The 51,858-nt window shown below is 58.5% G+C and carries 47 protein-coding genes and 1 pseudogene; 26 read left to right on the forward strand and 22 right to left on the reverse strand.

What is annotated here, in order from left to right:
- Window positions 1-615: 615 nt before the first annotated feature.
- Window positions 616-1,569, reverse strand: coding sequence for a LysR family transcriptional regulator (locus ACQZ5K_RS25430; protein ID WP_448741844.1), 954 nt, complete (start codon window positions 1,567-1,569; stop codon window positions 616-618).
- Window positions 1,570-1,654: 85 nt separating this feature from the next.
- Between ACQZ5K_RS25430 and ACQZ5K_RS25435 the strand changes: the two genes are divergently transcribed.
- The 5 genes from ACQZ5K_RS25435 to ACQZ5K_RS25455 all read left to right on the forward strand — a co-directional run bounded on the left by ACQZ5K_RS25435 (window position 1,655) and on the right by ACQZ5K_RS25455 (window position 4,971).
- Window positions 1,655-2,149, forward strand: a complete 495-nt coding sequence (locus ACQZ5K_RS25435) for a DMT family transporter (protein ID WP_448741845.1) — start codon at window positions 1,655-1,657, stop codon at window positions 2,147-2,149.
- 17 nt (window positions 2,150-2,166) lie between these two features.
- Window positions 2,167-2,607, forward strand: coding sequence for a VOC family protein (locus ACQZ5K_RS25440; protein WP_448741846.1), 441 nt, complete (start codon window positions 2,167-2,169; stop codon window positions 2,605-2,607).
- 349 nt (window positions 2,608-2,956) lie between these two features.
- Window positions 2,957-3,607 (forward strand): LysE family translocator, encoded by a 651-nt coding sequence (locus ACQZ5K_RS25445; RefSeq protein ID WP_448741847.1) that lies wholly within the window; start codon window positions 2,957-2,959, stop codon window positions 3,605-3,607.
- A gap of 516 nt (window positions 3,608-4,123) precedes the next feature.
- The gene (locus ACQZ5K_RS25450; RefSeq protein WP_448741848.1) at window positions 4,124-4,600 is read left to right on the forward strand and encodes an Hsp20 family protein; all 477 of its coding nucleotides are present in this window, start codon (window positions 4,124-4,126) and stop codon (window positions 4,598-4,600) included.
- Window positions 4,601-4,671: 71 nt separating this feature from the next.
- On the forward strand, window positions 4,672-4,971 hold the full coding sequence (locus ACQZ5K_RS25455) for a DUF982 domain-containing protein (protein WP_137006232.1): 300 nt from the start codon (window positions 4,672-4,674) through the stop codon (window positions 4,969-4,971).
- A 67-nt stretch (window positions 4,972-5,038) separates the two neighbouring features.
- On the opposite strand, the gene ACQZ5K_RS25460 is transcribed toward ACQZ5K_RS25455, so the two are convergent.
- From ACQZ5K_RS25460 to ACQZ5K_RS25495, 8 genes are all read right to left on the reverse strand, one after another.
- Window positions 5,039-5,878 (reverse strand): MurR/RpiR family transcriptional regulator, encoded by an 840-nt coding sequence (locus ACQZ5K_RS25460; RefSeq protein ID WP_448741849.1) that lies wholly within the window; start codon window positions 5,876-5,878, stop codon window positions 5,039-5,041.
- Between the two features lie 101 nt (window positions 5,879-5,979).
- Complete coding sequence (locus tag ACQZ5K_RS25465) at window positions 5,980-6,657, reverse strand: aspartate/glutamate racemase family protein (RefSeq protein ID WP_448741882.1); 678 nt, start codon at window positions 6,655-6,657, stop codon at window positions 5,980-5,982.
- Window positions 6,658-6,729: 72 nt separating this feature from the next.
- The gene (locus tag ACQZ5K_RS25470; RefSeq protein ID WP_448741850.1) at window positions 6,730-7,701 is read right to left on the reverse strand and encodes an ABC transporter ATP-binding protein; all 972 of its coding nucleotides are present in this window, start codon (window positions 7,699-7,701) and stop codon (window positions 6,730-6,732) included.
- Entirely contained in the window at window positions 7,698-8,759 is a 1,062-nt protein-coding gene (locus ACQZ5K_RS25475; protein WP_448741851.1) for an ABC transporter ATP-binding protein, read from the reverse strand. Before ACQZ5K_RS25475 ends, ACQZ5K_RS25470 begins: the two co-directional genes overlap by 4 nt.
- Window positions 8,756-9,646: an ABC transporter permease gene (locus ACQZ5K_RS25480; RefSeq protein WP_448741852.1), complete on the reverse strand. Its 891-nt coding sequence runs from the start codon at window positions 9,644-9,646 to the stop codon at window positions 8,756-8,758. Before ACQZ5K_RS25480 ends, ACQZ5K_RS25475 begins: the two co-directional genes overlap by 4 nt.
- A 2-nt stretch (window positions 9,647-9,648) precedes the next feature.
- Window positions 9,649-10,602: an ABC transporter permease gene (locus ACQZ5K_RS25485; RefSeq protein ID WP_448741853.1), complete on the reverse strand. Its 954-nt coding sequence runs from the start codon at window positions 10,600-10,602 to the stop codon at window positions 9,649-9,651.
- 77 nt (window positions 10,603-10,679) lie between these two features.
- A complete protein-coding gene (locus ACQZ5K_RS25490) occupies window positions 10,680-12,242 on the reverse strand; it encodes an ABC transporter substrate-binding protein (protein ID WP_448741883.1) in 1,563 nt (520 codons plus the stop codon).
- Window positions 12,243-12,601: 359 nt separating this feature from the next.
- Window positions 12,602-12,805: a phage integrase central domain-containing protein gene (locus ACQZ5K_RS25495; protein WP_448741884.1), complete on the reverse strand. Its 204-nt coding sequence runs from the start codon at window positions 12,803-12,805 to the stop codon at window positions 12,602-12,604.
- A gap of 229 nt (window positions 12,806-13,034) precedes the next feature.
- Here ACQZ5K_RS25495 and ACQZ5K_RS25500 point away from each other — a divergent pair, with 229 nt between their 5' ends.
- From ACQZ5K_RS25500 to ACQZ5K_RS25560, 13 genes are all read left to right on the forward strand, one after another.
- Entirely contained in the window at window positions 13,035-13,823 is a 789-nt protein-coding gene (locus ACQZ5K_RS25500) for a GntR family transcriptional regulator (RefSeq protein ID WP_448741854.1), read from the forward strand.
- A 30-nt stretch (window positions 13,824-13,853) separates the two neighbouring features.
- Window positions 13,854-14,969 (forward strand): ABC transporter ATP-binding protein, encoded by a 1,116-nt coding sequence (locus tag ACQZ5K_RS25505; protein ID WP_448741855.1) that lies wholly within the window; start codon window positions 13,854-13,856, stop codon window positions 14,967-14,969.
- The gene (locus ACQZ5K_RS25510; protein ID WP_448741856.1) at window positions 14,966-15,895 is read left to right on the forward strand and encodes an ABC transporter permease; all 930 of its coding nucleotides are present in this window, start codon (window positions 14,966-14,968) and stop codon (window positions 15,893-15,895) included. The genes ACQZ5K_RS25505 and ACQZ5K_RS25510 overlap by 4 nt, the downstream gene beginning before the upstream one ends.
- Before the next feature lie 11 nt (window positions 15,896-15,906).
- Window positions 15,907-16,788, forward strand: coding sequence for a carbohydrate ABC transporter permease (locus ACQZ5K_RS25515; RefSeq protein WP_448741857.1), 882 nt, complete (start codon window positions 15,907-15,909; stop codon window positions 16,786-16,788).
- Between the two features lie 60 nt (window positions 16,789-16,848).
- On the forward strand, window positions 16,849-18,378 hold the full coding sequence (locus ACQZ5K_RS25520; protein WP_448741885.1) for an extracellular solute-binding protein: 1,530 nt from the start codon (window positions 16,849-16,851) through the stop codon (window positions 18,376-18,378).
- 71 nt (window positions 18,379-18,449) lie between these two features.
- Entirely contained in the window at window positions 18,450-20,780 is a 2,331-nt protein-coding gene (locus ACQZ5K_RS25525; RefSeq protein ID WP_448741858.1) for an alginate lyase, read from the forward strand.
- Between the two features lie 17 nt (window positions 20,781-20,797).
- Window positions 20,798-21,547: an SDR family NAD(P)-dependent oxidoreductase gene (locus ACQZ5K_RS25530; protein WP_448741859.1), complete on the forward strand. Its 750-nt coding sequence runs from the start codon at window positions 20,798-20,800 to the stop codon at window positions 21,545-21,547.
- 15 nt (window positions 21,548-21,562) lie between these two features.
- Window positions 21,563-22,732: an SGNH/GDSL hydrolase family protein gene (locus tag ACQZ5K_RS25535; RefSeq protein WP_448741860.1), complete on the forward strand. Its 1,170-nt coding sequence runs from the start codon at window positions 21,563-21,565 to the stop codon at window positions 22,730-22,732.
- Window positions 22,729-23,763: a hydroxyacid dehydrogenase gene (locus ACQZ5K_RS25540; RefSeq protein WP_448741861.1), complete on the forward strand. Its 1,035-nt coding sequence runs from the start codon at window positions 22,729-22,731 to the stop codon at window positions 23,761-23,763. The genes ACQZ5K_RS25535 and ACQZ5K_RS25540 overlap by 4 nt, the downstream gene beginning before the upstream one ends.
- Window positions 23,760-24,557: a sugar phosphate isomerase/epimerase family protein gene (locus tag ACQZ5K_RS25545; RefSeq protein WP_448741862.1), complete on the forward strand. Its 798-nt coding sequence runs from the start codon at window positions 23,760-23,762 to the stop codon at window positions 24,555-24,557. The genes ACQZ5K_RS25540 and ACQZ5K_RS25545 overlap by 4 nt, the downstream gene beginning before the upstream one ends.
- Window positions 24,557-25,804: a glucarate dehydratase family protein gene (locus ACQZ5K_RS25550; protein ID WP_448741863.1), complete on the forward strand. Its 1,248-nt coding sequence runs from the start codon at window positions 24,557-24,559 to the stop codon at window positions 25,802-25,804. Before ACQZ5K_RS25545 ends, ACQZ5K_RS25550 begins: the two co-directional genes overlap by 1 nt.
- 173 nt (window positions 25,805-25,977) lie before the next feature.
- Window positions 25,978-26,673 carry a glutathione S-transferase gene (locus tag ACQZ5K_RS25555; protein WP_448741864.1) on the forward strand — a complete coding sequence of 232 codons (696 nt, stop codon included), beginning with the start codon at window positions 25,978-25,980 and terminating at the stop codon, window positions 26,671-26,673.
- 728 nt (window positions 26,674-27,401) lie between these two features.
- Entirely contained in the window at window positions 27,402-28,256 is an 855-nt protein-coding gene (locus ACQZ5K_RS25560) for a DUF932 domain-containing protein (RefSeq protein WP_448741865.1), read from the forward strand.
- A gap of 752 nt (window positions 28,257-29,008) precedes the next feature.
- Here ACQZ5K_RS25560 and ACQZ5K_RS25565 read toward each other — a convergent pair.
- Window positions 29,009-29,173 (reverse strand): annotated as a pseudogene (locus ACQZ5K_RS25565) (GFA family protein); the annotation flags it as partial.
- Between the two features lie 734 nt (window positions 29,174-29,907).
- Here ACQZ5K_RS25565 and ACQZ5K_RS25570 point away from each other — a divergent pair.
- Window positions 29,908-30,216 (forward strand): DUF736 domain-containing protein, encoded by a 309-nt coding sequence (locus ACQZ5K_RS25570; protein ID WP_448741866.1) that lies wholly within the window; start codon window positions 29,908-29,910, stop codon window positions 30,214-30,216.
- Between the two features lie 83 nt (window positions 30,217-30,299).
- Here ACQZ5K_RS25570 and ACQZ5K_RS25575 read toward each other — a convergent pair whose 3' ends face one another.
- The 4 genes from ACQZ5K_RS25575 to traC all read right to left on the reverse strand — a co-directional run bounded on the left by ACQZ5K_RS25575 (window position 30,300) and on the right by traC (window position 33,352).
- A complete protein-coding gene (locus tag ACQZ5K_RS25575; RefSeq protein WP_448741867.1) occupies window positions 30,300-30,593 on the reverse strand; it encodes a WGR domain-containing protein in 294 nt (97 codons plus the stop codon).
- Window positions 30,594-30,890: 297 nt separating this feature from the next.
- Entirely contained in the window at window positions 30,891-32,858 is a 1,968-nt protein-coding gene (gene traG / locus ACQZ5K_RS25580; protein WP_448741886.1) for a Ti-type conjugative transfer system protein TraG, read from the reverse strand.
- A complete protein-coding gene (traD, locus tag ACQZ5K_RS25585) occupies window positions 32,845-33,060 on the reverse strand; it encodes a type IV conjugative transfer system coupling protein TraD (RefSeq protein ID WP_448741868.1) in 216 nt (71 codons plus the stop codon). Before traD ends, traG begins: the two co-directional genes overlap by 14 nt.
- Before the next feature lie 4 nt (window positions 33,061-33,064).
- Window positions 33,065-33,352, reverse strand: a complete 288-nt coding sequence (gene traC / locus ACQZ5K_RS25590) for a conjugal transfer protein TraC (RefSeq protein WP_448741887.1) — start codon at window positions 33,350-33,352, stop codon at window positions 33,065-33,067.
- A gap of 252 nt (window positions 33,353-33,604) precedes the next feature.
- Between traC and traA the strand changes: the two genes are divergently transcribed.
- From traA to ACQZ5K_RS25610, 4 genes are read left to right on the forward strand one after another with little or no spacing between them, the layout of a single operon-like run.
- A complete protein-coding gene (gene traA / locus ACQZ5K_RS25595; protein ID WP_448741869.1) occupies window positions 33,605-36,931 on the forward strand; it encodes a Ti-type conjugative transfer relaxase TraA in 3,327 nt (1,108 codons plus the stop codon).
- A 56-nt stretch (window positions 36,932-36,987) separates the two neighbouring features.
- Complete coding sequence (traF, locus tag ACQZ5K_RS25600; protein WP_448741888.1) at window positions 36,988-37,497, forward strand: conjugative transfer signal peptidase TraF; 510 nt, start codon at window positions 36,988-36,990, stop codon at window positions 37,495-37,497.
- Complete coding sequence (locus ACQZ5K_RS25605) at window positions 37,484-38,647, forward strand: conjugal transfer protein TraB (protein ID WP_448741870.1); 1,164 nt, start codon at window positions 37,484-37,486, stop codon at window positions 38,645-38,647. Before traF ends, ACQZ5K_RS25605 begins: the two co-directional genes overlap by 14 nt.
- Window positions 38,648-38,663: 16 nt before the next feature.
- A complete protein-coding gene (locus ACQZ5K_RS25610; protein ID WP_448741871.1) occupies window positions 38,664-39,266 on the forward strand; it encodes a TraH family protein in 603 nt (200 codons plus the stop codon).
- 162 nt (window positions 39,267-39,428) lie between these two features.
- On the opposite strand, the gene ACQZ5K_RS25615 is transcribed toward ACQZ5K_RS25610, so the two are convergent.
- Window positions 39,429-40,379 (reverse strand): AraC family transcriptional regulator, encoded by a 951-nt coding sequence (locus tag ACQZ5K_RS25615; RefSeq protein ID WP_448741872.1) that lies wholly within the window; start codon window positions 40,377-40,379, stop codon window positions 39,429-39,431.
- 96 nt (window positions 40,380-40,475) lie between these two features.
- On the opposite strand from ACQZ5K_RS25615, the gene ACQZ5K_RS25620 reads away from it, so the two are divergent.
- Complete coding sequence (locus tag ACQZ5K_RS25620; RefSeq protein ID WP_448741873.1) at window positions 40,476-41,228, forward strand: SDR family oxidoreductase; 753 nt, start codon at window positions 40,476-40,478, stop codon at window positions 41,226-41,228.
- Window positions 41,229-41,392: 164 nt separating this feature from the next.
- Here ACQZ5K_RS25620 and ctlX read toward each other — a convergent pair whose 3' ends face one another.
- The 7 genes from ctlX to ACQZ5K_RS25655 all read right to left on the reverse strand — a co-directional run bounded on the left by ctlX (window position 41,393) and on the right by ACQZ5K_RS25655 (window position 50,329).
- Window positions 41,393-42,361 carry a citrulline utilization hydrolase CtlX gene (ctlX, locus tag ACQZ5K_RS25625; protein WP_448741874.1) on the reverse strand — a complete coding sequence of 323 codons (969 nt, stop codon included), beginning with the start codon at window positions 42,359-42,361 and terminating at the stop codon, window positions 41,393-41,395.
- Between the two features lie 4 nt (window positions 42,362-42,365).
- Complete coding sequence (gene pepT / locus ACQZ5K_RS25630; protein ID WP_448741875.1) at window positions 42,366-43,661, reverse strand: peptidase T; 1,296 nt, start codon at window positions 43,659-43,661, stop codon at window positions 42,366-42,368.
- A 113-nt stretch (window positions 43,662-43,774) separates the two neighbouring features.
- Entirely contained in the window at window positions 43,775-45,007 is a 1,233-nt protein-coding gene (locus ACQZ5K_RS25635; RefSeq protein WP_448741876.1) for a CapA family protein, read from the reverse strand.
- Between the two features lie 114 nt (window positions 45,008-45,121).
- Window positions 45,122-46,837 (reverse strand): dipeptide ABC transporter ATP-binding protein, encoded by a 1,716-nt coding sequence (locus ACQZ5K_RS25640; protein ID WP_448741877.1) that lies wholly within the window; start codon window positions 46,835-46,837, stop codon window positions 45,122-45,124.
- Window positions 46,834-47,733, reverse strand: coding sequence for an ABC transporter permease (locus ACQZ5K_RS25645; RefSeq protein WP_448741878.1), 900 nt, complete (start codon window positions 47,731-47,733; stop codon window positions 46,834-46,836). The genes ACQZ5K_RS25640 and ACQZ5K_RS25645 overlap by 4 nt, the downstream gene beginning before the upstream one ends.
- A gap of 12 nt (window positions 47,734-47,745) precedes the next feature.
- Window positions 47,746-48,723 carry an ABC transporter permease gene (locus ACQZ5K_RS25650; RefSeq protein WP_448741879.1) on the reverse strand — a complete coding sequence of 326 codons (978 nt, stop codon included), beginning with the start codon at window positions 48,721-48,723 and terminating at the stop codon, window positions 47,746-47,748.
- A 4-nt stretch (window positions 48,724-48,727) separates the two neighbouring features.
- A complete protein-coding gene (locus ACQZ5K_RS25655) occupies window positions 48,728-50,329 on the reverse strand; it encodes an ABC transporter substrate-binding protein (RefSeq protein ID WP_448741889.1) in 1,602 nt (533 codons plus the stop codon).
- A gap of 492 nt (window positions 50,330-50,821) precedes the next feature.
- On the opposite strand from ACQZ5K_RS25655, the gene ACQZ5K_RS25660 reads away from it, so the two are divergent.
- Entirely contained in the window at window positions 50,822-51,019 is a 198-nt protein-coding gene (locus ACQZ5K_RS25660; RefSeq protein ID WP_448741880.1) for a helix-turn-helix transcriptional regulator, read from the forward strand.
- 286 nt (window positions 51,020-51,305) lie between these two features.
- A complete protein-coding gene (locus ACQZ5K_RS25665) occupies window positions 51,306-51,794 on the forward strand; it encodes a peroxiredoxin (protein ID WP_448741881.1) in 489 nt (162 codons plus the stop codon).
- Window positions 51,795-51,858 lie beyond the last annotated feature (64 nt).

Below are 51,858 nucleotides of genomic sequence, written 5' to 3' on the forward strand. Positions count from 1 at the left end.
AGCTCCCGCTGAAAACACGCGGAGCAAGGTTCAAAACATGGGTCAATTCTCGATGACAATATCCGGCAATGCCGGGTCACTTCTCAGTGCAAATCAACAATGAGTAAACCAGATGCGTGGAATCGACATACTGCTGATACTAGAGCCGCCGATTCGGATTTTCCTCATCGAAGATCAGTTTCCGCTCAGTTGACATCAAATGGTTGAGGGCTACGCGATCGGCCCGTTCGCGACGCCCTTTGCCTGGAGCGTTATCGAGCGGGATGATGATACGGCTTCGTCACGATGGTCTCGCCGGGTTTCAGCTCCGGCGCCAGAATGCCAACCGACATGACGTTCCAGCTACTCGATGACATCTTCGTTGGAATCATTCGCCGCCTGCAGGATGAGGATTGTGTCGAGACCACAATGGCAACGCCGGGAGGTGCGGTGAAACCACAGGTCGGGTTTTGCGAGGAATCCGGCCGTCTTCGAGGGACTCCCCTGACGCCCGTCCCTCGAACTCCCGCCCCACCCTTCACTCAGAACTTATATGCGCCGACGTCCTTTCGGAGTCGGAACAACAGTAGTTCAATCGCACGTCAAGGTCGGACGTACATCTTGGATCGCCGGAAATCAGGCACTCGGTCGACTTCTTTGATTATTGCCCGGCGAAACCGGACGCGCAATCACACTGATTGCGGCCCGGATCCATCGGAGTGCGGGATCGGCTTGTCGCCTCTTGTGCGAGATCAGCGTGAACGGGACCGTAGGGAACTCGATTGGCGAAGGCAGTATGACCAATCTCTTGTGGCGCCGAAGCGTCTCCAGGCTTTTCGCGGCGACTGTGAGAATGAGGTCGGTCCCGATAATTGTATTTGGCGCGACGCTCCAGTGCGGGAGCACCAGCGCCACCCGGCGACTGAATCCTGCCGTGTGAATGGTCTTGTCAATCTCTGTCGATGCCTCACCATGAACGGCGACCAGCGCATGGGGGCGAGCGAGATAGGCATCCAGGTCAATCCGCTCGACCAATGGCGGAAGAGTAGCGCGATCTACAAGGCAGACATACTGATCCGAAAACAATAACTCCGAGTGAATCTGGGCAGGCAGGTGCGGAAACACGCCCAGGCCCAGATCGATATCTCCATCGACCACCCCGGCGACCATTCCTTCCCGGCTCAGCTGAGTGATTGACAGATCTATGCCCGGCGCCGATCGCCCTATCAGCGACATCAGTTCGGGCAGGATGATGCTGGCGCCGTAATCCGACATTGCCAACCTGAAAACGTGCCGGCCTCGCGCCGGATCGAACCCGCCGGGCCCGAGCACCGCGCGTATCTGGGCAAGCGCTTCCTTCACCGGCTGTGAGAGTTCGAGCGCGCGGATAGTCGGTGAAAGACCGCCGCTGTGGCGCGTAAAGAGAGGATCTTCAAGAAGCACGCGCAATCTCGCCAGCGCGTGGCTGACGGCCGGCTGACTCATGTTCAGTCGCAGCGCCGCGCGTGATACGTGGCGCTCGGATAGCAACGCATCGAGTACTACCAGAAGGTTGAGGTCCACACCGCGAAGATTATTCATGCTGTGCATGATACTCGCCCCAATCTGAAGTTTACATAGTCCATCTGCATAATTAGGAGAAGAGCCTGTTCAAGTCGCGAAAGGACATCCTCTCATGCAGCCTTTGGCTTTCCTCGTTGCTGCGCTGATCTCTGGCGCTCTTGTCCCCTTCCAGGCCGGCGCGAATGCGGCGCTCGGCCGCGCTCTTGGCCATCCCCTCTGGGCGACAGTGGTATCGCTTGCGACAAGCGCCATCCTCGTCGTACCGGTGATGATTGCGTTGCGCGTTTCCGCGCCGGCGATCGCAAATCTCTCGGTTCAGCCGAAGTGGATCTGGATCGGAGGCATTGCCGGAGTGATCTACATCACGGTGGCGCTCCTTCTTGTCCCGAAGCTCGGGGCTGCGGGCTTCATGACGGCAGTCATCGCGGGCCAGATCCTCGCTTCGATCACGATCGACTATTTCGGTATCGTCGGTTTCACGGCAAGGCCGATTACCGGATATCGTCTCGCAGGAGCGCTGCTGGTTGTCGCCGGCGTCCTTGTCATGCAGGGCCCAGTTCTTTGGCGAACGGTGCACCAGGTGTCGCAACTTCCCACTCAATCCTGATCAGCAGGAGGAATATCATGGACAATCACGACAGAACCTTCCCGAGCGTATATTCGCTGGGCGGTGACGTTGTACCAGTGCAGGTGCGCATTGCCAGGCCGACCGACAAGCTTGAGGACGTAGTTGCGTTTTATCACGGTGGCCTGGGCCTGCCGGAGCTCGCCCGATTCGAAGCTCACGCCGGCTACGATGGCATCATGCTCGGCCTACCCGGCAAGTCTGTGCATCTTGAATTTACCCGACACGCAGAGGGCAGTTCGTGTCCCGCTCCAAGCTTCGATAATCTGCTGGTGCTATACATAACCGAGCCTGATGCATATGATCGCCTCAACGAGCGGATGCAAGGAATGGGTTATACGCCCCTGGAACCGGAAAATCCATACTGGCTCGAGCGCAGCTTCACCTATCAGGATCCCGACGGCTGGCGCGTGGTGATATGCCGCGAGACCGGCATTTGACGCCGGCGGTACACCGGTACGTCGTTGTGGATCCTCTCGCTGATGTTGCAGCGAGACTTTGCCAGTAACGTGTCGAACCCATCAGTTCCATAAAAAGGGATGGTGCGTTCCTCCGGATAAGGAAGCGGGACGTTCCATCCGCGAAGGCCCGGGCGCCATAGCGCCAGGTCCCGCCAACGCGCCGGAAGATCCGGACAATTCTCTGGACGGGGTTGGCGTGACACAGCTACAGTGAAAAATCCAGGCGGCTCGATCGCGGAAATTCCCGGCGACGACACAGCAAGCTGATCTCGCATCGGACACGGTCCAATGCAATCGCTATTGTGGTAAAGAGAGGAGTAGGATAACCATGGACTTGATAATTCCCAGCGCCGCCAGTCTCAGCCTGTTCGTCAGCGCCACGCTGGTGTTGCTTCTCGTGCCGGGACCGGCTGTTCTTTACATCTTCGCGCGCTCCGTCGAGCAAGGTCGTTCCGCCGGTCTCGTTTCGATTCTCGGCATACATTCGGCCACGCTGGTTCATGTCGTCGCAGCCGCTGTGGGGCTGTCGGCGCTCCTGGCGTCGTCTGCTCTCGCCTTCAGCGTGGTAAAGTATGCAGGCGCGGCCTATCTGATCTGGCTTGGTCTCAAGAAGCTCTTCGGCCCATCGGATCTTCCGAACATGGAAGGAGGGGTGCCAGCGCGTAGCCGCATGCGCATCTTCCGTGAGGGTTTCATCGTCAACCTCCTCAACCCGAAGACCGCGCTGTTCTTTCTGGCATTCCTGCCGCAGTTCGTTGAGGTCGACCGTGGCCATGTGGCAATGCAGGTCGCATTCCTCGGGATTCTCTACACAGCGATCGGTGTGCTCACGGATGGCGCCTATGCACTTGCTGCCGGCACGGCGGGCAACTGGCTGAAGCGCAGTCCTGTCTACCTGAAAGCTGAACGCTGGGTCAGCGGTTTCGTGTATATCGGTCTTGGCATGACGGCTGCTTTTTCGGGCAACCACAAAAAATAGGGCACCATACGGTCGGGAAAGCTCCGTGGTAATGACAAAGGCCGAGCGAGAACGTTCTTCCCGTTGCGCCGTAGCGATTGCAGAGGCTCTGAGGTCGCGAGCACGGCCGTCCTCAGGCCGCTCTACTGGTCTTTCAGTATCACGATGATCTGTTCGTCCGGGAACCGTGAATGATCCGTTCCGTCCGTCTCACTGATACGACGGGTCTATCCACACCTCAAAGAAGTTAAGTGTCTCAGGATACCGTGCGATGGCGCTTCGATTCTACGCCACTCTCTCTATCGGGAACGGAAACCTCATAGCCCGCCGGCCGTTAGTCGTCACGGGTCGTCTCCACTTTTATCACACCGAGATGTGCGCTCATTCGCCCGGCTCGGATTTTTTTATTTTCCCTCTTGAACAACCGGATCTGAAAACCAAATCGTTACGCGCCGGTTGCCGAAAGCTGGACCGGCCGAATGGAGGCGCTGTCTTACGGTGCTTCCATGCCCATGTTGCTTCAAGGAGAATATGGCTATGACGACGTCTTTTGACTATGCACCGTTATTCCGGTCGACGATCGGTTTTGACAGGGTGTTCAATCTGCTTGAAAATGCACAGCACGCGCGCCAGCTCAACGACTGGCCACCCTACGACATTCTGAAGACTGGGGAAGAAACCTACAGCATCGCACTTGCGGTAGCCGGTTTTTCACCCGATGAGCTCGAAATTACCTTTCAGTCAAATCTTTTGAAGATCAGCGGGAGGAGGCAGGAAAACGCCGGGAACGGCTATCTGCACCGCGGCATCGCAGGGCGTCCGTTCGAGCATCGCTTTGAGCTTGCCGACCATGTCAGGGTCACCAGCGCCGATCTCCGAAACGGTCTCCTGACAATCAGTCTTGTCAGGGAGATACCGGAAGCGCTCAAGCCGCGAAAAATCGAGATCCGAGCGGACTCACGCGCGCTTGCATCGCCTGCATCAGTACAGATCGACGCGCAGGAGGCAGCTTAAACGGACCTTGTCCAGAAGGGAGCCGCTCAGGCGGCTCTCCATAATGTGTCAGGATTGGGAAGGAGAGCAAAATGAAACCAGGAATGTTTCATGAACCGGTCACCGTTCTTGTGGGGCTGGGTTTTCCGGTCGAGATACGCGGGGTGACGGAGGCGTACCGGCATCTGTGCGAGTGGCCGCAGGCCCTCAGAGACAGAGCGCACGCTGTCGCTGTCAACGCGTGCCGGGCAGCGTTGTCGGATGAAATTGAAGCCGAGACCGCGCGGGGCCTTTTTGTCGCCTTTGCCGAGAAACATGACCTGCTTGCCCCTGACTGCAATTCTCTTGTTGCATTCAGGAGGCCTCGCGACAAAAATCCAAACGTGCGGTAGGTGGCGACGCCACCAGACAAGTCGGTGATGGACAGCTATACTTGTTCCATCTGTGCCAAGAGGCAAGTCACAGTTCGTCCAGTGTTTCGTTAAGGGCCTCTATATTGCGCAGGCGGGTGCGACCGGTCGCCCCCGCCTTTTCAAGGCAACGGGTGATGAGAAGATGGCAGAGAGCCATCACCGCCGTATGATTGAAGAGCGGCCCTGGCGCGAGCGTCTGGCACTGAAAGTGCCATGTCGCCTTCGTCTCAAAGGGAGCGCCCTCGTCGGTCACGTAAAGAAGCTGTGCCTTTGAGCGTCTCACCTGATCGACGATCCCATCGGATTGGCTGGTTCTTCGACGCAGTCCGAAGAAAATCACGACGTCATTTTCACCAATGCTGACCAGATGCTCGCCCATGGTCTGCCCGGCACCCGGGATAACGATAATGCTTTCGATGACCTGAGTAAGCTGCCATTGGAGATAGGCTGCAAAGGGGTAGCTGCTGCGGAAGCCTATCACCCAGACCTTGCGTGCAAGAAGTAGTGCTGTGACGGCACTGTCGATCTGGTTTTCCGAAATTCCGAAAAATGTGGCTTCGATATTGAGGAGAGCCTGTGCGACATGCGCCTTGATCGATTGTCTGGCTCCGGCATCGGCAGCCCGCGCCAGAAAGAGTCTCGAACCCGTCTGCTTCTCCGCCCTGGCGTGTCGTCTGGCTTCCTCGTAGTTTTCGTAGCCAAGCCGCCGGATGAAACGTGTCACGGTTGCCTTGGAAACATGCGCCAGTGCTGCAAGCTCCTGGGCAGAATAACTGGCAAGTTCGCCGGGAAAATCGCAGACGAATTCTCCAATGCGCTTTTCTGCAGGGTGAAGATCCGGCAGCGATTGCCTGACGCGGAACAGGAATGATCTTTCCTTGGGCATGCAATGCTCCGGCGAAATCTCAACGACATAACCTTCAGGCGCCTTCGTGCGGCTTGCAACAGAAAAAGCAACAGTTTGCGAGGTTGGCAAGCCGTTAAGCGTTACCGTTGCGAGGTCTTTGTTTCCCCCTCAAGCTCCATCGTGCGGATGAGCAACTCCACCGCTGACCGGATTGGTGCAATGATTGGCACGGACAGGATACGCTGCAGGTTGTCAGCCGCTTGCCCCAGTGGGCCGCCACCTATGATAACGACATCAGCGCCGTCTTGCTCGAAACATTCCCGAACAGCGATTTCCAGCGCAGTCTGCAACGCCACCGGATCTGAAGCCAGATGCCGAGGATCACCCCTCGTTAACCGTGTACCGGTGAAAAGCGATGCCACACCGAGCGTTTGCGCCTTTGCCGCAAAACAGCCTACCAAATCGGGGGTCACGGTGGCGATCCCGAAACGACGATCACCTGCAGCGGCTTCCATCATGCTGGCCTGACAGATGCCGACGGAGGGCACGCCGGATGCAACAGCGAGGCGCTCCAGTCCCGGATCGCCGAAGGCGCAGACAATCAGGCCGTTGTTCCGGCGAGCCAGTTCGCACCCTGTCTCCACGACGCTATCGGCGGCGGCGGCCAGTTCGATGTCGTTGAGGATCATGGGCACGCCATGTGCCGCGGTGCGCCCTTCGATTACAGTGCCCTCCGGAACGTAGCTGCGGGCGATATTTATCATCATCGCCGTGGTCGCTTGCGAGGTATTCGGGTTGATCAATCCTATGCGTTTCATCGGTCCTGCATCACCACAAAGGTTTGTTTGCCCCATCCGGTTGTTATGGCTGGCGCCGATACTCAAGGGTGTTCAACCGGGAAAAAGGCAGGCAACACCCGCACCGCCGGAGAGCGGAACGAGTGGTGGAATCTGCGTTTGGCAAAGATCGGTGGCCTGCCCACATCGCGGCGCGAAAGCGCAACCCGGTGGCATTGCCGCCAGATCGGGTGGGGCGCCTGGAATGGTGACCAGTCGGTCGCGTCCTTCGGCCAGTTCGACGCGCGCGCCAAGCAAGCCTTTCGTATAGGGATGACGCGGGTTATGGATGATATCGCCAACCAGCCCCTCCTCGACGATACGCCCAGCATACATGACTGCAATACGGTCAGCCACCTCGGCCGCCACGCCGATGTCATGGGTGACAAAGATGACTGACAGACCATATTCCCGCTGCAGCTCGCGAATGAGCAGCAGGATCTGAATCTGGACTGTGGCATCCAGTGCTGTCGTCGGTTCGTCGGCCAATAAAACTTTGGGATTGCACGCAAGCGCCATCGCGATCATGGCGCGCTGAAGCATACCGCCCGACATTTCGTGAGGATAATTGGAAAGGCGTCGCTCTGGCGAGGGAATACGGACTTTCCGGAACAAGGCAAGCGCCCGTTCGGCAGCTAAACCGCGTGACACCTTTTCATGCCGCATGATGGTTTCCTCGATTTGCCGACCAACGATATAGACGGGATCAAGCGCCAGACGCGGCTCCTGAAAAACCATGGAGACGACAGCCCCGCGCAGATCGGAAAGCGCACGGTTGGAAAGCGACATGATATCATGCCCGTCAACCGTCATGCCGCCTTCGATCAAGGTTCCCTTGGGGTGAAGCCGCAACAATGAGCGCATCGTCACGCTTTTGCCCGAACCGGATTCACCGAGCAGGGCGACCACTTCTCCAGGCTTCACGGAAAGGCTGACACCGTTGACGGCCTTTACCGCCTTTCCGCCACGCTGAAACGTTACCGAAAGATTGCTGATATCGATCATCGCATCATTCTGCATGGTCATGCCTCCATCATTACAGGGGCGCGGCTATGGCCGGAACCAGGTACCGCCATGAGACAGGCTGCGGCCTGATCACCGGAAATGCCGGTCAACGGTGGCAATGTCCGGTGGCAGACATCCTCCGCAAAACTGCAGCGGGTGTGGAAGCGACAACCGGAGGGCGGATCGATCGGGTTTGGCGGATCACCCGTCAACGGCGGCGCGTCGGTTCGCCCGGCCGGGTCCATCTTCGGCATAGAGGCCAAAAGTGCCGCCGAATAGGGGTGAATCGTATTGCTGTAAATTGCATCGCGACTGCCCACTTCCGCTACCTTGCCGAGATACATGACCATGACCCTGTCGCACATGAAGCGCACGACATTGAGATCGTGTGAGATGAACAGATAGGTCAGGCCGAAATCGCGTTTGAGGTCGAGAAGCAGATTGAGTACCTGCGCCTCCACAGACTTGTCGAGGGCTGAGACCGCCTCATCCAGAATGACCAATCGTGGCTCAAGCGCCAGCGCGCGGGCAATATTGACGCGCTGCCTCTGTCCGCCGGACAACTCATGAGGATAGCGGCCTGCGAAACGTGACGGCTCCAGACCTACGCGTTGAAGCAGATCATGTGCTCTCGCAATGGCCTTTGCGGCTGGCGTTCCATGAACCTGTGGAGCAAATGCTATGGATTGCTCGATCGTCAGTCTCGGATTGAGGGAAGCATAACTATCCTGAAAAACCATCTGCACCTGACGGCGATAGGCCGAAAGCGGCAGTGCGCCTCCAACCGTTTCACCGTCGAAGAGAATTTCGCCCTGGTCCGGTTCGATCAGTTGCATCAAAAGTCGTGCCGTCGTCGACTTGCCGCAGCCGCTTTCACCGACCACGCCCAGCGTTTCTCCCTTCAGGATATCGAAATCGACCCCGTCTACAGCGCGCACCACTTTCTTCGGCTTGAGAAAGCCGCTGCCCTTGACCGGGAAATGCTTGAGCAGCCCGCGAGCGGAGATCAACGGCTGGGCAGGGCCACCCCGTTCACCAACAGGCAGTTCGAAAGCCGGTTTTCCAACGATGTTGATCATGACTTCACGTCCATGGCTGTGCGCAGCCCGTCTGAGAAAAGGTTGAAGCAGATCGAAGTGATGAAGATCATCGCGCCTGGCAGAGCCGCGACGAAGGGATTGGTGTAAATCGCCGTGCGCAGCGTATTGAGCATCAGCCCCCATTCAGCGTCGGGCGGGCGTACACCCAGCCCCAGGAACGACAGGCCTGATGCAAGGATCATCGACACCGAAATCAGGCTTGTGGCGAAGACAAAAATCGGGCCAAGCACGTTTCCAAGGATATGAACACGAATGATGGTGAAGGCCGGGGCACCCGATGCGCGTGCCGCATCAACGTAATCCAGCTTTCGCACCTGCGTTGTCACGCTTTCGGCGATACGGGCGATCTGCGGAATGAACACCACCGTCAAAGACACCAGCGCGTTGGTGAGGCCGGACCCAAGTGCTCCCGACAGCGCGACGGCAAGCAGAACCGACGGAAAAGCGTAGAAAACATCGACCGTGCGCATAATCAGGGTGTTGATTAAGCCGCCGGTATAACCGGCAATGATGCCGATTGCCGTGCCGATAACAAACGCGATAGGCACCGGCACGACCCCCATGATCAGCGACAGCCGTGCCCCATAGATCAAACGTGACAGCATATCGCGACCGAGTTCGTCGGTTCCGAGAATATATCCTTCCGTTCCAATCGGTTTCAGGCGGCGGATCACACTGCCCTTTGCCGGGTCGTAAGGCGCAAGATAAGGGGCGAAAATGGCAATAAGGATGAGAAGAACGAGGAGTGCCAGCGCCACCATCGCGACCGGATCGCGACTGATACGTCTCAAAACGCCGCTCCAGAAGCCGGGAGACTTGGTAATTTTCTCGATGGGAATTTCGGACGCTATGGTGATGGCAGCCATTGTCAGCTCCTCTGGATGCGGGGATCGATGGCGCTCTGCAACACGTCGACCAAAAGATTGAGGACAACGAAGAACATCGCGAGCACCAGGATGGTGCCTTGCAGGATCGGCAAATCACGGGTGAAGATTGCACCGTTCAGAAGAAAGCCGGTACCAGGCCAGGAAAATACCGTCTCGATCAGAATTGACCCGCCGAGAAGATATCCCAGTTGCAGGCCCATGACGGAAAGTGCAGTGGGCGCGGCGTTGCGCACGACATGGCGCAGAATATGAGCTCGCATCAACCCCTTGGCCGCAAGCGCCTGGGTGAAATCCTGGGCAAGAATGTCTGCTACCAGCGAACGGATCGTGCGGGCGATAATCCCCATCGGAATAACTGACATGGTGACTGCCGGCAGAACAAGGTACTGGAGATATTCCCAGCCGAAGCTTCGACCGGAAGACCCTCCAGGGCCGCCACCCATCGCCGGCAACCAGCCCAGCGTGACCGAAAAGGTGATGACCAGCACCATGCCGAGCCAGTAATGCGGCACGCTGACGCCGAGCATTGAGATCCCGGATGAGAGGCGGTCTATCCACCCACCGCGAAAGACACCTGCCAGAAAACCAAGTGTCGCCCCGCCCGCAAAGCCGATGACCGCCGCCGACAGGGCAAGAATGATCGAATTGACCGACGCATCTATTATATCGGCCAGAACGGGGCGCCCTGTTGCAATAGACGTCCCAAGATCACCCTGCACGGCATGCCAGACCCAAAGTGCATATTGCACCGGCAAGGGACGGTCGAGGCCGTAAAATGCCCGCATCTGTGCTTGCATTTCCGCAGAGGCGTCCGAAGGCAAGATCGCGGCAAGCGGATCACCGGGGGCGATATGGATCAGCATGAAGCATACAATGCTCACGCCGATCGTTACGGGAATGACATGCAACAGTCGTTTCAGTGCATAAAGCAGCATGAGGTCCTCGCGAGTGTCAGATCTGGCTTCGGCAATGACAGGGCGGGTTTCATTCCCCGCCCTGTCACTGCGAAAAGTCAGGGATCCATGGAGATCGTCGAAAAGTCCTGGAACCAGTTCTGTGCCTGGACAAAGCCCTTGACCTTGGGAGACATGGCGCGCGGATTGACGTCATGCGTCACCATCAGGAAGAGTGCGTCATCGACATATTTTTCGTGAATCTTCTGAAGTACCTTGTCCTGCTCGGCCGCATCGAAGGTCGTGCGCACCTGATTGAAAAGGGCATCCATTTCCTGGTCACAGTAAAAACCCCAGTTGGTGCCGTTTGGCGGCGCCAGATTGCACTGAGACTGGCGGATCAATGCCGTAAAAGGGTCCTGGATGAAGTAGCTGTAGTTAACGGCGGTAGCGCCCTTTGCGCTCGGGTCCTTGGCACCGGCGCGCCAGATGTTGATAACCGTGTTCCAGTCGGCAACCTCATACTCGACATTGATGCCGATTTCCGACAGGGTTTGCTGGATGTATTCGTTCATAGCGAGCGGCAGCATCTGGCCAGAACCGGATGAAGAGATCACAACCTTTGTGGTGATGGGCTTGTCCGGGCCGTATCCGGCTTCGGCCATCAGCTTTTTTGCTTCCTCGACATTATACTCAAGCTTGAAAGTCGGCTTGCCGAACCATTGATGCCCAGGTGGCAGATAACCCTGAGCCGGGACGGAGAGACCGCCGAGCAGTTCATTGAGGCCTTCGCGATCGACCGCAAGGTTGGCAGCCTTGCGAACGCGGATATCGTTCCATGGCGACCCTTCGACGCGCGACAGATGCCATGTCCAGTTATGCGGATAGGAATTGGTGACGATACTGAAGCCGGCATCCTTCAGCGACTTGACCGAATCGGGCGCCGGGGCCTCGATCCAGTCCACCTGCCCGGACCGCAGGGCTGCCACGCGCGTGTTGGGTTCGGGAAGCGGCACAAGAACCAGCTTGTCGAGCTTCGGCACCCGCGTCTTGTCCCAATAGTCCTTGTTGGCAGTCAGCTCAGCGCGTTCACGCGGCGTGAAGCCGCTTTCCATCTTCCAAGGCCCCGTGCCTGAGGGCTTCTGGGCGACAGCATCCCAGTTCTTGCCTTGCGCTTCCCAGTTCGAGGGAGAGGACATCAGCACCCAGCTCAACTGATAGGGAAGTGTGGCGTCGGGGGTCTTGGTGACGATTTCAACCGTCAACGGATCGATGACCTTGTAGGAGGCCACTGCCGGAATGCGGGACTTGCCCTGTGCCGACTGGCGCTTGTCGAACTGCGGTGCATCGCTCACGAGCAGCTTGTCGAGATTCCAGACCACTGCCGCAGCATCGAATGTGCTGCCGTCATGGAATTTTACGCCATCACGCAGTTTGAACGTCCACCTGGTCTTGTCGGCGGGATCGACCTCCCAGGAGGTCGCAAGCGCCGGGATCAGTGCCGAGGGTTTGTCTGCGCTCGAGAGGTCCCATTCGATCAACGCATTGTAGAGCGTATAGCCCATGAAACGTTGGCCTTCGCCACCCTGATCCGTTTGACCTGTGGTGAGCGGTATATCGGAGGCGGTCATGCCGATACGAAGCGTCCCGGCTGCCAGGGCTTCTGACGCATACCCCGCCATCAGCGAGACTGTGGCGACGCCCGCCAGCGTTGCTATCCGCAGGCCTTTGAGCATCGGAGGCATCTTCCCGGATATCTGCATCATGCTGTTCCCTCTTTTTGTTTGCCGCCAGGTCCCTGCCCGGCAAAAAAGAAGAAGCAGATTTCATGCCAGTTTCCGTGAAACTGGAATTTCACTTTGTTATCAGTCCCATGAATGAGCGCAGGGCCGCAAGCCGTAAGAGACCGAACAAATGCGGTGCAAAATTTCCGGGCTACCCGTTGCAATCGTGCATCCGGGTGAGGACGACCGGGCGCTTCGGGATCGACGCAAGGCGCCTGCTTCAACCGTACTGACCACCCGGGATCACAGTGGAGATATCACTCGCGTGCTGGCCTCGTGATCATTGCCGGGGCCGGATGGCGCGCACTCGTCAACGTCGCATAGACGGAGACAGCGGACATTCCTTGATGAAGCCGCATGGAAGTTTCAGTGGCACCCCGCCTGTCAACCATCCGCAGTGCGCTCGGAGCCATCGCAGCGTCGATTGCTGGGGCCTTCAGCGCGCCGATGTGTTGCACCACATCAAGCTTCAATGGGTGTCAGACTTTATCGGCAGGCTGCGGGATCATTCGTCGGCAATCTTGCAGGCTTTACGAAATCTGTGCCGGTGCGGACGCCTTGCTCCCGAAAAGGGGTGTGCATGCGCACGTTACCCACCCGCCTGATATTTGCACCAGACCAGCTGCTTGACATGATCGAACTCTGGAGATATGTCAGAACTATATCTGATATCTCAGTTATGGATTTGATATGTCTGAAACTCACGAGTTTCCATCGCTTCCCCTCTTTCAGCTCGTCACGCCTGAAGAGCTGCCGGCGGGTGGCAGCATGACCAACCGGATCCATGCGCTGCTCCGCAAGCTCATCGTGGAAGTCAAGCTGCTTCCAGGGCGCGCCCTGTCCGAAAAAGAGATCGCCGCTCTCCTGAATGTAAGCAAAACGCCGGTACGCGAAGCGATCATTCGCCTGTCGGAAGAGGGCTTCGTCACCGTTGTCCCGCAGGGTGGGACCTACATCTCTCCGATCGATGTGCAGCGGTATATGGAAGCCTGCTTCATCCGGTTCAAGCTTGAAGAGGGTGCGGTCATAGAGGCTGCCAAACGTCATTCGCTCGAAGACATTGCGCGCCTCAAGACCTGCCTTTCAAATCAGCGCATTGCTGCAAAAGACGAAGAATTCACGAACTTCTTCCTGCTTGATGAGGAGTTCCACAAGAACATCTTTGCAGCCGCGCGTCTCCCGGGAGCGTGGAGTGTTGTCAACCAGGCCAAGGGGGAAATGGACCGTATGCGGCATCTGAAGCGCGTGTTTGCAGTCAGACGCACAGAAAAGGTTATCGAGGAGCACGAGGCAATCGTGGATGGAATCGAGTCAGGCGACGTGGAAGCGGCCCGGGAGGCCGTCCAGCGTCATCTCGGATCACTCGAGACCAAGATCGCAGAACTCTCCAGAAACCCGAAAATCTGGACCTTCATCGAGCAGGTCAACACGCGCGTCACGAGGAAGCGCGCTTCACGGGGGTCGAGGACGCCTGCCTGAACATTCAAGGCTTTTGAGGAGGGGCCTTTCATGTCTGCAGTTCAAATCAACGATGTCGTCAAGCGCTACGGCGCTCTCGAAGTCGTCCACGGTATCAATCTTTCCATACAGCCGCAGGAGTTCGTTGTCCTCGTTGGTCCGTCGGGATGCGGAAAATCCACCACGCTGCGCATGCTCGCGGGACTGGAAGACATCTCGGACGGCACCGTTTCCATGGATGGCCGGGTGGTCAACAAGATCGCGCCGAAAGACCGCGATGTCGCCATGGTGTTCCAGAACTACGCGCTTTACCCCCATCTGAGCGTTGGGGAAAACATCGCCTTCGGCCTGCGTGTCAGGGGCGAGAAGCGGGCCGTCATCGACAAGGCCGTTGCCGAAGCCGCACAGATATTGGGGCTTACCGAATATCTGGCCCGCAAGCCGGCCGATCTTTCCGGCGGCCAGCGCCAGCGTGTCGCCATGGGCCGCGCCATCGTGCGCCGGCCGAAAATCTTCCTGTTCGACGAACCCCTCTCCAATCTCGATGCCAAGCTGCGCACACATATGCGTGCCGAGATCAAGCTGCTGCACAAGCGGATGCAGGCCACCAGCATCTATGTCACCCATGACCAGGTGGAGGCGATGACGCTTGCCGACCGCATCGTCATCATGAATGGCGGCCACATCGAACAGGTCGGCTCGCCGATGGAAGTTTTCCTGGAGCCGGCGAACACATTTGTCGCAAGCTTCATAGGCTCCCCGCCCATGAACCTCCTGGACGGCACGATTGAAAGCCATGACGGCCGTGTCACCGTTGTCCTCGGCGGTGGCTCCGGGCAGCGCTTCAACATTCCCGACGCCTTCGCGAAGAGCGCAGCGCACGGGCAGGCTGTCAAGCTCGGCGTGCGGCCGGAAATCATGTCGGTGGAGGCTGGCGACGGTCGTGACGTTCTTGATTGCAGCATCGACCTCGTAGAGCCTTTGGGCGCCGAAGCACTGCTGCATGGGAAGGCCGATGGTCAGCCATTTATCGCCAAAGCCGAAACGCTTTATGGTGACCATGCCCTTAACGGCGTCAACCGGCTTTCCATCGATACAGCACGCGTTCACGTCTTTGATGCGGCGACCGGAAGATCGCTCAAAACCCGGAGTGGAGGGCGTCCATGAAACAGGATTTTCAAGGGCGCCTTTACGACCTCCGGGAAGACATGCGCCGCGACTGGCAGCTCTACCTCTTGCTCGCGCCAATGCTCATCTGGTTTGCGGTCTTCCTCTACAAGCCCATGTACGGATTGGTCATCGCATTTAAGGATTTCTCGATCTTTCGCGGTATCGAAAAAAGCCCTTGGGTCGGGTTTGCAAATTTTGTGGAGCTTTTCCACAATGACATGTTCGTACGTTCCTTCTGGAACACCATTACCATCAGCGGCCTTGGCCTGATCTTCGCCTTTCCCGTCCCGATCATTCTTGCCCTGATGTTCAACGAGGTTCAAAGCGGCCTTGCCCGTCGCTGGGCGCAGACAGTCGTTTACCTGCCGCATTTCATTTCGGTGGTGATTGTCGCCGGCATCGTTATCAATTTCCTCTCGCCATCGATCGGCATCGTCAATCTTATGCTGAAAGGCCTTGGATTCGAACCGGTCTACTTCCTGACCCAGCCGGAATGGTTCCGTCCCGTCTACATCGGCTCTTCCGTGTGGAAAGAGGCAGGCTTCGAATCCATCGTCTATCTCGCCGCCATCGCCGGCGTGAGCCCGACGCTTTACGAATCCGCCCGGGTGGACGGCGCATCGCGCTGGCAGATGATGTGGCGCATTACCCTGCCCTGCATCCTGCCAACAATCGTGATCATGCTGATCATCCGCATCGGCAATCTGGTCGAAGTCGGGTTCGAATATATTATCCTGCTTTACCGTCCATCCACCTACGAGACGGCGGATGTCGTTTCCACCTTCATCTACCGCACCGGCCTGCAGGGCACGCAATACGATCTGGCGACAGCCGCCGGCCTGTTCAATGCGGTCATCGCTTTCGTCCTCGTCTATTCGGCAAATCGCATAAGCCGAAAAGTCTCGTCGACGTCGCTGTGGTGAGGAGCTGAAACATGGCGCACTTCAATCTCTATTCACGCGGCGACAGGATTTTCGGCTGGGCAAACGCCGCTCTTCTCGGCCTGTTCGTCCTGTCAACGCTCTATCCCTTCATCTATGTGCTGTCAGTCTCGCTCTCTTCGGGCGCTGCCGTCACCGCGGGCCGTGTCACGCTCTGGCCCGTCGATGTCACGCTCGCCGCCTATGACCGGGTCTTGTCTGACAGGATGTTCTGGGTCGCCTATGGCAACACCTTCATCTATACCTTCGGCGGCACGCTCATGAGCCTGCTGATCATGATCCCCGGCGCCTATGCCCTTTCGCGCAAACGCCTGCGTGGCCGCACCTTCTTCAACATCGCCATCGCGTTTACGCTCTGGTTCAACGCCGGCATGATCCCCTTCTTCCTGAACATGCGCGATCTCGGGCTTCTCGACAGCCGTTTCGGCATCATTCTCGGCTTCGCGGCCAACGCCTTCAACGTCATTCTGCTGCGCAATTTTTTCGAAGCCGTGCCGAAATCCTTCGAAGAGGCCGCCAGGATGGATGGCGCAAGCGAATTGCAGCTGCTGTGGAAGGTATTCATTCCGCTGTCGAAACCCGCAATCGTCACGGTCGCGTTGTTCTGCATCGTGTCGCGCTGGAACGGCTATTTCTGGGCCATGGTGCTGCTGCGCGGCGAAGAAAAAATCCCGCTTCAGGTCTATCTGAAGCGCGTGATCGTCGATCTCAACTCGAACGATGAATTCGCCTCGAGCCTGCTCACCGCCCACTATTCATTCGAGACGGTGACATCAGCGATCATGATCGCATCAATCATTCCAGTTCTCATCATTTACCCCTACGCGCAGAAGTACTTCACCAAGGGAATTCTGCTGGGCGGGGTCAAAGAGTAGCAGCACAAGGGAGGAGAACCTGTGAGAGCACTACGAAAAGGCGCGCCCCTACTGGCGTTGATGACAGCCGCAACCCTTTCCATGCCGGCATTGGCACAGGATACGGGCAAGATCACCGAAGACCCGCTGGAACTGACGATCCATTTCCACTTCCGCGACAAATACGTCTATTCGGAAAAATGGCCGGTGGAGCAAAAGGCCGCGGAAATAACCAACATCCACGTCCGCAATGTCGCATCGCTGGCGACCACCAGCAGCCGCGACGCGTTCAATCTTCTGATCGCCTCGGGCAACCTCCCGGACATCGTTGGCGGCGACGCCACCGGCGGCTTGAAGGAAGACTTCATCCGTTACGGGCTGGAGGGCGCTTTCATTCCGCTCGACGAGCTGATCGAGGAAAACGCCCCCAACCTCAAGGCATTCTTCGACAGTCACAAGGAAATCCGCAATGCGATTTCCGGACCGGACGGCAAGCTTTATTTCATTCCCTATGTTCCTGATGGCAAGTTCTCGCGCGGCTGGTTCATCCGCCAGGACTGGCTCGACAAGCTTGGCCTGAAGCAGCCGGAGACACCGGAAGAGGTCTATGAGGTCCTGAAAGCCTTCCGCGACAGGGACCCGAACGGCAATGGTCTCAAGGATGAAGTGCCTTATTTTGCCCGTGAGGAAATCGATGCTGTGCGCCTCATCAACCTTTGGGACGCACGTGTGTCCGGATCCGAGCGCTATGGCGACTTCGCGGTCTACGACGGGCAGTTGCGTCACCCGTGGGCGGAGGAAAACTACAAGACCGGCATTTCCAATGTCGCCAGGTGGTACAGGGAAGGCCTGATCGACAAGGAGATATTCACCCGCGGCTCCCGTTCGCGCGAATATCTGCTGGGCAACAATCTCGGCGGCATGACACATGACTGGTTTGCCAGCACTTCGACCTACAATGACGCCCTGTCGCCGAAAATTGCGGGCTTTGCGCTGAAGCCGATGCTGCCGCCCAGGACGGTTTCAGGTGAGCGTTTCGAGGATTCCCGCCGCCTGCGTGTCCAGCCTGTCGGCTGGGCTATTTCGGCAACCAACGAACACCCCGTCGAAACTATCAAATATTTCGACTTCTGGTTCTCGCAGCAGGGTCGCATCCTGTCTAACTTTGGCGTCGAGGGCCTCACTTACGAAATGGTCGACGGCAAGCCGCAGTTCAGGAAGGAAATCCTGGACAACAAGGATCCGGTCAATGCGCAGCTATGGGCAGTCGGTGCCGCGATCCCTCGCGGATACTGGATGGATTACGAATATGAGCGCCAGTGGACGAACAAGATCGCGCTTGAAGGCATCGACATGTACGAGAAGTGCAACTGCCTGAAGGACGAGTTCATGGGCGTTTCCCTGAACGCCGAGGAAAAGGCGACCTTTGACCGCTACTGGCCGGGCATCCTTACCTACATGACCGAGATGCAGCAGACCTGGATTCTCGGCGCGCAGGACGTCGATACCGGTTGGGACGCCTACAAGACGCGCCTCACTGCCCTTGGTTACGACGAGGTCATCAAGATGATGCAATCGGCCTACGACCGCCAGTACAAGGCGGCGCAATAAACGCTGCGACCACGGTGGCGGCTTTGTTGCCGCCATCCTTTCCCATCTGTTTTCACAGGAGTTAGAGCGCAATGCGTCCCTCTGCCCCGGCCATCTCCAGACAGACGCTTCTTGATGAACCCCGCACGGGCTCATTGACCATTGGCTATGAGCCGAGCGAAGAAGTACCGCCGACGGAGAACCCTCCGCGCTTTTCATGGTTACCCGATATCGACGACGGCGCGCGTTACGTGCTGCGCATCTCGACTGATCCCGGCTTTACGGGCAAAAAAACGCTCGTCTTCGAAGATCTCGCCTGGAATTTCTTCACCCCGGACGAAGCGCTGCCGGAAGGCCGTTATCACTGGTGTTATGCGCTTTGGGATCAGAAATCCGCGACGCAGGTCTCCAACTGGAGTACCGTGCGCATCTTCCAGATCGGTGCGTCACTGCCGAAGACGCCGCTGCCCGGCAGACAGGCGCGGCATGCCGCTGCCCATGCCAGCCACCCGAGGCTCTGGCTCAATCCGGAACAATTGAATTCCTTCTCGCAGGCCGTGGCAAAGGACCCCAACCATTGCGGCTGGTCCGAATTCTACGAAAAATCGGTAGAGCCCTGGCTTGAGCGGCCGGTGATGCCGGAGCCACAGCCCTATCCCGACAATATCCGCGTCGCGTCGCTCTGGCGGCAAATGTATATCGACTGTCAGGAAGTCATCTATGCCATCCGGCACCTGGCCATTGCCGGCCGTGTGCTCGGGCGCGACGATCTGCTCGACGCGTCCCGAAAGTGGCTGCTGGCCGTCGCCGGATGGGATCCGAAAGGCGCGACTTCGCGGGCCTACAATGATGAGGCGGGATTCCGTGTCGTCGTGGCACTCGCCTGGGGCTATGACTGGCTATACGACCATCTGGGCGAGGACGAGCGCGAGACTGTGCGGTCGGTTCTTCTCGAGCGGACGCGCGAGGTTGCCGACCACGTCATTGCGCATGCCCGTATCCACGTGTTTCCCTATGACAGCCACGCGGTGCGTTCGCTGTCGGCAGTCCTGACACCGGCCTGTATCGCGCTTCAGGGCGAAAGCGACGAGGCGGGCGAATGGTTCGACTACACCGTTGAATTCCTCGCCACACTCTATTCCCCATGGGCTGGCACCGATGGCGGCTGGGCGGAGGGGCCGCATTACTGGATGACTGGCATGGCCTATCTCATCGAGGCCGCCAATCTTATCCGTTCCTATATCGGTTACGACCTCTATCAGCGGCCGTTTTTCCAGAACACCGGACGCTTTCCGCTTTACACCAAGGCGCCGGGAACCCGCCGCGCCAACTTTGGCGACGACTCCACGCTCGGCGATCTTCCTGGTCTGAAGCTGGGTTACAATGTCCGGCAGTTCGCCGGCGTTACCGGCGATGGCCATTACCAATGGTATTTCGATCACATCAAGGCCGATGCGACGGGCACGGAAATGGCCTTTTATAATTACGGCTGGTGGGACCTGAACTTCGATGATCTCGTCTATCGCCACGATTATCAGCAGGTGGAAGCCGTCTCGCCTGGTGACTTGCCGGCACTCGCCGTTTTCGATGATATCGGTTGGGCGACCATCCAGAAGCATATGGAAGACCCGGAACGGCATCTGCAATTCGTCTTCAAATCCAGCCCCTACGGTTCGCTCAGCCACAGCCACGGCGACCAGAACGCCTTTGTGCTTTATGCCCATGGCGAGGATCTGGCGATTCAGTCGGGCCATTACGTGGCATTCAATTCGCAGATGCATCTGAACTGGCGTCGCCAGACACGGTCGAAAAATGCCGTGCTGATCGGCGGCAGGGGACAATATGCGGAAAAGGACAAGGCGCTCGCGCGCCGCGCCGCTGGCCGTATCGTCTCGGTTGAGGAAAAGCCCGGGCATATCCGCATCCTCGGCGATGCGACAGCTGCCTATCGTGTGGCAAACCCGCTGGTTCTAAAGGCCGAGCGCGAAATTCACTTTGTCAACGACAGCTACTTCGTGATTGTCGATGAGGTGGAATGCTCGGCCCCCCAGGAACTGCAATGGCTTTGCCACACGACAGGGGCACCGCAGACCGGCAGATCGAGCTTTCGCTACAATGGTGAAAAGGCGGGCTTTTATGGCCAATTTGTCTTTTCAGCGGCCGGCAAACCGCAGATCGCGGCCGTCGAAGGGTTTCCCGATATCGATCCCGGGGAATTCGAGGGCCTCGACAATCACCATCACGTTTGCGCCACGGTTCCGGCGGCCACCCGGCATCGGCTGGTCACCCTTCTGGTGCCGTACAGCCTGAAGGAACCGAAGCGCATCTTCAGCTTCATCGACGACCAGGGTTTTTCGACCGACATCTATTTCAGCGACGTCGATGACGAGCGTTTCAAGCTCTCCCTTCCCAAGCAATTCTGACCACACGAGGTTTTAAAATGCACCGTTTTACCAACAGGACCGTTTTTGTCGCCGGCGCGGGCCGGGATATCGGTCGCGCATGTGCCATCCGTTTCGCACAGGAAGGCGCCAATGTCGTTCTCACCTATAATGCTGCCGCCGAGGGCGCGGTCGCAGCCGTTGCCGACATCGAAAAACTTGGCCGTTCGGCTCTGGCGATCAAGGCGGATTTGACAAATGCAAGCGAAGTTTCGGCTGCGATTTCTGCCGCTGCGGACAGGTTCGGCGAAATTCATGGCCTCGTCCATGTTGCCGGCGGTCTGGTCGCCCGCAGGACAATTGCGGATATGGATGAGGCCTTCTGGCATCAGGTTCTCGACGTCAATCTGACATCGCTGTTCCTCACGGCCAAGGCCGCATTGCCCAAAATGGCAAAGGGCGGAGCAATCGTCACCTTCTCGTCGCAGGCCGGCCGGGATGGCGGCGGTCCAGGAGCCCTCGCCTATGCCACCTCCAAAGGTGCCGTGATGACCTTTACCCGCGGACTTGCCAAGGAGGTCGGCCCTGATATCCGCGTCAACGCCGTTTGCCCCGGTATGATCTCGACTACCTTCCACGACACCTTCACCAAACCCGAAGTGCGTGAAAGGGTGGCAGGCGCCACATCGATGAAACGGGAAGGCTCGAGCGAAGACGTTGCCGGTCTGGTGGCTTTCCTTGCCTCCGACGATGCCGCTTATATCACCGGTGCCTGCTACGACATCAATGGCGGCGTCCTCTTCTCCTGATATCAGGAAAAAACCATGTCCGTATCGTTACCAAGAGCGAGCCGGATTGCCGTTCTCGGCACTTCACTCGTCCAGCAGAACCATATTGGCAACGCAACCTCGCTTGCCACATCGTCCCGCGGCTGGATGAGCTGGGCCGAGGTATTGTCGCACGGCAGGCTTTGTTGCCCTGTCCACCATGATCCATCTGTGCCGCCCGGCTGGGAACCTGGCAATCGGCCGGGCGTCAGCCGGTTCTTTTCCGGTCTTAATTTCGGGGTTTCCGGCCAGAAGGCAATCGAGATCGAACGGCGGCTGCCGCGGCTGCTGCAATCGGATTTCGATCTGATCATCGTTGATGCCGGTACCAATGACATGATGGTGGAAACACGCCAGACAATTGCGGATATACGGGCGCGGATCGTTTCGGCTTTACTCAACGCGGGCAAGACCGTCATCCTGCTCCCGATCCTCGCCCGTGGCATTGGAAAATGGCCGGCTGGCGGTGCGGAGCGGGCAAAGGCGCACTGGATCAACCGGCAGGGTATCGAATTTGCTGCAGATCATGCCAATTGCCATGTCTTCGACTGGAACTCGGCCTGGGTCGATCCCGAAAGTGAATTTGGCGAGCCCTGTCCCGGCTACTCCGACGACGGCACCCATTTTGCGGTGACAGGCGCCTTTGCTGTCGGGAAGTTGCTTGCCACCTATCTTGAAACGATCGTGCCGCGCGCGCCGGCCCGTATCCTGGCGAAAGACGATCGTTTTGACCCGGTGGACAATCCGGCAGGCAATCTGGCGTCGGATTTTTCAGCCCTGACAGTCACGGAAACAGGTGAGCAAAGCCACCGCCTCGGCGGGAGGCTTGTCCATCCAGGGGCAGGCTTATGGGTTGAAGCCATATGCGATGTAGAGGTACCAGCGCACGAGGAGGTGTTCGGAATATCGCTCCGTCTTAAAGATATCGCAGCCGAAGGACAGGAGGCAGTGGCGCTTGCGCCTTTCCTTGCGGCGGACGGTACATTTTTTCCTTTTCCGGCGACCCGATGGTGCGGGGCGCTTAGAACTCCTCCCCTGAAACTCGGGCCAGGTGGAGCCCCTCCCGAACTTGTTTTCGATGTGATCCTGGGGCCCGGTTCTCGACCGATCGAAATTGACGTCACCCGCATCGAGGTTCGCCCTGTTTCAAGTCCGGTACGCCCATGAGACAATTCCAGGACAAACCACGGCTGTTGATTGCCATGCGCAACGAACTTCCCGAAGGTTTCTTTGGTTCGCGCGAATGGGCGCGGCTGAATGCCATTACCGACATCATCCCGGGTTTCCCCTATACGGATTTCGATACGGCCGCGGGTGCCGAAGCTCTGGCCGATGCCGATATCCTGCTCTCCGCCTGGGGCACGCCGTCCCTGACACGCGAGCGCCTCGCCCGTGCGCCAAAGCTCAGGATGGTTGCCTATGCCGCATCATCGGTGCGCACCGTCGCACCTGCCGAATTCTGGGAGACATCCGGTATCCTCATCACCACGGCGGCATCCGCCATGGCCGTGCCGGTTGCCGAGTTTACCTGTGCGGCAATCATCATGTGCGGCAAGGATGTGTTTCGTCTGCGAGACGAACATCGGGCAGAGCGCGGCACGGGCGGTTTTGGCAGCAGGCGTGGCATGAGGCTGCCCTATCTTGGCAATTATTCGCGCAAAGTCGGCATTGTAGGGGCATCACGGATTGGTCGGCTGGTCATGGAGATGCTGGCGCGCGGAAAATTCCAGATCGCCGTCTACGACCCTTTTATTTCAGCAGAAGACGCGGCCGCATTTGCTGCCACAAAAATGGAGCTCGACGAGCTTCTCGCCTGGTCCGATGTGGTCTCACTACACGCGCCAATCCTGCCCGAAACCCGCCACATGATTGGCGCCCGTGAACTGGCGCTGATGGCCGATCATGCGATCTTCATCAATACGGCACGCGGCTGGCTGGTGGATCACGATGCCTTGCTCGCTGAAGCAGTTTCAGGGCGTTTGCGTATTCTGATCGATACTCCGGAGCCGGAACCCCTGCCAACGGATAGCCCTTTCTACGATTTGCCCAATGTCGTGCTCACCCCGCATATTGCCGGGGCGTTGGGCAATGAACTGCGGGCGCTTTCCGACTTGGCCATCACCGAGATTGAACGTTTCGTCGCGGGACTTGCGCCGCTTCACCCGGTCCATAAGCGGGATATGGAGCGCATGGCATGAGAGCTTTCAATTATTGTTTTTCGACGCTCGGTTGCTCCGAACTCAGTCTGTGCGAAGTCGCCGATCTTGCAAAGCGCCATGGCACCACAAGCGTGGAATTGCGCGCGTTGTCCGGCACGATCGACCTGATCGCGGCGCTCGCTGCCGAGTTTGGCACCCCCGCCGGATTTGCAGCCTTCCTTATCGAACGCAATCTCAGGGTCGCCGCCCTGAACACTTCCTTTCGGTTGTTCGGCAGCGCCGACCTTTCCGCAATCGAGCCCTTCATTGCCTGGGCAGAAGCTGCCGACATCGCTTATCTGCGGATTTTCGACGGTGGCAGGCAACCGGGGCCGAAAGGGATGGCATGCGCATCGGCGCTGCTAAACGAATGGCAGGCCCTTCGGCAATCACGCGGGCTGAATGTCGATCTGATGATCGAGACCCACGATGCGCTCGCGGATTTCGGGCATCTTGTCTCCTTCATCGAGCATGTGCCGGCAGCACGGATATTGTGGGACACTCATCATACCTGGGTCAATGGCTCCGATCTCAAAACCCTTTGGAGTCGTATCGAAAGAAACGTCGTCCATCTGCACGTCAAGGACAGCACGACCGACAGCGATGGGCAACGGCGGTATGTATTGCCCGGCCACGGCGATTTTCCCATGGCGGAACTGCTTTCGATATTAAAATCGGATGAACGGCATATCCCCCTCAGTCTGGAATGGGAACGCCACTGGCATCCCGAACTGCCGTCACTGGATGATGCCATGAAGGCTGCACGCAGCTGGTGGAGACAAGGAGCTTTTTGATGCGGATAGCCGAAATTCAACTCACACCGGTCGCAATTCCAGACCGTCCACTGCTCAACTGCAAAGGTGTGCACCAACCGCATGCCCTGCGCACCATCATCGAAGTCGTATGCGATGACGGTACGGTTGGCCTCGGGGAAAGTTATGGAAGTATCAAGGCGCTGGAAGGGTTGCGACGCGCGGCTCCGGCACTTGTCGGACTGGATCCGTTTCATCTGCATGAATTGAAATCGCGTGTTTTCGCCGCCTTGCCGGGCGCTGGTGGCATCAATGCCAAGTCGGCTGTCGCTGATCACAAGCTCACGGATGTGGTTACTTCGGCCTTTGAAGTTCCCTGCCTCGATATTCAAGGCAAGATCCTTGGCCGCCCGGTGTGCGATCTCCTCGGCGGTGCTGTCCGGACGAGTGTCCCTTTCAGTGCCTATCTGTTCTTCAAGTTCGCGTCGCATATCGGCGAGGATCCGGACGAATGGGGGGAAATCCTGACACCTGACCAGATGGTTGGCGAAGCTCGCAGGATGGTCTCAAAATACGGCTTCCAGTCGCTGAAACTAAAAGGAGGCGTGCTCCACCCCGACCTTGAAATAGAAACAGTGCTGAAACTTCGGGAAGCTTTCCCGCGCCATCCTTTGCGCATTGACCCAAACGGCGCCTGGACCGTCGAGACTGCAATCTATGTGGCGCGCAAGCTCGAAAACGTTCTGGAATATCTGGAGGATCCTGTCCTGGGCATGGACCAGATGGCGCAGGTGGCCGCCGCAACCTCAATCCCCCTCGCGACGAACATGATCGTACTCGAGTTCGATCACATTGCCGCTGCCTTTAAGAAAAAGGCAGTGAATATTGTTCTTTCCGACCATCATTACTGGGGTGGACTTCGGGCCTCGTCTCATCTTGCAAAAATCTGCGAAGTGCTGGACCTTGGCCTTTCCATGCATTCGAACTCACATCTGGGGATCACCCTCGCCGCGATGGTCCACGCCGCTGCCGCGACACCAAACCTTACCTTCGACTGCGATACGCACTACCCATGGACCGCTACCGACGTAACCGAGGGAACGCCCTTCACTTTCCGCAACGGGAAACTTGACTTGCCGGCAAACCCGGGGCTTGGCGTATCACTGGACAGAAAAAAACTCGCGTCTCTTGCTGCACTTTATGAGAAAAGCAGTTCGAAGGAACGCGACGACACGGCATACATGAAGCTGTTTGATCCGCGATACGAGAGACTTGTGCCACGCTGGTGAGGTTGCCTCGGGCTTGCCAGCGTCACAAATCGCAACGCGTCCGGACGAGACATGTCTTTGGTCGCGAACATACAACCATGCTTTTGTGAACCCTGTGGGTTGATTTGACTTTATCCCGTCGGAACTGGCAACCGCCTGCTCCGTTAGTGCTTCGCATGAGAGGGGACCAGGACATGAACAACTTCGGACTCTATTATTGGCCAGTTCCGTTTCGAGGCCAGTTCATTCGGGGAATTCTGGCGTATCGCGGGTACTCCTGGGTCGAACACGCTGTTGATGCGGTCGAAGAGATGATGGGCCGTGAGCCGGGAAAACAGCCGGTCGCCTTCATGGGACCGCCGGTCTTGATTGACCGCGAACGAAGTTTTGCAATTTCCCAGATGCCTGCGATCGCCATGTATCTCGGTGAGCGGCTGGATCTCCTGCCGCAAACCTTCGAGGGCCGCGCGATCACGGCCAAACTCGTGAATGATGCCAACGACGTTCTTGACGAATTGACGCTCGACGGCGGGCGCGAGATGTGGACGCCGGAAAAGTGGGATAAGTTCGTTCCGCGTTTGCAGAAGTGGGTGCGCATTTTCGAGGATACCGGAACAAGGCACGGCCTGGCGGATACCGGCTTTTTGCTCGGAACAGAAAGCCCCGGCGTCGCAGATATTGTGACCGCAATTCTCTGGGGGACGATGGCTGACCGCTTCCCGACTATCAGGCGGATTATAGAGGACACGTCGCCAATCATTCGGAGCTTTTCAACGCGGGTGGGTGGTACGACGCCTCTTGAAGACCTGAGCCGCCGGAGTTTTGAAAACTACGGTGAAGCCTATTGCGGCGGCGAGATCGAGATATCCCTTCGAAAGGTGGCTGGTTGACCTTGCTTATGGCGAATTTCTGCAGACAGGGAAACTGTCCATGCCGGACCTCGTCGCGAGAGCCAGTCGCTGCCGAATGGGCGAACGCCTACAGCGCCACCTTTTATTGCAGCTATAAGCCCGTTCGGCACTCTGTTCATCGAACGCGCATCCCATTCACTGCCGGGTCACACCCCTTGATAACGGCTTTCCCCTGAAATCTTCCAGGCATTGAGCGGCCGGGTGACGACGTGGGCCCGGCTTTTGTCCGAACAGGTCATCATGCCGGACAGTCGTCAGCCGAGCAAGCGCCGCCAGCCATGTTCCTGTTCAGGCCCCGGCGCCAACCTCGATTTGACAGACTAAACGGATTGTCGGGCAGCCAAAGGCCGCCCGGATTGCTGCGCTTGAACAGGTCTGCCCAGGCAGTCCATCCACTACGGTGCATCCGCTGTGCGTGATGCGCATTCCTGTTTTCCCGCTCTACGATGCTTCGTTGGCCTCGCCAATGGGCAAGCAGGCTCGCGCCTGTCCGTCGATCAGAAAACCGGCTTTCAGCGCCGTGCGCCGAACCTTCCGGTTTTCAGCCTGCCGGACCCATGACCAGCCCCACGGACCACCGGGTAGCGGGCTTCGCCCTTTCCCCTTCGTTCCGGCGAATGTGAGAGCACATCCACCGGGACGGTGGGTAAAGGCTTCGCCCACTGCGGGGCTTGCTCCGGAACCGTGGCAACAATGGAGAGCCTGTCATGACCGTATATACCAGCACTGCACGTTTCGATAACGGGCGCGTCTTGTCCGAGGATGAAATGCGCAAGACCGCGCCGTCGATCTTCGCAAATTCGGCACACGAAAGCAGATCGGAGCGCTTCCGGCCAATTCCGACAATCGAGATCCTGCGCGGCCTGAAGAACGAAGGCTTCGTTCCCGTCGGTGTAAAACAGTCTTCCAGCCGGACAGAGGGCAAGGCGGACTTTACCAAGCATCTCATTCGGCTTCGGCGCGTCGATGACGGCAAGGTCTACAATGTCGGCGATACTGTTTGCGAAATCCTCCTGAAGAACGCCAATGACGGCACCAGTGCCTATGAATTGATGGCTGGCCTCTTCCGGATTCGTTGCCTGAATTCGCTCGTTACGCAGACCGGCACTATCGAGGAAATCAAGGTGCGTCATTCCGGCGACGTGCAGGCAAAGGTCATCGATGGGACTTATACCGTACTGAAATCCGCCGAAAACGCGCTGGTGGCGCCACAGGACTGGTCAAACATGCGCCTCAGCCGGGAGGAAAAGCAAATCCTTGCGGAGGGGGCTCATCTGTTGCGCTTCGGCGACGCCGAAGGAGAGACGAAAACCGCGATCAGGCCCGACCAGCTCCTTGCAAATCGCCGCAGCAGCGATGTTGGCGACGATCTCTGGACAACATGGAACGTGGTGCAGGAAAACGCTCTCAAGGGTGGTATCCGCGCCGTGGGCCACGACGATTTCGGACGCCGCAGGCGTGTCACATCCCGCGCTGTTACGGGCATCGATCAGGACATAAAGCTCAACAAGGCGCTCTGGCTTCTCGGAGCCAGAATGGCCGGGTTGAAAGGCGCACGATGATGCGCCCCGCCTCATCACTCTCATCGGCGAGGCTCTTCAATTGCTGCACGGCCCTGGAAGAGCCGGACTGGACCCGGTTCAGTAATCTGGAGCTTGGAGGCTGCATTGATGCAAATGAAGAGGGCGCGGACGAAATCTGCATCGAGGGTGGACATTCTCGCAACGAAGCTTCGTTCTTCACAATTTATGGACACTTAAGAGAAGGCGGATGTGAAGCCATCACCGATTGTGCCGACTTCGACAGCGCAAAGCGTGTTGCCTCCCGTCTTTGCGCCCTGAGTGGGTTGACGCTTGAAATTGTTTGCTAGATGACACGAATGGCAACGCCGGAGATGCGGCGGAACCACAGGCCGGGTTTTGCGAGGAACCCGGCCGCTTTCGAAGGGCTCCCCTGACGCCCCGCCCCTCGAACTCCCGGCCCACCCCTTTGGTGCAAAGCGCATACGCCCCGAATCCCCTCGCTTCTTCCGCGAGAATAAAGGGGCGCAGCCAGAACCGGCTCTCCACAGGACCGTGGCGATGGCAGAGGCTTCCGGTCGCAATCGCGGCCGATCATCCCTCTTTTTGAATCTGGAAAATATAACAAAACCCAGGTTTGTTGCGTTGCTTTATATACGTTCCGGGTCGCCTTGATGGTGGACGGGTCGCCAAAACACCCCAGAGCGATAGCGACACGATGTGGTCAAAACTCCTGGATCCGGTAGACCGTAGACCCGCAACCGGGGGCAGAAGCGGAACTCCAGCTTCTTCCGCTATCGTCCCGGTGTAAAAAAAGCCTGATGTTTACCGGACGCTGTCACCTGTCCGGCCTCGCAAAACACGACGACACTCAACGCGGAGCCGGTGCGATATCGGCGCTCCTGGCAGTGGCAAACTGAAACCCTGAGCAGCTCGCCGCTCGCTGTCACTGACAGCTGTACACCTGGGCATTAAGCCAAACGCGTGATGTCGCCTCCGGCTCCCGTTCTTTCGACGCCGAGGATATTTAGAAGTCCTCAAAGGCAGGCAACAGCAGTAAAACTAGAGATTTGTCTGCCTTCTGATAAGGCCGAATTATTTGCCGCAATTGCGACCAGGGAGCACGAACAGGGCGCCACTGATTTTTCGGGGCTTTCGCGGTTTCAGCGTCCGGCTTCCTCGAGACGGTTTCCGGGTGTCGCGTTTGGACCTGCAGGTTTGTGCGCGAAGATGAGCCCCTGGTCTGCTGGAGCATGGAGCGCCAGGGTCGCGATTCGTGCTGGCAACGATATCGACTGCATGTCAGGCAGAGACGAACATTGCGAGTTGCGTGTCACCATCGTTTGCGCATTGACAGCGCGTGGCATGGAATGCAGCGAGCCGCTTTCCGTCACGCGATGGCAAGGAATGCCACCGTCATCTTTCACCCTTGAAGCTCCAGGCGCCCGTCTGCGGGCTCGATGAGGCATGTCTGACCGGAGAACGGCGTCGCCTCGATCGTCTTCCCGCAACGGCCATCCGAAACCTTCTTCCCCTGGCGGTGATACCGCCATTCCTCGCGCGGCAACAAGGTTCCTTCCCGCCGCCCTCCATTCAATTCCGGCCCTTTGGGTGCGGTCCGATCGTCACCGGTCATTGCGACAGCCATCGAGGCCGCAATGGTGCGGCCCGAAACAGCAAAAGGAACATGACAATGGCTTCCATAGGCACCTTCACTTCCACCGAAAACGGCTTCTCGGGTTCAATCCGCACGCTGGCTCTCAACATCAAGGCCCGCATCACCCGCATGGAAAATCCCTCCGACAAGGGCCCTCACTTCCGCATCTACGCAGGCAATGTCGAGCTCGGAGCAGCCTGGCAGAAAATCTCCGAACAAGGCCGCGACTACCTCTCGGTCAAGCTGGACGACCCAAGCTTCCCCGCTCCGATCTATGCCACGCTGGCCGAAGTCGAAGGCGAAGAAGGTCTCCAGCTGATCTGGTCTCGCCCCAACCGCGACTAAAGCCCAGGAGGCTCCGCCCACCGGGCGGGGCCTCTTCTGCCAAAGCGAGAAGCCGGTGACGGCTTCAACCGCGCACCCACCTGTCAGCAGAGAGGCCTCGGGGTTCCGGTCAACCGCGATCTATAGCCACGGGCCCTTTTTTGACGCGTCAGATCGAGAAAAAGTCTGACGGCCTCTTCCTCCCGCTCAAAATGATGAACCATCACTTGTCCCGTCGTTCCAATTCTTCCCCACCGCCTAGTCAGGCAGGCGTCCCCAAACAGCGACAGGGAAATCTGAAGCGCGTAGAAGCGGGCCATGTTCCTCGCCGTGTCAATTCGCTCGATATAGATTTGATAGGGCTGCTTGATCATGTTGGCATCATCGTCAGATGCCATCTGCGCGTCCAACGACATATTTGAATCGAAGGACTGCGACTGATTCATCTGTGTGATGAATGGGCCGAACAAGGCGCTGACGACAGGCGGATCCGGTCCATGCTCCCCCGGGGGCACTTCACCGGTCTCCGCCCCGTCGGTCGCGATACGCGGGCGGCAGCGTGCGCCCCGCCGGACATGCTGTCGTGAGATATCCTGAGGTTTAGTGCAATCGGCACTGGAGGCGCGCCTTTGCCAGGAGCAGCATTGTTCCACTTTTGGGACGCTGCGGGCACCGGTAAAATCCGGTTACACAAATTACCCCTTGCCCTTGCAGTCCCTGCCGGATTGGTCGGTAGGTGACCGGTCGTTCGCGGTCGGGTGAAACCGGTTCGAACTGACGCACGCCTTCATATCGTCACGCCGGAACCAGATGGCGCGACCGCATCTGAGCGGCGCATTGCCGGCCGTAAATACGATCTGCTCGTCGGCTCGCATGCGCAGAACCTCGTGCGCCTGGATCAGCGGTCGCGCCGCGAGTTGCTTGGAGCGCGTCCGCGACAATCCCTTTGCCTGGGAACTGCTGGTGATCCTGTCGATCTCGACGGTGGTAATGCCGCTGCGTTTCGATATATATTCGGCTGTCTCCGGATCGTTGATCGCGGCAAAAGAAATCCAGCTGGCACTTTCGAACCATTTGCTTGCCGCATCGCGCCCGCCATAGGTCTCGCGCATCTGGCCGATGGACTGATAGATCATCGTGAGCGTGATTCCGTATTTGCGGCCGGCGTCGCGCGCGGTTTCGAGGATCCGCATGTAGCCCAGGAGCGCGACCTCATCGAGGAGAAACAGGGCGCGACTTTTGATCTGTCCGTCGCGATTGTAGATCGCGTTGAGAAGCGAGCCGATGATGACTCGCACAAGACCCGAGTGGGTCTCCAGTGTCTTCAGGTCAATGTTGATAAAAATGTCGGTATCGCCCGCGGCTATTTTGCGGGTGGAGAATGTTGTCCCGGACACGAGGGCCGCGTACGTGGGATAGGACAGCCAGTGCGTTTCCTTGACTGCATTGGCATAGACGCCTGAGAAGGTTTCTGGTGTCATGTTGACGAAGGCGGCGACATTCTCCTTCACGAAATTCGAGCCTGATTGGCTGTAGATGACCTGAAGTTGCTCTCGTAACGTCTGCTCCGGTACGGAAAGGTTTTTCCGTACCTGTCGGAGGGTTTGGTTCCTCTTTTCCGTGTGGCCGGAGAGGCAAACGTCAGCAATCATGGCCGTGAGCAACTGCAGGGCCGATGCGCGAAAGAAATCGTCGCGGGCGCCTCGCGCGCCGCCACTGTCGCTCATTATCCACGATGCGACAGAGGCAATATCTTCTTCCTTGGTTCCACCGAAGTCGCCGATCCAGTCGAGGACGTTGAAGCCGATGTCAGGCACCTTCGGATCAAGCACCAACACATCCCTTCCCGCATTGTGGCGATGTGCAAAGACCATCGGGGCGACCTCCTTCGATGGGTCCAGAGCGATCAGCGTGCCATTCCATTTCATGGCCGTGGGGATCGTCACAGACGTCGTCTTGAAACCGCCGGAGCCGGCGAAGACAATTCCGTGCGACGAGCCGAACGAACCGTCGAAGCATAAGAGCGGCGACTTGCCGCCGGCGCCCCATGTCTCCGGGCTGTCAGCTCGAAACGCACGGCCAGCTACGTTGTCCTTGTCGACCCGATAGCGTTCGCCGATGACAATGCCGCCGGCCTCGGGAAACAGCTGCGCAGCTTCCCTGAGCTTCATCCAGTCCGCTTCGCCGTGGAGTGACCGCTTTCCTTGAATGCGCTTCGGCTCAGCCCTCGCAAACGCCGCATTGCCGATGAACGCGACGCGGAGCGCAAAGCAGGTGCATATGAGCGCCATGCCTGCTCCGGTCGAGGTTGCCGGATCGAGATAGGTAAAGACCGTCGTGTCAGCGGGCAGCGTGCTCGTGAAAGCGGCAAGGCGTATCGTTTCGCGCGTGGCTGCGATCAGGATCGTCCCGGCAGATCCGGCAACGACGCCCCAGCCTGCCTGCTTGATGTTGATTGAGCCAGCAGTCGCGAACAGGAGCGCCATGCCGATCGCCGCGCTGACGACATATGGCAAGGCTATGCCTGCCCGTCCCAATGCGAGCCTTGCGGTGCCTGTCTTGCCGAAACCGGCAAGCCATTCTTCAATGCCGGTCATTCCAACGGCGATCAGGATCATCAGCGTCGCCGGCACGACCACAAGAACAACTCTAGTGATCGTCATTGCCAAAGGCCTCCACTCCGATTGCGGTGAGTCTTGCACGTTCGCCCTCGTCGTCCCTGATCCGGCGCGAAACATCGATCAGTGCGCCAAGCAGCAGCGCGCGCTTCTGGTAGCGCAGTCCAGCCTTTACGATCAGACCGCCGAGTTCGATCTTGTCGCGTGTGTCCTTCTTGCGTGCATCTGCAGACATTGTTTTTGCCATCCGCTCAAACCTCGCCATTGCTGCCCGCATCCGCGCGAGACGGGAGCGTCGCTGCAGGCGCCTGTCCTCCACCGCCGCCTGCGCCCGTCCTGCCGGCCCCCTCGCCTTCGCGAAATCGTTCGGCCAGTTGCTCAAACGCTGACTGAAGCTCGGCCTCGTCGATCTCGATCTCGCCAAGGCCCGCCTTGAGCGCAATTTTGCCGATCCGCTCGGCTTGTCTGGTCTCGGCAGCCCTGAGCTGTTCCTGCAGCCTGGCAATTTCGTCGCGTATTCTCGAGGCAGGTTTTTTCATGTCCGGTTGTCTCCATGGCTGGAAAAGCTTGTCTTTCAAAACCAGTCTTTCCGAACGGAGTGCGCGACGCACTACTGTGAATCCTGCAATCGCCAAGGCGCAAGCTTTGGTGAATGATCCCGACGGTCCGATGGAGCGGATCCGAAGGGCGCAATTATACGTCGCTGCCGCGACGTCCCGATTGCGGCCCTGGCGGGGCCGCCGCTCCTGACGGAACCATCTATTTCGTTTGAAACCGGGAAAGATTTCGTCGTGGCCGTTCCCCACTTTTCCGTCAGCGTCGTCGCCCGTGGCTCCGGCCGCAGCGCCGTGCTGTCGGCCGCCTACCGACACTGCGCGAAGATGGAGTACGAGCGGGAAGCACGGGTCATCGATTACACCCGCAAACAGGACCTGCTGCACGAGGAGTTCGTCGTGCCGGCCGATACACCGGAGTGGTTGCGCTCGATGATTGCAGCTCGATCGGTCGCACTCAGGTCCGAAGCCTTCTGGAACAAGGTCGAGGCGTTCGAGAAGCGCGCCGACGCCCAACTCGCCAGGGACGTTACGATCGCACTGCCGATCGAGCTGACTGCGGGGCAGAATATCGCGCTTGTGCGTGACTTTGTTGAGCGACATGTCACGGCGAAAGGGATGGTTGCGGACTGGGTCTATCATGATGCTCCAGGCAACCCGCATGCTCATCTGATGACGACATTGCGGCCGCTGGCCGAGGACGGATTCGGTTCAAAGAGGATCCCGGTAACAGGCCCGGACGGCAAGCCGATGCGCAACGACGCCGGAAAGATTGTCTATGAACTTTGGGCCGGCAGCGTCGATGACTTCAACGCGTTTCGGGACGGGTGGTTCGCCTGCCAGAACCATCATCTGGCGCTGGCCGGATTCGATGTCCGTATCGATGGTCGCTCCTTCGAAAAGCAGGCCGTCGATCTTGAACCAACCATTCACCTTGGTGTCGGCACCAAGGCCATAGAGCGCAAGCGCGAACAATCCGGCCGCAAGCGGGAGGCCTTCCCTTCCAGGCTCGAACGCATCGAAATTCAGGATGCGCGCCGAGTTGAGAATACGCGACGCATCCAGCGACGTCCCGAGATCGTGCTCGACCTGATCACGAGGGAAAAGAGCGTCTTCGACGAGCGCGACGTGGCAAAGGTCCTTTACCGGTACATCGACGATGGCGGGCTTTTCCAAAGCCTGATGGTGAGGATCCTGCAAAGCCCGCAAGCGCTTAGACTTGAGCGCGATCGGATCAATCTGGCGACGGGCACCAGGTCACCAGCGAAATATACCACACGTGAGATGATCCGGCTTGAAGCCGGGATGGCCAGCCGCGCAATCTGGCTCTCCGGCCGTGCCTCCCACGGTGTCCCCGGCACGGTGATCGAGGCGACATTTGCCCGCCACTCGCGCCTGTCAAGGGAGCAGCAGACCGCGATCGAGCACGCAGCAGGCGCCGGGCGGATCGCGGTCGTTATCGGTCGCGCTGGCGCTGGCAAGACAACGATGATGAAGGCCGGGCGCGAGGCCTGGGAGGGAGCCGGTTATCGCGTCGTCGGCGGGGCCCTGGCGGGCAAGGCGACCGAGGGGCTGGAGAAGGAAGCAGGCATCCAGTCACGCACGCTGTCATCATGGGAGCTTCGCTGGAAGCAGGGCCGCGACCAGCTCGACAACAAGACAGTGTTCATTCTCGATGAGGCCGGCATGGTATCGTCACGGCAGATGGCGCTGTTCGTTGAAGCCGTAACAAGGGCTGGCGCCAAACTCGTCCTCGTCGGCGACCCCGAGCAGCTTCAGCCGATCGAGGCGGGTGCCGCGTTCCGTGCCATTGCCGATCGAACAGGCTATGCCGAACTTGAGACGATCTATCGCCAGCGGGAACAGTGGATGCGCGATGCCTCGCTCGATCTCGCTCGTGGTAATGTTGGCAAGGCTGTCGACGCTTACACCGCTCATGGTCGAATGATTGGATCGAGATTGAAGGACGAAGCGGTCGAAAGCCTCATTGCTGCCTGGGACCGTGACCACGACCCCTCGAAGACCAGCCTGATCCTCGCACACCTCCGTCGCGACGTCCGAATGCTCAACGACATGGCGCGCGCCAGACTGGTCGAACGCGGCGTCGTTGCGGACGGTTTTTCGTTCACGACAGAGGATGGAGTCCGGATGTTCGCCGCTGGCGACCAGATCGTGTTCCTCAGGAACGAGGGAAGCCTCGGCGTCAGGAACGGCATGCTCGCAAGGGTGCTTGAAGCCGTACCCGGCCGAATCGTGGCGGAGACCGGTGAGAGTGAATTCCGCCGGCGGGTTACGGTTGAGCAGCGTTTCTACAACAGCCTCGATCACGGTTACGCCACCACAATTCACAAGGCCCAGGGTGCCACGGTCGATCGGGTCAAGGTCCTCGCGTCGCTCTCGCTGGACCGACATCTCACTTATGTCGCCATGACGCGTCATCGCGAGGATCTCGCCGTTTATTACGGCAATCGCTCCTTTGCGAAAGCCGGAGGTCTTGTCCCGATCCTGTCGCGCCAGAACGCCAAGGAGACGACACTCGACTATGAGAACGCGTCGTTCTATCGGCAGGCTCTTCGCTTCGCCGAAACACGGGGCCTGCACCTTGTGAATGTCGCCCGGACGATCGCTCGGGATCGCCTCGAATGGACACTCCGGCAGAAACAGAAACTCGTCGATCTCGGTGCCCGTCTTGCCGCCATCGGCCGCGCACCAGGGCTGCTTCGCGGCAGCAAAAACCAATCCATCCCCGATACAATAAAGGAGGCCATGCCCATGGTGTCAGGCATTACGATCTTCCCGAAGTCACTCGAGCAAGCGGTCGAAGACAAGCTCGCTGGCGATCCCGGTCTGAAGAAGCAGTGGCAGGATGTGTCAAGCCGCTTTCATCTCGTGTACGCCCAACCGGAAGCTGCCTTCAATGCAATCAATGTAGACGCGATGATCATCGACCAGTCGGTCGCGAAGTCCACCCTTGCCAGGATTGCCGGTGAGCCCGAAAGCTTCGGCGCGCTAAAGGGAAAGACTGGTCTTCTGGCCAGTCGCGTGGAAAAGCAAAAGCGTGAAACGGCCATTGCCAATGTGCCCGCGCTCGCCCGAAACCTGGAGCGCTACCTTCGCGAACGGGCTGAGGCCGAGCTGAAACATGAGAGAGAGGAGCGAGCGGTTCGCCTCAAGGCGTCGATTGATATTCCGGCGCTCTCCCTGGCGGCGAGCGAGACCCTGGAGCGCGTTCGTGACGCAATCGATCGTAACGATCTTTCGGCGGGACTAAGATACGCGCTTGCAGATGGTACGGTAAAGGTCGAACTCGAAAGGTTCGCCGAGGCCATCGCCGAACGTTTCGGAGACCGCACTTTTTTGCCTCTTGCCGCAAAGGATACTGATGGCAAGACCTTCGAGTCCGTCACGGCTGGCATGACACCCGGCCAGAAGGCCGAGGTCCAGTCGGCCTGGAATTCGATGCGGACGATACAACAGCTTTCTGCACATGAACGTACGACCGAAGCCTTCAGGCAGGCCGAGACCATGCGGCAGACCCAGAGCCAGGGGCTTCCGCAGAAATGACGGCACGGGAAGGAGCGCGCAGAGCATTTGACCTGAAAAAACGAAGCGTGGCCGTTATGCAGCCGGCGGGGATTCTGGGCGCCATCATCCTTGTCCTGACCGGGCTCTACGGTCCCTACCGCATCAATCTGACGCCAAGCGAACCGCTCGGTCTGTGGCGCATTGTCCCGCTTGGCCGACCGGCAGCTGTCGGCGACCTCATCTTCATCTGCCCACCGGAAACGGCAGATATGCTGGTTGCACGAGCGCGTGGCTACCTGCGGTCCGGTTCGTGCCCGGGCGGCGTCGCCCCTCTGATCAAGACGGTGGTCGCGGTTGCGGGTCAGTATGTCGAGATCGGGGCCCGTGTAAGAGTTGAGGGACGCGACGTCCCCTCCTCCGGACTTGCGCGGCAGGACGGAAGAGGGCGGCCACTGACGCCGTTTCCGGGCGGGATTGTGCCGCCTGGCCATGTCTTTCTCCATTCCGCATTTCGCGGATCTTACGATTCCCGCTACTTCGGTCCGCTGCCCGCTGCCGGTATTCTCGGTCTCGCGCAGGAGGTGCTCACCCATGCTCCAGGATGATCGTCGGCCAGCATTGTTGATATCGGCTTCGACCCTGACCGGCCTGCTTGGCTGGAACGGGCATGTCGTTCTCTTGCCCTTCGCGATCGGCTTTCCCGTAGTTTGGTCGATGGCGAGCAGTCGACTGGTCGCGGCACTGGTCTCTGCCGGATACTTCCTTGCCGCATCCCGGGGTTTGCCCCAAGGCGTGGCCACCTTCTATGTATCAGATATCTGGCCGGGCCTGCTGCTCTGGTTATGCGCTTCCTTGAGCTTCGTTGCCGTGCATTCGGCCCTGTGGACCAGGGTTGAGGGCGCCCGCCCATTTCGCTATCTGCTGGCGGCCTGCTTCATGGCTGTGCCGCCATTCGGTATTACTGGCTGGGCGCACCCCGTCACAGCCGCCGGTGTTCTGTTTCCTGGCTGGGGTTGGTGGGGGCTTGCCTTGATGACAGCTGGACTTGCGAGCCTGACCACCCGCATCTGGCCTGTCGTCGCTATTGTCCTCGCAGGCTTTTGGCTTTGGTCCGCCGCATTCTGGGCAGACCCGAAACCGCCAAAGGCGTGGCGTGGCGTCGACCTGGAAATGGGTGCTTCACTTGGCCGGGAAGCCGGTCTTCAACGCCATCGTGATCTTGTCTCGCTTGTGCGGGCTGCAACGGGAAATGGCGTTCGGTTTGTGCTGTTGCCGGAAAGTACGCTTGGTTTCTGGACGCCGGGCGTCGAGCGTCTCTGGGCAGCCGGGCTGGCTGACAGCGCTGTCACTGTCATTGCCGGTGCCGCGGTCGTCGATACAGAGGGCTATGAGAATGTCCTGGTGACGATCGACCGGACGGGCGGCCGCATCCTTTACCGCGAGCGCATGCCGGTTCCCGGTTCGATGTGGCAACCGTTGCGACGATGGGTGGGCGAAAGTGGCGGTGCAAACGCTGATTTCTTCGCCAACCCTGTGGTCGTTGCCGGGGTCAGCCCGGCAACTCCGCTGATCTGTTACGAGCAACTGATCATCTGGCCGATCCTGCAATCAATGCTGCACGATCCTGACTTCATCCTTGCGGCCGCAAACGGATGGTGGGCCAAGGGGACATCGATCGTCGCCATCCAGCGGGCCGCAACGACAGCCTGGGCAAAGCTTTTCGACAAGCCGCTCGTCATGTCCTTTAACACCTGAACCTCCAGGAGACGTTATGTTAGACGCTGCCCTGATAAAAGAATGCGCAGATCCTTCTCTCAAGCCCGCCATCGTCGAGCAATTCGTCGAGGCCGCAGGTTCACCTGATCCGCTGGCGATCACTGTCAAATCGGGCGGGCGACTGATCCTCGTACCGAAAGTCCAAACGGCCGGCGAAGCGTTGGAGGTCATCAGGCAGAATGTCAGTTGGGCAGTCGTTCGCGTGGGCCTGACGCAGTTTCCGGCCGGGGTGGCCGTGAAAGATACCGCCGCGCTGAAATCCGATCTCCTCGAGCCATGTGCGAACCTTCGCACCGGTACCGCGATGTTCGCGAAGATCCTGCGGATCGTGAGCAAATGGTACGGCAATCCCGGGAGCGATGAAGTATTTCCCCGGATATTCGAGGATGCGGTCTATGCCTGGAAGACAGGCGAATTCGAAGGTTTGAATGTCTTCCAGGCGGAGGATCCGGGATTGACAGCCGCCGTTCCGCAGCAAACCAGGGCGAAGACTGTCACCCCGAATGACGACGACAAGGTGACAAGCCAGGAAAAGCAGCCGGAGACTATTCGGGAACGTAACGGAATACGAATCGATTTGTCCCGGATCGGAGGGTAGCCGTGGTCGGCAACCCAGGTGTCGACGGCTTTCGAGATGCTTCCCCGTTGACTGTGTGGGGCGAAATCAACCTCTGCCTGGCCGGAACATTCTGCCGTACTTGATGGCGGCTCCTTCAGTGGGCCAGCCAGGGACGATATCGTCGACAGACCACCCGCTTTTTCAGAACTCTGCCGGTGCTGGTGTCAGCGGGTTCTCCCGTGCCCTGCCATTCTGTGCTGTCATACGGGCATATCGAGCAGGCGGGATGCCAGTGCGCCGGGTAAAGGCCACGCTGAAAGTACTTGCTGATCCATACCCGACACGTTCGGCTACGTCCTCGATTGCGAGATCACCCTCCCGCAAGAGCTGCCTTGCCAACGCCATGCGCCAGACCAGAAGGTATTCCATCGGCGGAACCCCTACAATTCGATTGAAGCGCGAAAAGAACGCCGAACGGGACAGCGCTGCCTCCCTCGCGAGATCGACGACGGTCCAGGGATGGCCGGGACGGGCATGCATTGCCCGAAGTGCACCCGAAAGGCGCTCATCACCAAGCCCCCTGCCGAGGCCCTGTGCAGAGGTGGTATAGGTTGAGGACCGTAGTGCCTCGATCAACAGCACCTCGATCAGGCGCTCCAGAACAGGTTCGCGCGCTGCGCGCCACTCCCGCGTCTCTTCGTCGATCAACTGCATTAACGTGGCAAGCCGGGGCTTGTCGCGAACCAGAACCACATCCGGCAACAGGGAGACGAGCAGGGCCGAATCCGGTGTGCCGAAGCTGCAATGCCCGATACGCATGCGCAGACCGGGTGGGCTGTCATATGATCCGGCACGAAAATGTCCTTCATTGATCTTTGTGGGCACCGTTGCAGGCAAGTCGGCTGCAGCATCGAAGCTTTCATTGACGAGATCGCGCATGGCAGGCGCCAGAACGAAGTCTCCGGCCTGCAGTGTCAAGGTTTGACTGCCACCGAAAGTGACCCGGCATTTCCCTTCCAGAATCGCGCAATAAAACGGCTCCCCCGTGCCCTCACGGCGTATGCGCCATGCGCCGGCACACTCCACCAGTTTCGACAACCGGGCGGCGGGTTGGAGAAGTGTGACGATCTCGGCGAGCGGGTCTGTTGCCATATTCCGGACTATTGCTAAAGAATGGAGGACTCCAGACTATATAAAGTCTCCATTAGGGTCACTACCATAATCTCACACCCACTTATGGAGACAATGATGCCCGCAATTCTGATAACCGGTTGTTCCTCAGGCTTCGGTCTGGAAACCGCAAAACTGTTTCTCGAAAAAGGCTGGGATGTGATTGCGACAATGAGAACGCCCAACGTGGGATTACTCCCCGCGTCCGGGCGTCTGCGTGTTCTCGCGCTTGACGTTACCGTCCCGGAAAGCATCTCGCAGCTTGTTGAGACAACAGGACACGTCGATGTTCTCGTCAATAATGCCGGCTTCGGCGCGCCATCCCCGATCGAACTGACCGCATCTCAAACTGCAAAGTCACTCTTTCAGACAAACACGTTGGGAACACTGGCCATGGTCCAGGCGATCGTCCCGCAAATGCGCCGTCGCCGGGCCGGCGTCATTATCAATGTCACGTCCTCGGTTACGGTGAAACCGCTCCCGGTAATCGGGGTATATCGCGCCAGCAAGGCCGCAGTGAACGCGCTCAGCGAGTCCCTGGCGATAGAAATGGAGCCCTTCGGCGTTCGCGTCCATATCGTTTTGCCTGGACGTTCGCCGGAAACGAGTTTTGGTACCAATGCTCGCCCACACCTGCGCGGCATGGACGACGCAGACTATGCGCCTCTTCTGCAGCAGTTCGTCAGGAATGTTCAGGACGACAAAGGCCCCGTGACCCACGCGCGCGACGTCGCCGAGGCAATCTGGAAGGCTGCCACCGATCCGTCCACTCCACTGCGTATTCCAGCAGGGGCAGACGCAGAGCTTTGGATGGCTGAGGCAGGCCTGTAATCAGCGAAATAGCGATCAGATCGGTGTTGCTCCCCCGGGCACTGATATTGGTGAAGCGGTCAGGCATTGGATATCAATGCCCGACCGCTCATGCTTGCCCTGATCGTGCGTGGCGTGGGCGGAGATTTGTCTTGCCTTGGGATACCTCCGTGAATGGTAGTTCATCAAGGGGGCAACGGTTGACTGGAAAGGTGGCTATCGGGGACTCCCTGATTTCTGCGGGGTGACAGGTGAATGCCCGCCAGCGTGCAGCGCACGGAACCTCCGGCCATCTCGATTGATGGTATATTGAGCGGAACAATTCTCGCACACTCTTCGATCGCCTCTCGCTGGGAGGTGTCCAGCGATGCCAGAGCAGTCGTGGACATGGCCAGAATCCGGCCGTTACGCCCTTCAAGTTCCAGGGCGTTGCCCGCAAACCTGTCAATCTGGTCATCACGCAGTTCAATGACCTCCCTGCCCGAACCGTGCAAGCGAACCAGAATCTCTTTCCGTCGCGGGATGTCGCGTATCATGCCGGTGCCGATCAAGGCGAAATCGGTTCCAATGCACATCAGCACATTGGTATGATAGACGGCCACCCCTTTCGCGTCGTACGCGTCAAAGACCATGGGCTCGAAGCCGAACTGCGTGGCAAAGCGTTCGAGCGCGACGGGATTTGTCCGGTCCGAACGAACCGCATACGCGACCCTGTCAATGTGATCGAGAACCATTGCACCCGTTCCTTCGAGGAACAGTCCATCAGGTTCCAAACCGGAGTAGTCGATAACCTGCTGCACGCGGTATTCGGATTTCAGCATTTCGATAATATCGAACCGCCGCTCCCGCCGGCGATTACTTGCCCGCATGGGATAAATGGCGACATGCCCGCCGGCATGTGTTGAGAACCAGTTATTGGGAAAGACCGAGTCGGGTGTCGTGGTTCCCTCATCTTCGAACATATGGACGATCACACCGTGATGGCGGAGCGTTTTGGCAGCACTGGTGATCTCGGCATAAGCCTTTTCCGCGATCCCCGTAAGATCGATGTCCGCGACCTGAAAGCTGTTGTCGTCCGCCGTCTGCTTGTTCACGGTGAAATTATGAGGCCGGATCATCACCACCGCCGCCGGCGCCTGCGCGGAATATCGCATGAGTTCAATCCGTCTTCTGGCACGTGATGGCTGCGCGTTGAAGGGCGAGGTCCCCTTGCCCTGCCAGCTTGCAGATTGTCAGCGCTGTCTCGTAGGATTTCACAAATGCCGGGACCGGCAGGAATTCGAAGCGTGAATGGAAGTTACAGGCGCCCGTGAAAAAGTTCGGCGTCGGGATGCCGCGGGCGGATAATGCCGCACCGTCAGTCCCGCCCCGCATGGGGACTATTTTCTTTTTTATCCCGAGCTCATCAAGGGCGTTGAACAACAGGTCAGCCGCGCGGGGATCGGCAGCAAGATGATCGCCGATATTATCATATGTGTCCGAAACGGAGCTGCGAACCGAGCCGGTTGGGTATTGCGCGGCAACAAGTGCCGCCACCTCGCCGATCCGCTTCTTCCGCTCTTCAAAGCCACCCCGGTCGAAGTCGCGAATCATGACTTTCAGCCGCGCCTCGCTGTCGCTGGCGCTGAGATCCCTGAACCAGAAATACCCTTCCCTGCCGGCGGTGTGTTCAGGCGTATCCTTCCGATCGAAACGGGAAATGAAATCAAACGCCATCAAAAGGGGATTCACGAGGACGCCCCTGGCCGACATCGGATGAGCGCTGACGCCCGTGAAAATAATCTCGCCAGATGCCGCGTTGAAGTTTTCCACCACCACCTCGCCCAGCTCGCAGCAATCGATCGTGTAGGCGAAATCGCAGGGAAAACGCGTGAGATCGAGTGCCTTTGCTCCACGCAAGCCGATTTCCTCGTCAGGAACGAAGGCAACCACGATATCACCGGAAGGAACATCGTCCTCCAATCGGGCGAGCAGGGTCATGATCACCGTGATCGCCGCCTTGTTATCGGCGCCAAGAACACTTGTTCCGTCACCGAAGATGATGTCCTCGCCCTTCCAGGGTTCTATTTCCGGATGCTCAGCGACCCGCAGCCAGATGTTCTTATCCTCGTTAAGGCATAAATCGCCACCTTCGAAACGCCTGATCTGCGGGTTGATACGCGGCGATAGCCCGACATCGACCGTGTCGAGGTGCGCGATGAAGCCAATGCGCGGCACATTCGCATTTGAACCGCGCCTTACCGCCGTGACGATTGCATTATCGTCGACAAGCACATCTTCAAGACCGAGCTCCCGAAGTTCCTGCGCCAGCAGCAAGGCAAGTTTCAGTTGTCCCGGCGTCGAGGGCAGTTCGGCTGCTGCTGCATCGCTTTGGCTTTCGATGCCGACATACCGGAAAAACCGCTCGAGAAGCTCGTCCCGTATTCCGGTTTCGGCGCTTGCCGTCGTGTCCATGTTCTTTGCTCCGTAATCTCTGAAAGGTTGCAGTTTGAAGATCCTGGTACGTCCCCTTCGTACGAGAGCTGCAAGGCAATTCGCGCTGTCTCGTGTTCCAGGTGATCCATGGCTCAGGGCCGAAGAATGCCGACGTCGTCGCGTATTTCGATCCTCGTCCCCAGCTCGGCAGACTGTGCCTGAAACCGTGTGAGGATGCGGTCCGCTCTCCCGTTGGTCGCAAGATGGGGCGCAAGACGTTCCTCCAGCCGCGAATGGCTCAAACCCTCCTCGCCGCCGATGACAACGGGATGGAAATCGATCCCTGTGACGCGGTTGTCGGTGTCAAAGCTGCAAACGCCTATCACACTCTCCCAGACCTCCGGCGCGTGCCAGGTTGATTTTGACGGAACATGGAATATGAAATTTCCAAGACTGTAAAAGATCGGCCGGCCGTTATAAATCTCAAGTGGTTGAAGGACAGGTGCTCCGTGGCTCAGGAACATGGAGGCACCTGCGTCGATGCAACGGCGGGCGACGGAGCCAACCCAGTCAGGGACCTTGTACCAGTCGGACGCCCAGTGATGATGATGCAGATAGGCGACGACCAGATACCCCTCGTTCGCAGCTGACGCGATTTCCCGGAGATTTCGCTCCATGTCGGATTCATCGATGCGAACATTACGCCCAAAACGTCCCGCCCGCTTGAAAATTGTCCGGCCGAGCGCCAGTTCGTCGACGGGGTCCACGAAGGGCGGGTCATTCGGCTGACTGTCATTTGAAAGGTCAATCGCCGTATATCCGACCTTGTCCCGGATCGCGGCCAGTTCTTCAAAGGCGCGGTCGTCTACTTCAATCAGCTGCGAAAGTTTGAGCCGGTTGATGCCGGGGCGCGCTGGCCGCCGTTCGTCACCGTCGGCTGCATACATGAGATCGGGTCCAGGTCCGCCATCCATAGCAACCATCGCCACACGGTTTGTACCAACCACTCCCCTCGCCGCCTGGGCCGCCTGCCGGTGATCCCGTCCGATCCCTGCATGCAGCATCCGGCGCCGCTCCACTTCGTCCAGGGTTGCCAGAATCCCTGGCGGTCCGAGATCGAATGCGTGGTTGTTGGACAGCGCGAGAGCGCCAAAACCCGTCTCTGCCAGAGCATCAAGCACGGTTGGCTGGCTGCACCCGAAAAAGGAACCTTTCAATGGCCAGCCGCCCTGATCCCCAAGAATCGTGCCCTCGAAATTTGTAAAGGAGAGATCTGCTTTTCGGAGGATATTCCGGACCGCCTTGAATTCCGCGGCATCGATATCTCGAATGTCGTGCTTGATGAGAGACTGGCCGGTGACGGCCACAGTAAATCGTCCTGTCATATGCTTTTGCCTGTACTGGACCGCCCTCGGGGGCGGCATGTTGAGGGACAAGCGCAACAACGGCGCCTGTTGAGCTGGGTGCTTCGAGCCGGACGGGATGTTCCCCTGGGACACTCAGTTCGTGAACCTTCGTGGGCGGGCGTCTATCAGAGTTCGCGTGTAGGGATTGCGCGATGTCGAGAACACCTCATCGCAGGGGCCCTGGTCCTCGATTTTGCCGTCTTTGAAGATGGAAACGGACTGGCAGAGCTGTTGCACGACCGCCAGATCATGCGAGATGAACAGCATCGACAGGTTCTGGTTTCGAACGGTTTCCCGGAGCAATTCGATAATCTGGGCCTGCACGGAGACGTCGAGCGCCGAGGTTGGCTCGTCAGCGACGATGATCTGCGGTCGCGCCAGAAGGGCTCTTGCGATGCACACGCGCTGTTTCTGTCCGCCGGAGAGTTGGTGCGGGTAACGGGCGAGGAGACCTGGTGCAAGCCCAAGTCGTTCCATCATTGCGTCGAGTGAATGTGGTTGGCTGTCGCGTCGCGGGCCCGCTCCGAAGCGAATGCTCTCGCGCAAGATGTCGCCAATGCGCATCGCGGGGTTCAGCGAAACAGCGGGATCCTGAAAGATCATCTGCACACGTCCAAGCAAACCACTGCGATGCCCGGGCTTCGTCACGTCATATCTGCGGCCGTCGAGGATCAGTGAGCCGCTCGAGGCGGTTTCCAGTCCCGCAATAATTCGACCGAAGGTCGTTTTTCCGCTGCCGCTTTCCCCGACAATACCGGTGATTTCACCGCGTGGCAGTGTCAGACGGGCGTCCGTCAGCGCATATCGTGAGAAGCCCTGCCCTCGCCCCGGAAGCAATGACAGTCCCCTCGCGGGGAAAGACTTTCGAATGCTTTCAACGACAAGTGCCGGGTTGTCTGCAACCCGTGGAGCGACAATGGTGTCCTTCTCCGATGGGCCAATTTGACCGTTTTCCTTGCCATCCGCAAGCGTCAGGGAAAGGCGTGGAACCGCAGCCAGAAGTTCACGCGTATAGTCCTCCGCGGGTTCATCGAGAACCTTGGCGGTTGCGTTTTCCTCGACGACCTTTCCCTTGCGCATGACCAGCACACGATCCGTCACTTCCGCCACGACGCCCATGTCATGGGTGACCAGGATTATGGAGATCTCCGTTTCCTCGACCAGGGTGCGCAACAACTGAAGGATCTGCTTCTGCACGGTAGCGTCCAGCGCGGAGGTAGGCTCGTCGGCGATGATGATATCCGGCGATCCTACCAGCGCCATGGCGATCACCGCGCGCTGTCTCTGTCCACCGGAAAACTGGTGCGGAAAGTGACCGTAGCGGCGCTCGGGGTCCGGGATGCCAACCCTGCCGAGAAGCTCGAGGGCCCGTGCGCGGGCCTTGTCGGCGGACAGCTCCGTATCATGGGCTCTGACCGTCTCGGCAATCTGGCTGCCAACGCTCATAAGCGGATCGAGTGAGGCGGTATGATCCTGAAACACTGCCGAGATCCGTCGGCGCCGTCCCGTGTCATGCGGTTCGTCGACCGGATTGAGGACAATACCGTCGATTGCGATCGTACCCGACACCTGCTGGATGTCAGGAGGTAACAGTCCAAGTATCGCATTTCCGATCGTTGATTTTCCCGCGCCCGACTCCCCGATAATGCCCAGGATTTCACCACGCCCGATCGTGAAGCTGACGCCGCTCAGGATTGTCAAAGGCCCGGAGGAAGACAGATGGCGGAGCCCGAGGTTGCTGACCTCGAGAAGAGGCATGACTGGATGGGCCATCGTGTGGTTCGTGGATGCTGTCGCTGTGCTGTTCATCGCGGCTTGCTCCTTGGGTCGAGGCGCAGGCGAATGCCCTCGCCCGTAAAATTGATGGCGGCGATCAGGCAGAACAGTGCAAGGCCCGGGAACAGGCTGATCCAGTATTGGCCGGTTAACAGATACTGAAATCCGTTTGCGACCGCCGAGCCGAGCGACGGTTTGTCCAGGGGAACGCCGAGGCCGAGGAAGGAAAGAGTTGCTTCAAGTGCCACCGCATGCCCCACCTCGATCGGGACCAGGCTGACGGCCGGAGCGATGCTGTTTGGAAGCAGGTGGCGGAATATGACCCTGTGGGCGGGCAAACGCATCAGGCGTGCCGCGTCCATGTAGGGCTTTTGGGTTTCACTGAGAGCGACGCCCCGCACCAGCCGTGCATAGGCGGCCCATTGTGCAATCACCAATGCGAGAATGATCCGGTCTACGCCCGGGCCAAGTGTCACGATGGCAATCAGTGCAACCAGGATTGTCGGAAGGCTGAGCTGCAGGTCGACAAGGCGCATGATCGTCACATCGACCCAGCGGCCGAAATAGGCGGCGCTCACCCCGGCAGTCAGGCCGATCAGGGCAGCGATGGCGGAACTCGCAAGCGATACGATCAGGCTGATGCGCAATCCATAGAGGATGGTGCTGAAGATATCCCGTCCAAGCCCGTCGGTACCGAGGAGGTAAATATAGCCCCCGCTGCCAACGGTGCCCGGAGGCGAAGACGCCTCCCACCCGAAAATCTGCAGAGGATCGTAGGGGTTCTGTGAGGCGATCAAAGGTGCTGCGAGCGCTGCCAGAACGAAAATGCACAGGATAATCGTTGATAAGCGTCCTGATGCGAACAGGAGTGGCCGTCGATCTGACTTGTCGGTGCGCGCGCCGAGCGCCCGCAGGATAAGCGGTTTCATGATATTCCCTTCCTATGACGACAGGCGCACGCGCGGATCGGCAACGGCGTAGTAGAGATCGACGATCGCGTTCAGCGTAACAAAGCTTGCGGCGGTGAATGTCAGGCTGGCCATGACGACAGGTCGATCCAGCAACTGGATGGAGTCGATCAGGAGCTTGCCAATCCCTGGCCAGGCAAAGATCGATTCAACCACAACAGCGAAGGCGAGCATTCCACCAAACTGCAGGCCGATGATCGTCACCAGGGGGATGCTGATGTTCGGCAATGTATGGGCAAAAAGGATTCGTCTCGGCGACAGCCCCCGGGCCCGGCAAAAGCGCGTGAACTCCTGTTGTTCGACCTCGATGGTCCCGGACCGCGTCAATCGGGCAATCAGTGCGATGTTCGGAATGGCCAGCGCCAGCATCGGGAGGATCATGTGCCGCAATCCGTCTGCGGTCAGAAAACTCCATTCGCTTCCTGCGAGACTGGCCGTCATGCCTCTCCCGCCCGACGGGAACCAGCCGGTCAGAACCGCACCCGTCAGGATCAACATCATGCTGAGCCAGAACGAGGGAATGCTGAGAGCGAACACACTGCCGTTCAGCACCGCCCGGTCGAGCAGGGTTCCTTTTCCCCGGCCCGCAACGAGGCCGAGGCTGACGCCAGAGATGGCTGACAGGAGCATTGCCGCGCAGGCCAGTTCCAGCGTCGCCGGCAGTTTGCTGAGGACGAGACCGAACGCAGGCTGGTGGTAGATGTATGACGTACCGAAGTTGCCGGTGATTACGTTTTTCAGGAACAATCCGTATTGTTGCCAGACCGGCAGATCGAGCCCGAGCGCGATAGTCGCACGCCTGATATCCTCTGGCGTGGCGGTTTCGATGTTGACCACGTTGAAGACGGGGTTGCCAACGCTGTGGATGCCGATGAAGCCGATCAGCGACATGGCAAGGAGCAGGAGCAAGGCCTGCGAGAGCCTTGCTGCGATAACGGATATCAGACCCATGGGCTTACTCCGTTGCCGCGATTGTCTGCATCGCCGTCGTCCAGCCGCGGGGGTGCATCACATAAGATCCAACTTTCGGGCCGTAACCGACGATGTGGTGGAAGTGATAGAGCGGGATGATCGGCTGGTCCTTCATGGCAAGCTCAGTTGCCTCTGCAAGTGCCGCATTTCGCTCTTTGCCTTCTTCGATAGCCTCTGCCTTTGCGAGGAGCGCATCAAAGGACGGGTTGCGATAATGACCGAAGTTCAGAGCGCCAGTGCCGCGTTCCTTGTCCGGAGACGCAAGCAACGCTTGCAGGATGACGTCCACGGATTCGCCAGAGGTCCCGCCGTACCAGGCGGCATATTCGCCGGCAGCGCGCTTGGTGTTGAACACCGAAAATGGTGACGCCTGGGGCTGAACAGAGACGCCAATGCGCGCCCAGCTCTGCGCGACTGCCTGAAGGCTGTCGCTATCGCCCGGGTAGCGGCCGGCAGGTCCAGCAAGAACCACATTGAAACCGTCCGGATATCCCGCCTTCGAAAGCATTGCCCTGGCCGCATCATAGTCGGGGGCTTGTGCCTTCAGATTGGGAGAGGTGCCCGGCAATCCTTCCGGAAACACCTGTGATGCTGCAGTCCCGTATCCGGAGAGGATCTTTTCCGCGATGACACTGCGATCCGTGGCAAGCGCCAGGGCCTGTCTCACCCTTAGGTCGCGAAACGGGTTGGGGATCGGGGCGCCGGATTTGTCGGTAACGCCGGAAACCTTCTCCTTCTCGACGTCGAACTGCAGGAAATTGATACGAGCCGCACTGATACTGGCGATGTTTGCGCCGCGCTGTTTCAATGAATTGACGTCCCTTGCCGGGATTGAGTCAGCGACATCCACATCACCGGAAGACAAGGCCGCGACACGCGCTGCCGGGCTTTCCATCACCCTGAAGGTGACCGTTGGCCACGCGGGCCGGCCACCCCAGTAATCATCGTTTCGCTCCAGTCGCAGTGTTTCGCCGGAACTCCAGCTTTCGAACCTGTAGGGACCGGTCCCAACCGATGCACGTCCGGAGTTGAGTTCTTCCGTTGTCTGAAACCCCTCCCCCCGCTTGTGCATAATGAAGACCGAAGACATCAGCAGAGGAAAATTCGGGACGGACCCTTCTGTTTCAAAGGTGACCGTCAATGGATCCGACATCGTGACGGACTTGATACCCGTCACGTAGGAACGGTATCCGCCGCTCGGCGATTGCAGGAAGTTGCGGATGCGCTCGATGGAATAGACGACATCCCCGGCCGTAAAGGGCGATCCGTCGTGAAATCGGACGCCGTCACGCAGTTTGAACTCCCACCGTGTGTCGGAGATCATCGACCACGAGACCGCTAACCCGGGCTTCAGAGCCAGTTTTTCATCCTGATAAACCAGTCTCTCGTAGATGTTCGAGAGCAGCGAGGTATTCTCGTTGAGGTTCGCATAATGCGGGTCGAGTGTCATCAGCTTGTAGGATGTCGCAATACGCAAATCGGACTGAGCCTGGGCGCTGGCCGGAATTGCAGGTGCAGTGAGAACGGTGAGCGATAGCAAGGCCGCTGTTATGGCCATTGGTCGAAATGCGTTGGCGAAATTGATCATGGAGTTCCCTTTTTGTCGTTGGAATTCGGACAGCCGGCACCCTTGCTCCGGCGGGGCCTAAGCGTGGCTCAGCAGTCAGAAGCTTGAATCGGAAATTCGGACCTTTGGGCCCGTCGGGTAAATGGAACGATGCTCGAATTTAGGAGAGGACGACCTTCCCGTTTTGATCCCCTGCCCTGGTTGGTTGGACAGGTGCAGTCATCCGGCGTGACGACGGGTTGGCTGTGCCGGACATGGATAACGAACGACGCGGAGGACTTGAGTTGAAATCTGCCCTCGCGAAATTAGGCATAGTTCTGCTATTGTCGGAATCAGCCATGATCCGAGCTCCCTAACAGCTTGATTGTGGTCAGGTCGGGTATGGTGTTGACGCACCTGCCCGATCGATGAGCTGCACTTTTCCCTACAGAATGATAGAAGTCAATCAGAAAGTTTGCCTTGGCCACAGAACCTCTAATAACTAAGGAACAATGCCGCGGGGCTCGGGCGATGCTGGGCTGGAGCCAGGGCGAACTGGCAAAAGCCGCGAGCGTTTCAAGGCAGACAGTCGCAGACTTCGAAAGAGGCGCTCACCTTCCGATCAGTAATAATATTGCGAGTCTCGTGAAGGCCTTCGAACGAGAGGGGATTGAATTCATAGAAGAAAATGGCGGCGGGGTCGGTGTTCGCTTCAAGAATCCGCGTTAGCCGAACGATCTGATATCTGTATGAGAGGCGAGGAAGTTTCCTCGCCGCGAGGTACCGGACAAACCAACAGAAAATCGCAGGCATGTTGCGATTGGCGCCGGTTTTCTTCGATGGAGCGTTTCCCTATTTTCTGTCAGACCGAAGTTTTTGGAATATCTGCCAAGACGAGTTTGTAAGCGCGCGCTTCGACAACAGCATACATCGTAGTGACGCAAATCTAGGCAGGCTCTTATGGTTGGTGACTCTGGACGATTGAATTGATTGCAGACAGCCGAAAACGAGGAATATGAAAATCCCACAGGAAGATAACGCAGCGATCCATTTGCTGGGGATGGAAATGCCGGACGTCGCGCTGAATGCGACCGATGGCACCATCGTTAACCTTAGAGGCTGGGGTCTATCGGTCGTATATGCCTACCCACGCACCAGTCCACCAGGCGGTAGCGATATTGATGGATGGAATGAAATACCCGGAGCAAGAGGTTGCACGCCTCAATCTTGTGCTTTTCGCGACCATTTTGCTGAGTTGAGGCGACTAGGGGTAAACCGACTTTTTGGCCTTTCGACGCAGACGACTGAATATCAGAAAGAGGCCGCAGACCGGCTTCATCTGCCATTTCCACTGCTTTCTGACAAATCGCTATCGCTGGCCAATGCCCTAAACTTGCCCACGTTTGAAGCCGGCGGGCTTACCCTACTCAAGAGGCTGACGATGGTCATTGAAGATGGCAGGATCAAGCGTAAGCGGCAAGCTGAGACCGTTCAGCGCGTGTAATTCCAGGGCATGAGTGCATCGAGATCGCTGCTGGGCCAACCATTGGCTATGCGCTCGAGTGTCT

The organism is Agrobacterium sp. 22-226-1 (assembly GCF_053522345.1).

Coding starts and splice junctions, on each gene's coding strand:
- ACQZ5K_RS25430 (WP_448741844.1), bottom strand. CDS start 1,569: ATGCACAGCATGAATAATCTTCGCGGTGTGGACCTCAACCTTCTGGTA.
- ACQZ5K_RS25435 (WP_448741845.1), top strand. CDS start 1,655: ATGCAGCCTTTGGCTTTCCTCGTTGCTGCGCTGATCTCTGGCGCTCTT.
- ACQZ5K_RS25440 (WP_448741846.1), top strand. CDS start 2,167: ATGGACAATCACGACAGAACCTTCCCGAGCGTATATTCGCTGGGCGGT.
- ACQZ5K_RS25445 (WP_448741847.1), top strand. CDS start 2,957: ATGGACTTGATAATTCCCAGCGCCGCCAGTCTCAGCCTGTTCGTCAGC.
- ACQZ5K_RS25450 (WP_448741848.1), top strand. CDS start 4,124: ATGACGACGTCTTTTGACTATGCACCGTTATTCCGGTCGACGATCGGT.
- ACQZ5K_RS25455 (WP_137006232.1), top strand. CDS start 4,672: ATGAAACCAGGAATGTTTCATGAACCGGTCACCGTTCTTGTGGGGCTG.
- ACQZ5K_RS25460 (WP_448741849.1), bottom strand. CDS start 5,878: ATGCCCAAGGAAAGATCATTCCTGTTCCGCGTCAGGCAATCGCTGCCG.
- ACQZ5K_RS25465 (WP_448741882.1), bottom strand. CDS start 6,657: ATGAAACGCATAGGATTGATCAACCCGAATACCTCGCAAGCGACCACG.
- ACQZ5K_RS25470 (WP_448741850.1), bottom strand. CDS start 7,701: ATGACCATGCAGAATGATGCGATGATCGATATCAGCAATCTTTCGGTA.
- ACQZ5K_RS25475 (WP_448741851.1), bottom strand. CDS start 8,759: ATGATCAACATCGTTGGAAAACCGGCTTTCGAACTGCCTGTTGGTGAA.
- ACQZ5K_RS25480 (WP_448741852.1), bottom strand. CDS start 9,646: ATGGCTGCCATCACCATAGCGTCCGAAATTCCCATCGAGAAAATTACC.
- ACQZ5K_RS25485 (WP_448741853.1), bottom strand. CDS start 10,602: ATGCTGCTTTATGCACTGAAACGACTGTTGCATGTCATTCCCGTAACG.
- ACQZ5K_RS25490 (WP_448741883.1), bottom strand. CDS start 12,242: ATGGCGGGGTATGCGTCAGAAGCCCTGGCAGCCGGGACGCTTCGTATC.
- ACQZ5K_RS25500 (WP_448741854.1), top strand. CDS start 13,035: ATGTCTGAAACTCACGAGTTTCCATCGCTTCCCCTCTTTCAGCTCGTC.
- ACQZ5K_RS25505 (WP_448741855.1), top strand. CDS start 13,854: ATGTCTGCAGTTCAAATCAACGATGTCGTCAAGCGCTACGGCGCTCTC.
- ACQZ5K_RS25510 (WP_448741856.1), top strand. CDS start 14,966: ATGAAACAGGATTTTCAAGGGCGCCTTTACGACCTCCGGGAAGACATG.
- ACQZ5K_RS25515 (WP_448741857.1), top strand. CDS start 15,907: ATGGCGCACTTCAATCTCTATTCACGCGGCGACAGGATTTTCGGCTGG.
- ACQZ5K_RS25520 (WP_448741885.1), top strand. CDS start 16,849: ATGACAGCCGCAACCCTTTCCATGCCGGCATTGGCACAGGATACGGGC.
- ACQZ5K_RS25525 (WP_448741858.1), top strand. CDS start 18,450: ATGCGTCCCTCTGCCCCGGCCATCTCCAGACAGACGCTTCTTGATGAA.
- ACQZ5K_RS25530 (WP_448741859.1), top strand. CDS start 20,798: ATGCACCGTTTTACCAACAGGACCGTTTTTGTCGCCGGCGCGGGCCGG.
- ACQZ5K_RS25535 (WP_448741860.1), top strand. CDS start 21,563: ATGTCCGTATCGTTACCAAGAGCGAGCCGGATTGCCGTTCTCGGCACT.
- ACQZ5K_RS25540 (WP_448741861.1), top strand. CDS start 22,729: ATGAGACAATTCCAGGACAAACCACGGCTGTTGATTGCCATGCGCAAC.
- ACQZ5K_RS25545 (WP_448741862.1), top strand. CDS start 23,760: ATGAGAGCTTTCAATTATTGTTTTTCGACGCTCGGTTGCTCCGAACTC.
- ACQZ5K_RS25550 (WP_448741863.1), top strand. CDS start 24,557: ATGCGGATAGCCGAAATTCAACTCACACCGGTCGCAATTCCAGACCGT.
- ACQZ5K_RS25555 (WP_448741864.1), top strand. CDS start 25,978: ATGAACAACTTCGGACTCTATTATTGGCCAGTTCCGTTTCGAGGCCAG.
- ACQZ5K_RS25560 (WP_448741865.1), top strand. CDS start 27,402: ATGACCGTATATACCAGCACTGCACGTTTCGATAACGGGCGCGTCTTG.
- ACQZ5K_RS25570 (WP_448741866.1), top strand. CDS start 29,908: ATGGCTTCCATAGGCACCTTCACTTCCACCGAAAACGGCTTCTCGGGT.
- ACQZ5K_RS25575 (WP_448741867.1), bottom strand. CDS start 30,593: ATGGCATCTGACGATGATGCCAACATGATCAAGCAGCCCTATCAAATC.
- traG (WP_448741886.1), bottom strand. CDS start 32,858: ATGACGATCACTAGAGTTGTTCTTGTGGTCGTGCCGGCGACGCTGATG.
- traD (WP_448741868.1), bottom strand. CDS start 33,060: ATGGCAAAAACAATGTCTGCAGATGCACGCAAGAAGGACACACGCGAC.
- traC (WP_448741887.1), bottom strand. CDS start 33,352: ATGAAAAAACCTGCCTCGAGAATACGCGACGAAATTGCCAGGCTGCAG.
- traF (WP_448741888.1), top strand. CDS start 36,988: ATGCAGCCGGCGGGGATTCTGGGCGCCATCATCCTTGTCCTGACCGGG.
- ACQZ5K_RS25605 (WP_448741870.1), top strand. CDS start 37,484: ATGCTCCAGGATGATCGTCGGCCAGCATTGTTGATATCGGCTTCGACC.
- ACQZ5K_RS25610 (WP_448741871.1), top strand. CDS start 38,664: ATGTTAGACGCTGCCCTGATAAAAGAATGCGCAGATCCTTCTCTCAAG.
- ACQZ5K_RS25615 (WP_448741872.1), bottom strand. CDS start 40,379: ATGGCAACAGACCCGCTCGCCGAGATCGTCACACTTCTCCAACCCGCC.
- ACQZ5K_RS25620 (WP_448741873.1), top strand. CDS start 40,476: ATGCCCGCAATTCTGATAACCGGTTGTTCCTCAGGCTTCGGTCTGGAA.
- ctlX (WP_448741874.1), bottom strand. CDS start 42,361: ATGCGATATTCCGCGCAGGCGCCGGCGGCGGTGGTGATGATCCGGCCT.
- pepT (WP_448741875.1), bottom strand. CDS start 43,661: ATGGACACGACGGCAAGCGCCGAAACCGGAATACGGGACGAGCTTCTC.
- ACQZ5K_RS25635 (WP_448741876.1), bottom strand. CDS start 45,007: ATGACAGGACGATTTACTGTGGCCGTCACCGGCCAGTCTCTCATCAAG.
- ACQZ5K_RS25640 (WP_448741877.1), bottom strand. CDS start 46,837: ATGAACAGCACAGCGACAGCATCCACGAACCACACGATGGCCCATCCA.
- ACQZ5K_RS25645 (WP_448741878.1), bottom strand. CDS start 47,733: ATGAAACCGCTTATCCTGCGGGCGCTCGGCGCGCGCACCGACAAGTCA.
- ACQZ5K_RS25650 (WP_448741879.1), bottom strand. CDS start 48,723: ATGGGTCTGATATCCGTTATCGCAGCAAGGCTCTCGCAGGCCTTGCTC.
- ACQZ5K_RS25660 (WP_448741880.1), top strand. CDS start 50,822: ATGCTGGGCTGGAGCCAGGGCGAACTGGCAAAAGCCGCGAGCGTTTCA.
- ACQZ5K_RS25665 (WP_448741881.1), top strand. CDS start 51,306: ATGAAAATCCCACAGGAAGATAACGCAGCGATCCATTTGCTGGGGATG.